Annotated in this window: 54 protein-coding genes (2 of these 54 running past the window's edge); 35 read left to right on the forward strand and 19 right to left on the reverse strand. The window is 53.9% G+C overall.

The genetic code is table 11. The features are described from left to right. Positions 1-395, reverse strand: the 5' portion of a protein-coding gene (locus IEW12_RS22315) for a DUF3224 domain-containing protein (RefSeq protein ID WP_188568316.1). Its footprint begins 16 nt before the window's first position; 395 of the gene's 411 nt are visible here — the first part of the coding sequence; it begins with the start codon at positions 393-395; the stop codon falls past the left edge of the window. Positions 396-652: 257 nt separating this feature from the next. Between IEW12_RS22315 and IEW12_RS22320 the strand changes: the two genes are divergently transcribed. Beyond that, complete coding sequence (locus tag IEW12_RS22320) at positions 653-1,468, forward strand: helix-turn-helix domain-containing protein (RefSeq protein ID WP_188568317.1); 816 nt, start codon at positions 653-655, stop codon at positions 1,466-1,468. A 115-nt stretch (positions 1,469-1,583) separates the two neighbouring features. On the opposite strand, the gene IEW12_RS22325 is transcribed toward IEW12_RS22320, so the two are convergent. The 3 genes from IEW12_RS22325 to flgA form a co-directional block, all read right to left on the reverse strand. Further along, positions 1,584-2,072 carry a flagella synthesis protein FlgN gene (locus IEW12_RS22325; RefSeq protein ID WP_188568318.1) on the reverse strand — a complete coding sequence of 163 codons (489 nt, stop codon included), beginning with the start codon at positions 2,070-2,072 and terminating at the stop codon, positions 1,584-1,586. Positions 2,073-2,074: 2 nt separating this feature from the next. Then, a complete protein-coding gene (gene flgM / locus IEW12_RS22330; RefSeq protein WP_188568319.1) occupies positions 2,075-2,386 on the reverse strand; it encodes a flagellar biosynthesis anti-sigma factor FlgM in 312 nt (103 codons plus the stop codon). Between the two features lie 148 nt (positions 2,387-2,534). Next, positions 2,535-3,233 (reverse strand): flagellar basal body P-ring formation chaperone FlgA, encoded by a 699-nt coding sequence (gene flgA, locus IEW12_RS22335; RefSeq protein WP_188568320.1) that lies wholly within the window; start codon positions 3,231-3,233, stop codon positions 2,535-2,537. A 232-nt stretch (positions 3,234-3,465) separates the two neighbouring features. On the opposite strand from flgA, the gene flgB reads away from it, so the two are divergent. The 11 genes from flgB to flgL all read left to right on the forward strand — a co-directional run bounded on the left by flgB (position 3,466) and on the right by flgL (position 14,118). Beyond that, complete coding sequence (gene flgB, locus IEW12_RS22340; RefSeq protein WP_188568321.1) at positions 3,466-3,882, forward strand: flagellar basal body rod protein FlgB; 417 nt, start codon at positions 3,466-3,468, stop codon at positions 3,880-3,882. 14 nt (positions 3,883-3,896) lie between these two features. Beyond that, positions 3,897-4,301 carry a flagellar basal body rod protein FlgC gene (gene flgC / locus IEW12_RS22345; protein ID WP_188568322.1) on the forward strand — a complete coding sequence of 135 codons (405 nt, stop codon included), beginning with the start codon at positions 3,897-3,899 and terminating at the stop codon, positions 4,299-4,301. An 18-nt stretch (positions 4,302-4,319) separates the two neighbouring features. Further along, the gene (locus tag IEW12_RS22350) at positions 4,320-5,012 is read left to right on the forward strand and encodes a flagellar hook assembly protein FlgD (protein WP_188568323.1); all 693 of its coding nucleotides are present in this window, start codon (positions 4,320-4,322) and stop codon (positions 5,010-5,012) included. A gap of 60 nt (positions 5,013-5,072) precedes the next feature. After that, entirely contained in the window at positions 5,073-6,356 is a 1,284-nt protein-coding gene (gene flgE / locus IEW12_RS22355; RefSeq protein WP_188568324.1) for a flagellar hook protein FlgE, read from the forward strand. Between the two features lie 88 nt (positions 6,357-6,444). After that, a complete protein-coding gene (flgF, locus tag IEW12_RS22360; RefSeq protein ID WP_188568325.1) occupies positions 6,445-7,185 on the forward strand; it encodes a flagellar basal-body rod protein FlgF in 741 nt (246 codons plus the stop codon). Positions 7,186-7,283: 98 nt separating this feature from the next. Continuing rightward, on the forward strand, positions 7,284-8,063 hold the full coding sequence (flgG, locus tag IEW12_RS22365; RefSeq protein WP_188568326.1) for a flagellar basal-body rod protein FlgG: 780 nt from the start codon (positions 7,284-7,286) through the stop codon (positions 8,061-8,063). A gap of 7 nt (positions 8,064-8,070) precedes the next feature. Then, the gene (locus IEW12_RS22370; protein ID WP_188568327.1) at positions 8,071-8,754 is read left to right on the forward strand and encodes a flagellar basal body L-ring protein FlgH; all 684 of its coding nucleotides are present in this window, start codon (positions 8,071-8,073) and stop codon (positions 8,752-8,754) included. Between the two features lie 21 nt (positions 8,755-8,775). Then, positions 8,776-9,897 carry a flagellar basal body P-ring protein FlgI gene (locus IEW12_RS22375; RefSeq protein ID WP_188568328.1) on the forward strand — a complete coding sequence of 374 codons (1,122 nt, stop codon included), beginning with the start codon at positions 8,776-8,778 and terminating at the stop codon, positions 9,895-9,897. A 15-nt stretch (positions 9,898-9,912) separates the two neighbouring features. Next, on the forward strand, positions 9,913-10,815 hold the full coding sequence (gene flgJ, locus IEW12_RS22380; RefSeq protein WP_188568329.1) for a flagellar assembly peptidoglycan hydrolase FlgJ: 903 nt from the start codon (positions 9,913-9,915) through the stop codon (positions 10,813-10,815). Positions 10,816-10,917: 102 nt separating this feature from the next. Then, positions 10,918-12,876, forward strand: a complete 1,959-nt coding sequence (flgK, locus tag IEW12_RS22385) for a flagellar hook-associated protein FlgK (protein ID WP_188568330.1) — start codon at positions 10,918-10,920, stop codon at positions 12,874-12,876. A 12-nt stretch (positions 12,877-12,888) separates the two neighbouring features. Next, positions 12,889-14,118 carry a flagellar hook-associated protein FlgL gene (gene flgL / locus IEW12_RS22390; RefSeq protein WP_188568331.1) on the forward strand — a complete coding sequence of 410 codons (1,230 nt, stop codon included), beginning with the start codon at positions 12,889-12,891 and terminating at the stop codon, positions 14,116-14,118. An 86-nt stretch (positions 14,119-14,204) separates the two neighbouring features. Here the strand turns inward: flgL and IEW12_RS22395 are convergent, their stop codons facing one another. Continuing rightward, on the reverse strand, positions 14,205-15,524 hold the full coding sequence (locus tag IEW12_RS22395; protein ID WP_229751284.1) for an amidase: 1,320 nt from the start codon (positions 15,522-15,524) through the stop codon (positions 14,205-14,207). 397 nt (positions 15,525-15,921) lie between these two features. Here IEW12_RS22395 and purL point away from each other — a divergent pair, with 397 nt between their 5' ends. Beyond that, positions 15,922-19,923, forward strand: coding sequence for a phosphoribosylformylglycinamidine synthase (gene purL, locus IEW12_RS22400; protein ID WP_188568333.1), 4,002 nt, complete (start codon positions 15,922-15,924; stop codon positions 19,921-19,923). Between the two features lie 365 nt (positions 19,924-20,288). Next, a complete protein-coding gene (locus IEW12_RS22405) occupies positions 20,289-21,041 on the forward strand; it encodes a substrate-binding periplasmic protein (RefSeq protein ID WP_188568334.1) in 753 nt (250 codons plus the stop codon). 119 nt (positions 21,042-21,160) lie between these two features. Here the strand turns inward: IEW12_RS22405 and IEW12_RS22410 are convergent, their stop codons facing one another. The 8 genes from IEW12_RS22410 to IEW12_RS22445 form a co-directional block, all read right to left on the reverse strand. Further along, positions 21,161-21,934 (reverse strand): peptidylprolyl isomerase, encoded by a 774-nt coding sequence (locus tag IEW12_RS22410; protein ID WP_188568335.1) that lies wholly within the window; start codon positions 21,932-21,934, stop codon positions 21,161-21,163. A 41-nt stretch (positions 21,935-21,975) separates the two neighbouring features. Continuing rightward, positions 21,976-22,251: a BolA family protein gene (locus IEW12_RS22415; protein WP_188568336.1), complete on the reverse strand. Its 276-nt coding sequence runs from the start codon at positions 22,249-22,251 to the stop codon at positions 21,976-21,978. Beyond that, the gene (locus IEW12_RS22420; RefSeq protein ID WP_188568337.1) at positions 22,248-22,868 is read right to left on the reverse strand and encodes a septation protein A; all 621 of its coding nucleotides are present in this window, start codon (positions 22,866-22,868) and stop codon (positions 22,248-22,250) included. Before IEW12_RS22420 ends, IEW12_RS22415 begins: the two co-directional genes overlap by 4 nt. Next, positions 22,865-23,260: a peptide-methionine (R)-S-oxide reductase MsrB gene (gene msrB, locus IEW12_RS22425; RefSeq protein ID WP_188568338.1), complete on the reverse strand. Its 396-nt coding sequence runs from the start codon at positions 23,258-23,260 to the stop codon at positions 22,865-22,867. Before msrB ends, IEW12_RS22420 begins: the two co-directional genes overlap by 4 nt. A gap of 63 nt (positions 23,261-23,323) precedes the next feature. Further along, entirely contained in the window at positions 23,324-24,820 is a 1,497-nt protein-coding gene (locus IEW12_RS22430) for a protein adenylyltransferase SelO (protein ID WP_188568339.1), read from the reverse strand. A 253-nt stretch (positions 24,821-25,073) separates the two neighbouring features. Beyond that, entirely contained in the window at positions 25,074-26,867 is a 1,794-nt protein-coding gene (locus tag IEW12_RS22435) for a chemotaxis protein CheA (protein WP_188568340.1), read from the reverse strand. Beyond that, positions 26,867-27,595: a protein phosphatase CheZ gene (locus tag IEW12_RS22440; protein ID WP_188568341.1), complete on the reverse strand. Its 729-nt coding sequence runs from the start codon at positions 27,593-27,595 to the stop codon at positions 26,867-26,869. The genes IEW12_RS22435 and IEW12_RS22440 overlap by 1 nt, the downstream gene beginning before the upstream one ends. 324 nt (positions 27,596-27,919) lie before the next feature. Next, a complete protein-coding gene (locus IEW12_RS22445) occupies positions 27,920-28,369 on the reverse strand; it encodes a putative toxin-antitoxin system toxin component, PIN family (protein WP_229751285.1) in 450 nt (149 codons plus the stop codon). A gap of 33 nt (positions 28,370-28,402) precedes the next feature. Between IEW12_RS22445 and yaaA the strand changes: the two genes are divergently transcribed. Continuing rightward, complete coding sequence (gene yaaA / locus IEW12_RS22450) at positions 28,403-29,179, forward strand: peroxide stress protein YaaA (RefSeq protein ID WP_188568343.1); 777 nt, start codon at positions 28,403-28,405, stop codon at positions 29,177-29,179. Between the two features lie 83 nt (positions 29,180-29,262). Here yaaA and IEW12_RS22455 read toward each other — a convergent pair whose 3' ends face one another. Beyond that, the gene (locus IEW12_RS22455; protein ID WP_188568344.1) at positions 29,263-30,063 is read right to left on the reverse strand and encodes an outer membrane protein assembly factor BamD; all 801 of its coding nucleotides are present in this window, start codon (positions 30,061-30,063) and stop codon (positions 29,263-29,265) included. Between the two features lie 95 nt (positions 30,064-30,158). Between IEW12_RS22455 and IEW12_RS22460 the strand changes: the two genes are divergently transcribed. After that, complete coding sequence (locus IEW12_RS22460) at positions 30,159-31,139, forward strand: RluA family pseudouridine synthase (RefSeq protein ID WP_229751286.1); 981 nt, start codon at positions 30,159-30,161, stop codon at positions 31,137-31,139. A 22-nt stretch (positions 31,140-31,161) separates the two neighbouring features. Then, positions 31,162-31,974 (forward strand): peptidoglycan editing factor PgeF, encoded by an 813-nt coding sequence (gene pgeF / locus IEW12_RS22465; RefSeq protein WP_188568346.1) that lies wholly within the window; start codon positions 31,162-31,164, stop codon positions 31,972-31,974. Between the two features lie 38 nt (positions 31,975-32,012). On the opposite strand, the gene IEW12_RS22470 is transcribed toward pgeF, so the two are convergent. Next, positions 32,013-32,264, reverse strand: a complete 252-nt coding sequence (locus IEW12_RS22470; RefSeq protein WP_188568347.1) for a hypothetical protein — start codon at positions 32,262-32,264, stop codon at positions 32,013-32,015. 92 nt (positions 32,265-32,356) lie between these two features. On the opposite strand from IEW12_RS22470, the gene phaC reads away from it, so the two are divergent. The 7 genes from phaC to IEW12_RS22505 all read left to right on the forward strand — a co-directional run bounded on the left by phaC (position 32,357) and on the right by IEW12_RS22505 (position 39,654). Further along, positions 32,357-34,075, forward strand: a complete 1,719-nt coding sequence (gene phaC / locus IEW12_RS22475; protein ID WP_188568348.1) for a class I poly(R)-hydroxyalkanoic acid synthase — start codon at positions 32,357-32,359, stop codon at positions 34,073-34,075. A 137-nt stretch (positions 34,076-34,212) separates the two neighbouring features. Beyond that, on the forward strand, positions 34,213-34,953 hold the full coding sequence (locus IEW12_RS22480; RefSeq protein WP_188568349.1) for a 3-ketoacyl-ACP reductase: 741 nt from the start codon (positions 34,213-34,215) through the stop codon (positions 34,951-34,953). Positions 34,954-35,273: 320 nt separating this feature from the next. Beyond that, positions 35,274-35,837, forward strand: a complete 564-nt coding sequence (phaR, locus tag IEW12_RS22485; RefSeq protein WP_188568350.1) for a polyhydroxyalkanoate synthesis repressor PhaR — start codon at positions 35,274-35,276, stop codon at positions 35,835-35,837. 118 nt (positions 35,838-35,955) lie between these two features. After that, on the forward strand, positions 35,956-37,338 hold the full coding sequence (gene rimO, locus IEW12_RS22490; protein WP_188568351.1) for a 30S ribosomal protein S12 methylthiotransferase RimO: 1,383 nt from the start codon (positions 35,956-35,958) through the stop codon (positions 37,336-37,338). Beyond that, a complete protein-coding gene (locus tag IEW12_RS22495) occupies positions 37,335-37,910 on the forward strand; it encodes a hypothetical protein (protein ID WP_188568352.1) in 576 nt (191 codons plus the stop codon). The genes rimO and IEW12_RS22495 overlap by 4 nt, the downstream gene beginning before the upstream one ends. Positions 37,911-38,022: 112 nt before the next feature. Continuing rightward, entirely contained in the window at positions 38,023-39,195 is a 1,173-nt protein-coding gene (locus IEW12_RS22500; protein ID WP_188568353.1) for a cystathionine beta-lyase, read from the forward strand. A 33-nt stretch (positions 39,196-39,228) separates the two neighbouring features. Next, the gene (locus IEW12_RS22505) at positions 39,229-39,654 is read left to right on the forward strand and encodes a hypothetical protein (RefSeq protein ID WP_188568354.1); all 426 of its coding nucleotides are present in this window, start codon (positions 39,229-39,231) and stop codon (positions 39,652-39,654) included. Between the two features lie 142 nt (positions 39,655-39,796). Here the strand turns inward: IEW12_RS22505 and acnA are convergent, their stop codons facing one another. The 4 genes from acnA to IEW12_RS22525 form a co-directional block, all read right to left on the reverse strand. Beyond that, on the reverse strand, positions 39,797-42,517 hold the full coding sequence (gene acnA / locus IEW12_RS22510; protein WP_188568355.1) for an aconitate hydratase AcnA: 2,721 nt from the start codon (positions 42,515-42,517) through the stop codon (positions 39,797-39,799). Positions 42,518-42,663: 146 nt separating this feature from the next. Continuing rightward, positions 42,664-43,179 (reverse strand): hypothetical protein, encoded by a 516-nt coding sequence (locus IEW12_RS22515; protein ID WP_229751287.1) that lies wholly within the window; start codon positions 43,177-43,179, stop codon positions 42,664-42,666. A gap of 95 nt (positions 43,180-43,274) precedes the next feature. Continuing rightward, complete coding sequence (locus IEW12_RS22520; RefSeq protein WP_188568356.1) at positions 43,275-44,246, reverse strand: HpcH/HpaI aldolase/citrate lyase family protein; 972 nt, start codon at positions 44,244-44,246, stop codon at positions 43,275-43,277. A 147-nt stretch (positions 44,247-44,393) separates the two neighbouring features. Next, positions 44,394-45,383: a malate dehydrogenase gene (locus IEW12_RS22525; protein WP_188568357.1), complete on the reverse strand. Its 990-nt coding sequence runs from the start codon at positions 45,381-45,383 to the stop codon at positions 44,394-44,396. 480 nt (positions 45,384-45,863) lie between these two features. On the opposite strand from IEW12_RS22525, the gene IEW12_RS22530 reads away from it, so the two are divergent. From IEW12_RS22530 to lpdA, 11 genes are all read left to right on the forward strand, one after another. Beyond that, positions 45,864-46,694 carry a GntR family transcriptional regulator gene (locus tag IEW12_RS22530; protein ID WP_188568358.1) on the forward strand — a complete coding sequence of 277 codons (831 nt, stop codon included), beginning with the start codon at positions 45,864-45,866 and terminating at the stop codon, positions 46,692-46,694. A 210-nt stretch (positions 46,695-46,904) separates the two neighbouring features. Beyond that, entirely contained in the window at positions 46,905-47,312 is a 408-nt protein-coding gene (gene sdhC / locus IEW12_RS22535; RefSeq protein ID WP_188568359.1) for a succinate dehydrogenase, cytochrome b556 subunit, read from the forward strand. Further along, a complete protein-coding gene (gene sdhD, locus IEW12_RS22540; protein WP_188568360.1) occupies positions 47,313-47,681 on the forward strand; it encodes a succinate dehydrogenase, hydrophobic membrane anchor protein in 369 nt (122 codons plus the stop codon). Positions 47,682-47,683: 2 nt separating this feature from the next. Continuing rightward, positions 47,684-49,459 (forward strand): succinate dehydrogenase flavoprotein subunit, encoded by a 1,776-nt coding sequence (sdhA, locus tag IEW12_RS22545; RefSeq protein ID WP_188568361.1) that lies wholly within the window; start codon positions 47,684-47,686, stop codon positions 49,457-49,459. Positions 49,460-49,481: 22 nt separating this feature from the next. Beyond that, positions 49,482-50,192 (forward strand): succinate dehydrogenase iron-sulfur subunit, encoded by a 711-nt coding sequence (locus IEW12_RS22550; protein ID WP_188568362.1) that lies wholly within the window; start codon positions 49,482-49,484, stop codon positions 50,190-50,192. A gap of 257 nt (positions 50,193-50,449) precedes the next feature. Next, complete coding sequence (locus tag IEW12_RS22555; RefSeq protein ID WP_188568363.1) at positions 50,450-50,719, forward strand: FAD assembly factor SdhE; 270 nt, start codon at positions 50,450-50,452, stop codon at positions 50,717-50,719. 56 nt (positions 50,720-50,775) lie between these two features. Continuing rightward, the gene (gene gltA / locus IEW12_RS22560) at positions 50,776-52,083 is read left to right on the forward strand and encodes a citrate synthase (protein WP_188568364.1); all 1,308 of its coding nucleotides are present in this window, start codon (positions 50,776-50,778) and stop codon (positions 52,081-52,083) included. A gap of 304 nt (positions 52,084-52,387) precedes the next feature. Then, positions 52,388-55,243: a 2-oxoglutarate dehydrogenase E1 component gene (locus IEW12_RS22565; protein ID WP_188568365.1), complete on the forward strand. Its 2,856-nt coding sequence runs from the start codon at positions 52,388-52,390 to the stop codon at positions 55,241-55,243. 70 nt (positions 55,244-55,313) lie between these two features. After that, complete coding sequence (gene odhB, locus IEW12_RS22570; RefSeq protein ID WP_188568366.1) at positions 55,314-56,603, forward strand: 2-oxoglutarate dehydrogenase complex dihydrolipoyllysine-residue succinyltransferase; 1,290 nt, start codon at positions 55,314-55,316, stop codon at positions 56,601-56,603. Beyond that, positions 56,603-56,938: a PspC domain-containing protein gene (locus IEW12_RS22575; protein ID WP_188568367.1), complete on the forward strand. Its 336-nt coding sequence runs from the start codon at positions 56,603-56,605 to the stop codon at positions 56,936-56,938. The genes odhB and IEW12_RS22575 overlap by 1 nt, the downstream gene beginning before the upstream one ends. A gap of 39 nt (positions 56,939-56,977) precedes the next feature. Further along, positions 56,978-57,671 carry the beginning of a dihydrolipoyl dehydrogenase gene (gene lpdA / locus IEW12_RS22580; protein ID WP_188568368.1) on the forward strand. 734 nt of this gene lie beyond the right edge of the window, so only the first 694 of its 1,428 coding nucleotides appear in the window; the start codon lies at positions 56,978-56,980; its stop codon lies beyond the right edge, outside the window.

A 57,671-nucleotide genomic window follows, 5' to 3' on the forward strand; every position in this document is an offset into this window, starting at 1 on the left:
GCGCCTGATGGAAGCATGTAATCCATTTTGTAGCTATGCTTGCCGCGGTCGATTTCAATAGCCATTGATCCACTTAGTCCGGCCAGTTCATCGGTGCCGGAGTCGGGTACCACAGTCAATTGCAGTTGTGACGCGCCGCGATTCATCGTGCCGCTATGCTGCAGAACGAAGCTGCCTTTGCGCCCTTGCAAAGTGCCAGTCACCCGCTCCAGCGCCACATAGCCGGCCGAGCCTTGCACCTCTGTGCGTATGGCCAGCATTTCACCGAGGCTGGTTCCAGCCAGATCACCGCGAAATTGCTTATCAATCGTCATGCGGCCAATATGTGCGGCCTCAATGCCGGGTGTTGCTGTTTGCGGCGTCAATTTGACGTCAAATGATCCTGCTGCCTGCATTTTTGATGTCTCCTTTGTGGTTGGCGGCGATTGCTGATCGGTACCGGCGTGTGCCGCCGTGAGCAGGCCAAGAAAAAGAGCCAGCGCCGCCATGCAAGCCCGTCTGTCTAATAGCACAAGCATCATTCGCACAATCATCATTGTCATCCTGTAAAATTTTGCAACGCGCATCCTGCGCAATGCGAGGACATGAATGTATCAGGAGAGGCAGAACCGATGATTGGAAAAACGCGACAAGCTAAATGGACTGGCAGCAAATGAGCGCTGAACCTGGCAAGCCGCGTGGCGTATTGCGACCGCAACCCGCATCGGGCAATTTCCAGCATGAACGCCGCGTCGCATCGGCATTGCTTGCAGATTTTGTGGAGCATTACTGGTATGTTCGCTGGGATCCGCGCGAGCTTCCGCCCGTGCAGCAAGCGACGCTGCCTCATCCCAATGTGCATCTGGTGATAGAGCGGAATGAGGCTAACATCTACGGAGTGCAAAGTAAGCGTTTTGAGCGACGTCTGGAAGGATTGGATTTCGTTTTCGGCATCAAATTCAGGGCGGGCGGCTTCTATCCTTTCCTTAAATCCCCTGTATCTGCCCTGGCCAACGGCATCCTTCCCGTACAGTCCGTATTCGCATCCGCAGGGCAGGGTTTGATGCCACGCATAACTGCCTGCATCGACTTTGATGCGATGGTTGGAGTGGCGGAAGCCTTCCTGCTTGATCACTTGCCCCTGCCCGATCCCAACGTCGTGCGCGCCAGCGTGCTTGTTGCAGCAGTAGCAGACGATCTTTGCATGACGTCGGTGGACCAGTTAATGACAAAAGCAGGGATGGACAAGCGTTCTCTACAGCGGCTATTCCAGAAATACGTGGGTATTGGGCCGAAATGGGTGATCAGGCGCTATCGTCTGCATGAGGCAATTGAGCGTATTCAAAACTATACGAACGTCAATTGGGTGGAATTGGCGTTAGAGCTTGGCTATTTCGATCAGTCTCATTTTGTACGGGATTTTAGCGCCCTGATAGGCCAGTCGCCGGCTGAGTATGCGCGCTCTTTGGGCAAAGGTGGCGCAAGCTGATTGCCGCTCTCTTCGGTGGCGAAAAAGCGGGTGCTTGGCGCAAGTCGAATGACTATCCAGGCCGGTCCGGCCTGGCATATTCGCATCCAAAAACAGAGGGGTAGTGAGGCGCGGATTAGCGCGCAGCGAAACCGCGGCCAGCGGATGTGCTGACGGTAGTGTGGCCGCTAGGGCCGTAGAATGAGCCGGCGGCAACGCTCGGGTCATTTTGCTGCAGGATCTTGAGCGCACTTTGCGTGACATTCATGTGCCGGTTGATCAACAAGCCGTTAGTGCGATTGTTTTCGTTCGCTTTGCCGGTTACCGCGAGAAGGGTCGCCCAGCATTGTGCTGTTTCCGATTCGCTTGTTACTTGCTTCAGCCAGCTTTGTACGCCTGCGGCGTCACCGCTAAAGCCCAGGTTTAGCAGATGTTTGTTGCGTGATTTTTCCAAAGCTGAAATATCGGTAACAGCTTTGACTTTATTCACCGTGACCTGCGCGAGATCTTCTACGTTGCCACTGACAAGTACCACTTGCTCTTTCTCCAGCAATTCAGCTAAAGAGGTCATCGCCTTTACTTCTTCTTGCAGGCATTCGAGCAGATTGGTTGTTGTCAGGTTCATTATCAACGTTTTCTAGAATTTAACAGGTCTTTCACCGTATCCAGGAGTCCGTCAGCGACCTTGTCGGAATTGACCTGGAAACGGCCCTCCGATATTGCCAGCTTGATCTCTTCCACTTTCTTCGTGGCAAACACTGCACTACCGGCCTGTGCACTTTGCACGCCTTGCAGTTGAGTGGACAAATTGGAAATCTGCACGCTATGTGACGGCGTACTCGCAACTTCCGTTTTATCTGCCGCTTTTTCGGTACGGGCTTGCGCCGGACTGTTTGCAGGCAGTCCGCCGGTCTTCTTCAGTGCGTCATCAATTTTCACAGCATTACCCTCACTTATGGGATTCATATACATCATTACACCATGTATATCGGCTGCGTTATTTCAAACTTTAACATTACTTGCGGAAATATTTTGTTAGTCTGCTATGGCTACTCTGCGGTTACTGTTTTTGCGCAGCAATTACTTGCTAATATGTTACTTCTATTTGGCCGCCAGCTTTGGCAATTCCACTTAATACCTGGCCTGACAAAGTGCGTGCTTTCACTATCTGTCCCTCCGCCGCATTATTCAAGGCCAGCGCATCTGTGGAGACCTGGAATCCGCTTCCCTTGCTGGTTACCCTTACAGACTGGCCTTGCTGTATGACGGGAATATTGCGTAGATTGTCCATACGCAATAATGTCCCGGATGCAATAGACATCGTCATCGTGCGCCCGATTGCCTGCTCAGGGCTGGTAATCACGCCGGCAGGCAAATTGGATAACTCCCCCTTAACCTTAGCGAGATCCGTCAGGGTCAGCGTTTGGCCCTGGGATATTGAGTTGGCGGCAACATAGTAATCCCCGCTAACCCGGACATTGGCAGTCATATACACAAGCCATGCTGTGGGGGTGGTGCAGCGTACTCCGACCGAAATCTTGCCCCAGGGTTTGCTTCCTTTCGGCAAGAAGGGCGCCAGATTGTCACAGGTAGCGAGCTTGAGACGCGAGTCTATCGGCCCCAGCGTAATATTGACTTCACCCGGTTGGCCCTGAGCCTGTATTTTCAGGAATTCCTCTGCCGCGGCGCGTACCGTAGCCTGGTCCTGGTACTGCACCGGTGCCGTCGCCTGTGCCCATCCGAATTGGCAGAATGCCATCAACATCAGTGCGCCTAATTTTTTCATGGTGACCTTCAATCTAGCCTTTGCTTGCCCTCGTGACATCAATGCTTTCTGTCAGTGGCGGTATGGCTAGATTCTATGATTTGCCCACAGATTTGAATCCTTGAACAGACAGGTTTTTGCCGTCTTTCTCTGTCGATCAAGCTTGGACGTGGGTACTTAACATGCAAGGTATCGAAAACCGTTTTGGTGGATGTTGTCGCAAGGCAACCTGAGGCGGGGAATTGGAGGAAATATGGTCAGCAAACTAGATGATTTTTTTCGCTTTCAAACCACCGCCCTGAGCATCAGGGGCGAGAGGCAACAATTGATTGCGTCCAATATCGCCAATGCGGATACGCCTAATTATAAGGCTAAGGATATCGATTTTACATCGGCATTGAATAATGCTCTGGGCCGCAGCAATGCGAGCAACGGTAGCCAGGTGCCGGAGGCATTGACTAAAACCTCGCCTCAGCACCTGGATATCAAGGGTAGTGCGGCTGCGGGCTTGCCACTGTATCGCGGAACCGTCCAAGGCGCGGTCGATGGTAATACCGTGGATATGGATGTGGAACAAAATCAATTTACCGACAATGCTCTGCGTTACGAAGCTGGCCTGACGATGATCAATGGTCAGATCAAAGGCATGCTTGCTGCCATACAAGGCTAAGAAGGGTAATCATCATGTCGCTATTTAATGTATTCAATGTTGCCGGTTCTGCGATGAGTGCGCAAGCGCAACGGCTGAACGTGGTCTCCAGCAATCTGGCCAATGCCGATAGCGTGACCAGTTCCGATGGTCAGCCGTATAAGGCGAAACAGGTGGTATTCAGCGCTACGCCGCTGGCCGGCACGCCATCCACCGGCGTGAAGGTAAAGGAGGTTGTGGAAGACAGCACACCGCCTAAACTGATGTACGACCCCAAGCATCCGCTTGCCGATGAAAAAGGCTATGTCGCGATGCCGAATGTGAATGTGGTCGAAGAAATGGTCAATATGATTTCTGCATCCCGCTCGTATCAAACCAACGTTGAAACAATGAATTCTGCCAAGGCCATGTTGCTGAAAACACTGACGCTAGGCCAATAAAGTAAAAAGGTAAATACCATGTCCGTACAATCCACCAGCACCGTTGATCCTACCTTGCTTGCCACGATGAATGGCACCAAGACGGCGACAGATACTACCCAGGAGGCACAGGATCGTTTTTTGAAGCTGCTGGTAACGCAGATGCAAAACCAGGATCCGCTGAACCCCATGGACAATGCACAGGTGACTAGCCAGCTCGCCCAGCTGTCCACTGTCACCGGTATCGATAAGCTGAATACCTCGGTTGTTTCTTTGGGCGCCAGCTTGCAGTCTTCGCAAATCCTGCAGGCTTCCAGCATGATCAATCACGGTGTGCTGGCAGAAGGGTCGTCAATGATACTTGCCAAGACGAGTTCGGATGCCAATGCCGCCAGCGCAGCGATCTACGGTGTGGAACTGCCGCAGGATACCAGCGCCGTCAGCGTGACGATCAAGGACTCTACCGGTGCGGTTGTGCGTAAATTGGATCTGGGTGCGCTGCCGGCCGGCGTGAATCCTCTGACCTGGGATGGCAAGACGACTGCGGGCACCGTTGCGCCGGATGGCGCCTACACCTTTGAATTCTCGGCAACGTCTGCCGGCAAGACGATAGATGCGACGCCTCTAGGTTTTGGCGTGATTTCCAGCGTTGCCTCCGGCACTTCGGGCATTAAATTATCCGTCGCCAATATTGGCGAAATCGGCTTGTCGGACATCAAACAGGTTTACTAATTTAGTTTTTTTATCAGAGATCAGTGTGCCGCTTGGTTCACACATTTAGGGGAAATAATCATGAGTTTCGGACAAGGGTTGAGTGGCCTGAATGCTTCATCCAAACAGCTGGATGTCATCGGCAATAATATCGCCAATGCACAGACGGTGGGTTTCAAGGCGGCACAAGCGCAGTTTGCCGACGTCTATGCGAACTCCTTGAACGGCTCCGGAGCTGGCCAGGTCGGTATCGGCGTCAAAGTAGCAACGGTGGCACAGCAGTTCACGCAGGGGAATATTTCTCCCACCCAGAATCCGCTGGATATCGCGATCAGCGGCCCCGGCTTTTTCCGTATGTCGGACAATGGTGCGGTCAGCTATACCCGTAACGGCCAGTTCCATCTGGATGACAATGGCTTCATCGTCAATGCACAAGGGCTGAACCTGACCGGCTATCCTGTCGGTAGCACCGGGCTGATACTCGCCGGCACGCCCGTGCCTTTGCACATCAATACCGCGGACCAGCCGCCAAAAGCGACTACTGAGGCGGATACGATCATCAACCTGGATTCCCGGGCAACCATACCTACAGTTCCTGCGTTCAACCCTCTTGATCCTAACAGCTATACGCAGAAGACGCCGGTGGATATCTACGATACGCTGGGTAACAAGCACACTCTGGAAACATTTTATGTGAAGACCGCGCCCGTCCCTCCTGCTACAGGCGTCGGTGAATATGATATTTATTCCACATTGGATGGAGTGCCTGTTGTCACGGCCACAGGTACTCCGGGTTTGATCGGCCATGCGGTCTTTGATACGTTGGGCAAGCTTGACCCGCTAGCGACGACACCGGTCACTACTCCTCCGTTCACATTTAGCATGGATATTGGTGCGGTTACTACAGCGGCTGGCGCGGCACCGCAGACGATTACTTACTCCATCACCGGAAGCACGCAATTTGGTGCTGCCTATAGCCTGAACGCGCTGCATCAGGATGGTTTTACATCCGGCAAACTTTCAAAATTCAATACCGGCAAGGACGGTACTATCCTGGGCACTTACACCAATGGCCAGACTGCGGTGCTGGGCCAGGTCATTCTGTCCAACTTTACCGATCCCAACGGCTTGCAATCGATAGGCGATAACCAGTGGGTGGAAACGTCGGAATCCGGACCTCCGTTGGCAGGCGTGCCTTCTTCTAGCGGTCTCGGGACGCTGACCTCATCGGCGACCGAAGATTCCAATACCGATTTGACCGGTGAACTGGTGAACATGATTACTGCGCAGCGCGTCTATCAGGCCAACGCACAGACGATCAAAACCGAAGATCAGATCCTGCAAACCCTGGTCAATCTGAGATAACAGGCTAAGCAGGAATGATTAAAGCAAAGCAGATACGGCTTGCAGCGGGTAGGAAAACGCTGTTGACTGGAACAGCGAGGGAGGCAAGATGGATCGCTTGATTTATACCGCGATGACGGGTGCAAAACACATCCTGGAGCAGCAGGCGACCACGTCGAATAATCTTGCCAACACTTCCACGACCGGTTTTCGCGCCCAGTTGGACTCTTTTCGCGCGGTGCCGGTCATCAGTGACGGTTTGCCTACGCGAGCATTTGTCGTGGATGCCACCGTAGGCACTGATTTCTCTACAGGCGCCCTGCAAATGACCGGTCGCAGCCTGGACGTCGCCGTACAGGGCAAGGGCTGGCTAGTTGTGCAACAGCCTGACGGTACCGAGGCCTATACCCGCAGCGGCAGTTTGAAGCTGACTGAAAATGGCGTTCTGCAGACGCAGAACGGACTTAATGTGCTCGGCGATACGGGGCCAATCACCATACCTCCGGATATCAATCTCACCATAGGGACGGACGGCACCATTTCCAGTGCGCCCAATACCGGCCAGCTTAATTCGGTCAACGTGATAGGGCGCTTGAAGCTGGTCAATCCGGACGAGAATAATCTGGTGCGCGGCGATGACGGCCTGTTCAAGACCAAGGACGGCGTTCCTGCTGAAAATGACCCTAACGTATCTGTCGTCGATGGCACTTTGGAAAACAGCAACGTCAATATCGTGGATGCGATGGTGTCGATGATTAACCTGGGCCGTGCGTTCGAGATGCAAATGAAGCTTTTGCAAAATGCCGAGAGTAACGCCACTAAAGCCGATCAACTCCTCGCTTTGAGCTGAGTCCGGCTGACGTAAAGTAGGGCATGGCTAGAGCATAAGCCGTAAAACAGAATGAATATTGCAACGATGGATACACCGCAGCGACCAGGAGAAAGAAAATGATACGTTCACTATGGATAGCCAAAACAGGTCTAGATGCGCAGCAGACCCAGATGGACGTCATCAGTAATAACTTGGCCAACGTCAGCACGACCGGCTTCAAGCGCTCGCGCGCGGTGTTTGAGGATTTGCTGTACCAAAACATACGCCAACCGGGTGCACAGAGTTCGCAGCAGACACAACTGCCTTCGGGTTTGCAAATCGGTACCGGTGTACGCCCGGTTGCAACCGAGCGCATCCATACCCAGGGTAATCTGCAGGCGGCAGGCGCCAAGGATCTCGCGATACAGGGTGAGGGTTTTTTCCAGGTGCTGCTGCCCGATGGCACAACGGCGTATACCCGTGACGGCTCTTTTCAGACCGATAACCAGGGGCAGTTGACGACGTCCAGCGGTTACGTGATCCAGCCGGCGATAACGATCCCGGCCAATACGCTTAGTATCACGGTTGCCTCCGATGGTACCGTATCGGTGACTCAGCCTGGCACGATTGCCTCCACCCAGGTTGGATCGATTACGCTAGCGACCTTTATCAATCCTACCGGCCTGTTGTCTACCGGGCAAAATCTGTACCAGGAGACGGCGGCATCGGGTGCTCCCAGCACCAATACTCCGGGCACGAACGGTGCCGGTTCCATCGCGCAAAACTATGTTGAAACCTCCAACGTCAATGTGGCGGAAGAGCTGGTCAACATGATACAAACGCAGCGCGCTTACGAGATCAACAGCAAGGCGATCACTACTTCCGACCAGATGCTGCAACGCCTGACGCAACTGTGAGTTTGCCATGAAATCATCCGCATTCTTTTCTGCTACTGCCGCAATGGCCGTTTTGGTCTCAATGGCATTAAGCGCTTGTTCCACGATTCCCGAGCCTATCGTGCAAAGGCCGATGACGGCGACACCCGCTACTGCGCTTCCGCAGCGGGATATGAATGGGGCAATTTTTCAGAATTCTACTTATCGTCCGCTGTTTGAAGATTCACGTGCGCGGCTGGTCGGCGATACGCTGACGATTTCTATCAGCGAGAATACCTCCGCCGGTAAAACCGCTGCCAGCTCAGGCAGCAAGACAGGGTCGGTTTCGATTGCCACGCCTTCCTTGCTTGGCTTGCCAAGCTCCATCACATCCAGGGCAAATGCTTCCAGTTCCGGATCGAATTCCTATAGCGACAAGGGAGCCCAAACTTCCAGCAATACCTTTACCGGTGTGATTGCGGTCACCGTGATCGACGTGCTGTCCAACGGCAATTTGCTGGTCAGCGGTGAAAAGCAGTTGGGCTTCGATAAAGGCGCCGAGTATGTGCGCTTCTCCGGCATAGTCAATCCGCGCACTATCGCTGCCGGCAATCTGGTTGCCTCCACGCAGGTGGCCGATGCACGCTTCGAATACCGTTCTACGACCAGGGTCGATAAAGCTGAAATCAATTCCATGCTGAACAGGTTTTTCCTGAGCTTTGTTCCGCTTTGATGCTGTGAAATGAGAATGACGATGAAAGCTGTAAAACTATCAAGCTTATTGGGAGCCCTCTGCCTAGGCCTGGCCTGTGCAGTGCTGGCCCCGGCGGCAAATGCTGAGCGCCTGAAGGATCTGGCCGGCTTCCAGGGCGTGCGCCAGAATCAACTGATAGGTTATGGCCTGGTAGTGGGCCTGGACGGTAGCGGCGACCAGACTACCCAGACCCCATTCACGGTGCAAAGCGTGATCAATATGCTGCAGCAGATGGGTGTGAGCTTGCCTTCCAATACCAGTTTGCAGTTGAAAAACGTGGCCGCGGTCATGGTGACGACATCCTTGCCGGCGTTTGCTCAGCCGGGCCAGGCACTGGATGTGACAGTGTCGTCCATGGGTAATGCAAAAAGCCTGCGTGGCGGCACCTTGCTGCTGACGCCGCTGAAAGGTGTCGATAACCAGGTATATGCGATGGCTCAGGGTAACGTGCTGGTGGGGGGCGTCGGTGCTTCGGCCAACGGCAGTTCTGCCCAGGTCAACCACTTGAGCGTGGGCCGTATTTCAGCAGGCGCTACGGTGGAAAGAGCTGTCGCCGCACCGCTGGGGCAAGGCAACCTGGTACAGCTGGAATTGAATACTACCGATTTCTCTACCGCGAGCAGGGTCGTTGACGCAATCAACCGGCGTTTTGGTGCCGATACCGCAGCAGCGCTGGACGGCCGCGTGATACAGGTAAGGGCGCCGGTCGGCAATGACCAACGCGTCAGCTTTCTGGGAACCCTGGAAAGCATTGATGTGACGCCTGCGCAGATGCCGGCCAAGGTGATCCTGAATGCGCGTACCGGCTCCATCGTGATGAACCAGGCCGTGACGCTGGATGCTTGTGCGGTAGCGCATGGCAATCTGTCGGTGGTAATCAATACCGACAATTCGGTCAGCCAGCCGAATGCGCTGGCCCAGGGCCAGACAGCAGCAACAGCCAATTCCACCATTTCCATCAACAAGGAAGCGGGTCAGCTGGTGGTGCTGAAAGCTGGCGCGTCCTTGGCTGAAGTAGTCAAGGCTTTGAATGCCATAGGCGCAAAACCGCAGGACTTGCTGGCGATCTTGCAGGCGATGAAGGCTTCCGGCGCTTTGCGCGCGGACCTGGAAATTATCTAAGGACAGGAGCACAGGATGATTTCCCGCACCGACGTAACCGACAAAGCTGCTTTTGACAGCAAGAGCCTGGATGGCCTGAAACAATCTGCCAAGGACAATTCGCCCGATGCACTGAAGGCGGCAGCCAAGCAGTTTGAAGGGCTTTTCATGAACATGATGCTGAAGTCCATGCGTCAGGCCAGTTCTTCACAGGATAGCCCGTTTGAAAATGACCAGACCCGCATGTATACGTCAATGCTGGACCAGCAGTTGACACAGAACATGTCCAACAAGGGCCTGGGCCTGGCCGATGCGCTGGTGCGCCAGTTGTCGAATAATGCAGCAAATAAAATCCTGCAGCCCGGCAGCAGCGCGGATGCCAGCAGCTCGAAAGCCATTGAATCCTACCTGACCAGCCAGCGCGCGAGCAGTACTGCTTCCACCGGCCTGACCAATATCTCGGGCAAGTCTTCCGGCTTGAGCCACGTGAAGGAATTCCAGAGCAAGCTGGCGGAAGATGCCGAGATCGCCAGCCAGGAGACAGGTATTCCGGCAAAGTTCATGATAGGGCAGGCGGCACTGGAGAGCGGCTGGGGTAAAAAGGAAATCAAGGCGATGGACGGCAGTGCCACGCACAACATCTTCGGCATGAAGGCGACCAAGGACTGGAAGGGCAAAACAGTCGATGCGGTGACGACTGAATATGTGAACGGCGTTGCGCACAAGAAGGTAGAGAAATTCAAGGCCTATGATTCCTACAGCGACGCGTTCAAGGATTATGCAAAATTGCTGACGACCAATCCGCGTTATGAAAATGTCATTGCAAATGCCAAAGATGCCAGCAGCTTTGCTTATGGCTTGCAAAAAGCAGGCTATGCGACTGATCCCCAATATGCTAATAAATTAAGCAAAATTATCAAATATACCTTGTCGGCTTGATAGTTATTTTGCCTTATTGCAAGAATTTGGCTTCGCGCTTATTAAAGTTTTCGTGGATCGGGCCGAAAACTCAATGTAGTTACAAAAGAATGTATCAATATTATGTCAAATATATATAGCATTGCGTCAAGTGCACTGCAGGCCGCACAGGTAGGTATTGCGACTACCGGTCATAATATTGCCAATGCATCAACACCTGGCTATAACCGCCAGGTTGTAGTCCAAGCTTCTGCCGCTGCGCAACAATATAGCTTCGGTTTTGTCGGGCAGGGTACGCAGGTCGCCAGTGTCAGGCGTATCTATGACCAGTTTCTGACTGATCAGGTCAATGCGGCCACTTCGTCCAAAAGCCAGCTCGACACCTATTCTTCGCAAATCACGCAGATCGCCAATCTGGTTGCAGACTCGTCTGCTGGATTATCTCCTGCGGTCAATGATTTCTTTGCTGCGTTCAGCACTACCAGTTCGTTTAATCGTACCGACATCATTTCCAAAGCGCAGACGCTGGCTTCGCGCTTCCAGAGCCTGCAAAGCCGCCTGGATGAGATCGGCGCCGATACCAATGGCCAGATCACCAGCAGCATTACGACCATCAATGGTTATGCGCAGGGCCTGGCACAGTTGAATGATGCGATCCAGAAAGCGACGGCAGGTTCCACCAGTGGCCCACCGAATGATCTGATGGACCAGCGTGACCAACTGGTGACGGAACTGAGCAAGATCATCAACGTCAATGTTATACACCAGGGCTCGAACTACAATATTACGATAGGTAATGGGCAGCCGCTGGTACTGGGTGCAGATGCGCAGACACTGTCGGCCACGACTTCTCCGACTGATCCGCAGCGTGTGGAAATCGCGGTATCCGGCTTCAACGGCAACACCAGCCTGCTGGGAGAAAATGTCATACAGGGCGGTTCGCTGGGCGGCTTGATGCAGTTCCGGGCTAACACGCTGGATGTGGCGCAAAACCAGCTCGGCAAGGTGGCGATAGGACTGGCCTCACAATTCAACGACCAGAACAAGCTGGGTCTGGATTTGAACGGTGCTCCTGGCGGCAATATCTTCAATGTGGCAACTCCTCTGGCCAGGGCCAGCAGCCTGAACACAGGTACTGGTCAACTGGTTGCCAGCTTTGCACCGAATACCGGCCCCAACACCGGCGTCGCAGCATTGACAGGCAGCGACTACAGCGTGCGTTATGACGGCACCAATTTCAATATCACCCGCCTGTCCGATGGCACGGTCACGTCAAACCCGACCTTGCCTCTTACGGTAGACGGCGTCGTATTTGACATGCCTAGCGGCACTCCTAACGCGAATGACAGCTTTTTGGTCAGGCCTACGGCCAATGGCGCTTCTTCTTTCAGCGTCAGCCAGACGGATCCTGCCAAGCTTGCTGCAGCGGCACCGATCAGCACCTCGGTTCCGTCGACCAATACCGGTACCGGCAAGATCAGTGAAGGCTCGGTAGATTCAACTTTTGTTCAGGGTAGTGTCGTAGCCGGCACGCCTTTGCAGTTTAGCTTTAGCGCCGCAACCAATGAACTGGTGCCGAATGCGGCAATGGCGGCATACCCGATCACGGTGACTGTCAACGGCACTGCAACGACCTATGCCGCAGGCGCGAATGTTCCGTACAGTAGCGGCGCCTCCTACAGTTTTGGCGGCATGAATGTCAATATCTCCGGCACGCCGAAGGATACTGATGTATTCAACATCGGCTTGAACACCAACCCGGTAGGCGACGTGCGCAACTCCAATCTGCTGGGCAAGCTGCAGGATCAAAAAGGTTTATCCGGCGGCACCGCGAGCTATACCGATGTCTATTCGCAGATGGTGGCCCAGATCGGTAACAAGACCGCCGAACTGCAAGCGACAGGAGCAGCACAAAAGACGCTGCTGGCGCAGGCGACAGCGGCGCAGCAGTCAGAGTCCGGTGTTAATCTGGATGAGGAAGCAACAAATTTATTGCGTTACCAGCAAACATACCAGGCAGCTGGGAAGGTAATGCAAATTGCAAGTCAGATGTTTCAGACCTTGCTCACCTTAGGCGGTTGATAGGGTTCTATTATGCGTATCAGTACCAACACAATTTTTGATACAGGCGGCTCGCAGATCAGTGATCTGCAGGGCAGCCTGTATAGAACGCAGCAGCAGATATCGGCGAATCGCAAGATACTCAATCCGGGCGACGATCCTATCGGTTCTGCGCGTGCCTTGGTCATCTCGCAATCCGATGCGATCAATGATCATCTGGCTGCAAACCGCAATACGGTAAAAGGCAGTCTGAATACAACTGAAGGCGCATTGGCAGGCATCACTACTTTACTGCAAAGCGCCAAGGGTCTGGTAGTCAGCGCCGGTAGCGGCACGCTGACGGCCAGTGACCGCGCGACTTATGCAACGCAACTGGAAAGCAGCATGAATGATTTGCTGGGCCTCGCCAACTCGCGCGATGGTTTCGGCGATTACATGTTTTCCGGCTACGCGACAACGACCACGCCTTATACCCAGACTGTGAATGGTGCCACGTATAACGGCGACCAGGGACAGCGCAAATTGCAGGTTGATACTTCACGCCAGCTTGCGCTGAGCGACGTGGGTCCTGCTATTTTCGGCAATATCCGCGCTTCCAGCACAACTTTCAATAGTCGGGCCAATTCGGCCAACACTGGTACGGCTGTCATCTCCGCAGCAATTTCGACGACTACGCCTGCGACACTCACCGGGCACAATTACAGCATTGTGTTCAACAATGCAGGTACCTTCGACGTCACAGACACGTCGACAGGTAACGTAGTTTCTGCAGGCAACGCTTACACCAGTCCTAGCACGACAGTGACGGTGGATGGCATAGACATGACCCTGAGCGATGCGGTAGGGCCTGCGGGAACCACAGTGCCGCCTGCTGCCGGCGACCGCTTTCTGGTCCAACCGGGCAACCAGGATATTTTTGAATCGCTGACCGACATCATCAATGCGCTAAAAGCTCCGGGAACCACGCCTCAGGACAAAGCGGATTTGCAGGCTGCGCTCGCCCAGGCCAATAGTAATATCGACAAATCGCTGGACAATGTCAGCAATTCCCGCACGACGGTAGGCGCCAGCCTGTCGGAGCTGGATACGCTGGACAGCGATGGTGCAGCCAAGGGTATCAATTACAAGTCGGCCTTGTCGGATATCCAGGATCTGGATTACGCAAAGGCGATCACCTCGCTGACCCAGCAGCAAATCACCTTGCAGGCGGCGCAAAAATCGTTTGTGGCGATATCCGGCCTGTCACTGTTTTCCCTGCTATAAGACGAAAAGCGGTTTTTATCAGATTTTCGGCGGCCTGAACTTTGATGTTCAGGCCGTTTTGCTTTGGGACCTTGCAGCCTACTTTATTACTGGCGCAATGCGGCTTCCACTGCCAGCGCAACTGCAAGGATATGTGCGTCGGAATTGGCCGTGCCTGCGATGCTCAGACCCACCGGCAAGCTGCCTGCGGCATGGCAGGGAATCGAAATGGCGCAACCGTCCAGTACATTGATCGCCGCCGTATTGCGCAGCATCAGCGCGTTCGCTGCGAAGAAGGCATCTTCCGAAGCTTCCAGCGGGGCGATCTCCGGCGCGACCATTGGCACGGTGGGCATGATGATCGCATCAAACGGCAGCAGCTCGGTTTCCATGGCCTGGATCCAGCGCTTTCTGGCGGTATGCAGGTCCAGATAGTCTGCCGCGCTCAATCCTGCGCCCAGTTTGATGCGCCTGGACACGCGCCTGTCGTAGCCGTCTTCGTGCTCTGCCAGCAAATTGCGGTGCCAGGCATAGGCTTCTGCCGCAGAAAACATACCGAGAGGACGATAGTCCTGAAGAATGGAGAGAGGCAGTTCGATAATCTGGGCGCCGGCGGCGGATAGGCGTGACAGCGCCTGGGCGAAGCTGGGCGCGACGTGCTGGTCCATATCATCCAGCACCAGGGTTTGCGGCAGGGCTAGCCTGAGTCCTGCCAGCGACAGATGCCTGACAGTGAGGGCGTCATCTGCAATGATGCTGTCCATCAGTATGCAGTCGCGCACCGTATGGCTCATCGCGCAGATGGTATCCAGTGTGGTCGACAAGGGCAGGGCGCCGGTAGCAGGGACCCGGCGCGCAGTCGGCTTGAAACCGGTCAGCCCGCACAGGGCGGCGGGTATCCTGATCGAACCGCCCGTGTCCGAGCCTATGGCAGCGACACAGATACCGGAGGCGACCGAGACTGCTGCGCCGGAAGACGAGCCGCCGGGGATGCGGGCAACCTGCGTATCGGCAGGGTTAGCCGGCGTGCCATAGTGCGGGTTCAGGCCTATGCCTGAAAACGCAAATTCCGTCATATTGGTTTTGCCTATGATTGCTGCGCCGGCCTTGCGCAAGCGGCTTACCACGCTTGCATCGGCGCTGGCAGGTGGCTCGTTTTTTAGCACCACGGAGCCCGACAGCGTAGTCTCGCCGGCCACATCCAGCAAATCCTTGATGGACACCGGCAAGCCGGCCAGGGCGGACACAGGGGCAATTCCTGCGCTTTGCAAGCTATCCGCATAGCTTGCTGCCGCCATGGCCGTGTCGGGATAGAGCCTGGTGAAGATGGACTTGCTTTGCCGCGCCGCTTCCAGGCTGGCTTTCACTAACTCGCCGCGAGGTTGCCGGTTCAGCGCGTCGATGGAGAAAAGATCTGGTTTATTCATGAGTAAATCCATTAAGGCGGCAGGGAATGGGCGCCGATGTTTGAACGTGCAAAAATACCATGATACCGCCAGTTTCTCCCAAACAGAGACAGCTGATAAGGAATCGCAATCCTGGCAAGCACCTCATTCACGAACAATTCCCTGAATTTTGATATCAAAAAGTTATTGAAATATCCAGAGGGGCCTCTGGAGCAGGCGATGTCCGGCTGTTTTTGGATTAGTTTGCCTATGCTGATGCATTTCTCCGGCCCGGCGGGTAGAGCTTAGGTGGTGCAACGCGGTATAATCTCGGTTTCTGATCCAACCCGCGATGTTGCTTGCTTCAGGCGATTGATTTTTGTTGGTTTGCCTTTGCTTTGCCTGGCTACAAGCACCTTGCCTCACTTTCTCTCTCGCCATGTTGATATTGCCAGGCTCTACCGCCCTGTCTGCTTTCCGTACCCAAGGTCTTTTATCCAAATTGCAAGCGATCGACGCCAACATCAATGGCGTTACCGGACGTTTCCTCCATTTCGTTGATAGTGCCGCGGAACTGAGCGCCGATGACAAATCCCGCCTGAATGCCTTGCTAACCTATGGCGATGCATTTAACGCCAGCGAAGACGGCGAGACTTTTGTGGTGATACCGCGCTTCGGCACTATTTCTCCATGGGCAAGCAAGGCCAGCGATATCGCGCACAATTGCGGCATGTCGCACATCAAGCGTATTGAGCGCGGCATCAGCTATGCAGTGCAATTGAAAACCGGTTTGCTGGGCGGCGCTAAAAAGCTGAGCGAAGAAGCCAGGCAAGCCGTTGCGGCGATTTTGCATGATCGCATGACCGAGATGGTTCTTCCGAATAAAGACAGCGCCGGCGGCCTGTTTAAAGAGCTGGATGCCAAGCCGCTGGAATCAATCGACGTACTGGGTGGCGGCAAGAGTGCGCTGGTCAGCGCGAATGCCGACCTGGGACTTGCGCTATCGGACGATGAGATCGATTACCTGGTCGAGGCCTTCACGCAAGCCAAGCGCAATCCTACCGACGTCGAGTTGATGATGTTTGCTCAGGCCAATAGCGAACATTGCCGCCACAAGATCTTCAATGCGGACTGGACCATAGACGGCGAAAAGCAGGACAGGTCGCTGTTCGCGATGATCAAGAATACGCATCTGCTGCAGCCTAAGGGCACTATCGTTGCGTACAGCGATAACTCGTCCATCATGGAAGGCGCGACTGTGCAGCGCTTCTATCCACGCGGTGCGGCCCAGGGCAATACCTATGAATCATCGGAAGAGTTGACGCATACGCTGATGAAGGTGGAAACGCATAATCACCCGACTGCGATATCGCCATTTCCAGGTGCCTCTACCGGCGCCGGCGGCGAGATCCGTGATGAAGGCGCGACAGGCCGCGGCGCCAAGCCGAAGGCGGGCCTGACCGGCTTTACCGTGTCCAACCTGATGCTGCCGGATTCTCCGCAGCCTTGGGAAAATGCAGCCGATGCGGTCGCGGGCGATGGCAGCGGTGCAGTGTACGGCAAGCCTGATCGCATTGCTTCCGCCTTGCAGATTATGATAGAAGGCCCGCTCGGTGGCGCCGCATTCAATAATGAATTCGGCCGTCCTAACCTCGGCGGCTACTTCCGTACTTACGAGCAGAATGTAGCAGGGCAGGTGATGGGCTATCACAAGCCCATCATGATCGCCGGCGGCATCGGCAATATCTCGGACAAGCACACCAAGAAAAACGATCTGCCGGTCGGCAGCCTGCTGATACAACTGGGCGGCCCCGGCATGCGCATAGGCATGGGCGGTAGCGCCGCATCGTCGATGGCTACCGGCACCAATACTGCGGATCTGGATTTCGATTCGGTACAGCGCGGTAATCCTGAAATGGAAAGACGGGCGCAGGAAGTCATCAACGCCTGCTGGCAGCTAGGTGACGACAATCCTATCCTGTCGATTCATGACGTAGGCGCGGGCGGCTTGTCGAATGCTTTCCCTGAAATTACGAACGACGCCAAGCGCGGCGCGATTTTTGATTTGCGCAAGGTGCCGCTGGAAGAGAGCGGCATGGCACCGAAAGAAATCTGGAGCAACGAATCGCAAGAGCGTTACGTGCTGGGTATCGCGCCGGAAAGCCTGCCCTTGTTCCAGTATTTCTGCGAGCGCGAGCGCTGCCTGTTTGCGGTCGTCGGCACCGCAACTGAAGAACGCCAGTTGAAGGTGATCGACCCTGCGCATGACAATGCGCCGGTGGACATGCCCATGGACGTTTTGCTGGGCAAGCCGCCAAAGATGCATCGCGATGTAACGCACGTCAATACTGATTTTCCTGCTATCGACCTGACCGGCATGGATTTGCTGGATGTATCGCAGCGCATCCTCAGCCTGCCTACCGTTGCAGATAAATCCTTCCTGATCACGATAGGCGACCGCACTGTGGGCGCGATGTCGGTGCGGGATCAGATGGTTGGCCCCTGGCAGGTGCCGGTTGCCGATTGCGCGGTAACTACGATGAGCCTGGAGGGCTATCTGGGCGAGGCGATGTCCATGGGTGAGCGCACGCCATTGGCGGTCATCAATGCCGCTGCATCCGGCCGTATGGCCGTGGGTGAGGCGATCACCAATATTGCTGCTGCGCCGATCAAGGATATCTCGGACATCAAATTGTCTGCCAACTGGATGGCGGCCTGCGGCCAGCCTGGCCAGGATGCAGCCTTGTTCGATACGGTAAAAGCGGTCGGCATGGAATTGTGCCCGGCGCTGGGTATCAGTATTCCGGTCGGCAAGGATTCCTTGTCAATGCGCACTACCTGGAAAGACGGCGACCAGCAGAAATCGGTGACTTCACCGGTATCGCTGATCATCTCCGCATTCTCCCCGGTGTACGACGTGAGGAAGTCGCTGACACCACAACTGAAGCTGGATGCAGGCGATACCAGCCTGATACTGATCGACCTGGGCCGCGGCAAGAACCGTCTCGGTGCATCAGCCTTTGCGCAAGTGATGCAAAAGCTGGGCGACCAGACTCCTGACGTCGATAGCGCAGATGACCTGAAGGGCTTCTTTGCCGCAATCCAGCAATTGAACAGCGAGCAAAAGCTGCTGGCCTACCATGACCGTTCCGACGGCGGCTTGTTTGCCACTTTGTGTGAAATGGCGTTTGCCGGTCGCACTGGCCTGGCGGTCAATCTCGACATCCTGACGCTGGAAAGCGAGCACGCGGCAGACTGGGGCGATTCCAAGAACTGGGCCGGCCAGGTGGCAGAGCGCCGCAATGACCTGACGCTGCGCGCCTTGTTCAATGAAGAGCTGGGTGCGGTCATACAGGTACGCACCGAGCAAAGATCGGAAGTGATGGATGTCTTGCGCACGTACAACCTGGGTGCCTGCAGCCATATCATCGGCAAGGTCAATGACAGCGGCACGATAGAGTTTACACGTGATGCGAAGCAGGTCTATAGCCAGCCGCGCGCCAAGCTGCACCAGATCTGGAGCAAGACCAGCTGGCAAATTGCCCGCATGCGCGACAACCCGGCTTGTGCCGATGCGGAATACGCGCGTTTGCTGGATGAAAAAGATCCAGGCATACAGCCCAAGCTGACGTTTGATCCGCAGCAGAACATTGCAGCGCCTTATATCGCAACTGGCGCACGTCCTAAAGTAGCAATCCTGCGCGAGCAGGGCGTCAATTCGCATATAGAAACGGCATATGTGATGCACCAGTCCGGCTTTACTGCGGTCGACGTGCACATGAGCGATCTGATTGCTGGACGCGCCAAATTGTCTGATTTCAACGGCCTGATTGCGGTAGGCGGCTTCTCTTATGGCGACGTATTGGGTGCCGGCGAGGGCTGGGCGAAGACCATCCTGTTCAACGCGCAGATGGCTGAGCAATTCTCTGAGTTTTTCCATCGCGGCGACACCTTTGGCCTGGGTATTTGCAATGGCTGCCAGATGATGAGCAATCTGAAATCCATCATCCCGGGTGCACAGGCCTGGCCGAAGTTTACCCGCAATAAATCGGAGCAGTTTGAAGCGCGTTTTGCCATGGTGGAAGTGATGGAGTCCCCGTCGATTTTCCTGCAAGGCATGGCCGGTACGCAGACTGCGATTGCGATTGCCCACGGTGAAGGTTTTGCCGATTTCTCCACCACTGGCGACATCGCACAGGCAAACGTGGCAATGCGCTTCGTGAACAACCAGGGGCAGGCGACCGAGGCTTATCCGTACAATCCTAATGGTTCACCGCAAGGTATTACTTCGGTAACAACCGACGATGGCCGCTTTACTGTACTGATGCCGCACGCCGAGCGCGTATTCCGTTCTGTGCAGCAATCCTGGCATCCTGAATCCTGGGGCGAATACTCCCCATGGATGCGCATGTTCCAAAACGCCAGGAAGTGGGTGGCCTAACGCCTGCTCGTATGCCCCCAAATGAAAAAAGCGCCGCGAGGCGCTTTTTTTATGTGGTTTTGGTTTCTTACCATCGTGTTTGTAGAAAAACTGTCGATATCCTATTGATATAGGGCAATTATTCTTTGTGTTTTAGTGTCAGAGAATGTTAAGTTGACAATTGGTAACTTGCTCAAGCTTGCAATAGGCTTTAAGTTCGCTATATGGCAATTTGCACGGTAGCGTGCCTGATGAATTTGCCTTAGCCTCGCTGCAATTCCGCCGCCTGCGTATTTGAACATCGGACTATTGGACCATTGGACTTATCGGGCTGCTGGAGTATTTTTTGAAAATGAAATGATGATTACCCGGTTTTGCCTTCCTGCATGCGTACTTTATTAATCATCGTTTTCGGTCTGCTGATGTTGCCTGCCGCGTCGTCCCAGGCGCAGGCATTGCATGCGTGTGGAGGCGATGGCAACTGGCCGCCGATGTCCTATATGACGGCCAGTAGTCCGCGGGTGGAGGGTTTGTCCGCGGATGTACTGAGGGCGATTTTTCCCGAGGCGCCAGGGGTTGCCTTGCGCCCATGGGCACGTTGCCTGCATGAAGTCGAGGCGCTGGAAGGCTACGATATCGTCATGTCGGTATTCAAGACGCCGGAGAGGGAAAAGGTTTTCCTGTTTTCCCGTTCTTATCTGAGTCTGACGCCGTCGTATCTGTATGCCAGCTCCCGCTACGCGCTGCCGCCGATCAAATCACTGGCAGACCTGTCGCGCTTCAAGGTATGTGCATTGCATGGTGCTTCGACCTTTTATACCAAGCTGCCGCCTGCCGTCATCGAGAGCGGGGCGACCAATTACATCAGCCTGATCAAGAAAATCGACCGCGGATATTGCGACATCATTGTAGATATGCGCGAAGTCTTCCAGGGATTTGCGAATCTAGGGATGTTGCCGTTCAATAGCGGGGCATACAAAATCCAGCCTTTGCCCGGCACGGAGAAATATCCGCTGCACTTTGGCATCAGCCGCGAGCATCCGCAAGGCGCGCAGATCATAGAGCAAATTGACCGCGGATTGGCCGAGTTGCAAAAAAATGGAAAGCTCAATTCTCTTATCGGTCAGTACAAGCTCTAGCCCATTTCTAGGGCATTGCTGCGGGCGGGAAAGCCGCCTGTTCACCGGCAGTGATAAATCTGCAGGCAACAAAAAAGGCGCTATCAAAGCGCCTTTTTGTTTTCAGCAGGAGTACGAAATTACTGTACTTTTGCTTTCTTGACGATAGCTTGCTGGTAGGCTTGCACTTTTTGATTTTGCAGGCCTTCAATGATTTGTTGCTTCACTTCTTCGATGGTCGGGAATTTGGCAGTACGTATATCTTCCAGCTTGATGACGTGGTAGCCGAACTCTGTCTTCACAGGAGTTTCAGTGATCTGGCCTTTTTGCAGTGCAACCAGAGCTTGGGAGAACGGAGCAACGAAAGTACCTGGTGATGCCCAGTCCAGATCGCCGCCTTTAGCTGCAGAACCTGTGTCTTTGGATTGCTTGGCCAGTTCTTCAAACTTGGCACCGGCTTTCAGCTTGGAGATGATGGCTTTGGCATCGTCTTCCTTGTCTACCAGAATGTGGTAGGCGTGGTACTCTTTATCGCCAGCCTGTGCTTTTACTTTGTCGTACTCTGCCTTGATGTCGGCATCTTTAACCGGGTTTTTCTCAACGTAGTCGCGCATCAGAGCGTTAACCAGGATGGACTGACGATTCAGTTCGATCTGAGCTTTGACATCGGCATTGGATGCCAGGCCGGCTTTTTCCGCTTCCTGGGTCAGTGCTTCGATGCCGATCAGGCGTTCCTTGATCATTGCACGCAATTGCGGGCTGTCTTGTTGGCCTTGCGCCTTAGCCTGCTTCAGCATCATGTCTACTTTAGAAGACGGGATCGCCTTACCATTGACGACGGCGACATTTTGCGCCATTGCAGGAAGAGCAGTTGCGAGAAGTACTACCAGCAAATGAGCAGGTTTAAAAGTCATTATTTGTTCCTAAAATAACAAAGTAAATAAAAACTAAATGGTTAGGTTGGCATCTCTGAGGGAGCCAATGCAACGATCGCAAGGGCATGTATTTCCGTATGCATCATATCGCCAACGGCATCATACACTAGACGATGACGGGAAATGCGATTTAATCCCTCAAATTGTTTGCAAACTATTTTGACACTGTAATGACCACCTCCGGAGGCTGCGCCGGCATGTCCTGCATGGGCGGCAGAGTCATCTTGTAACTGACAAACCAGGGGCTGAAAAGTTTCAGTCAGGCGTGCCTGTATCTTATCAAAGCGCTCGCTCATGCTACCTCCTCCATGTATTTGGACAGGAACAGGCTCTGGACGATGACAAAGGCCGGCATGATTGCAACCACGCAGATCAGCTTGAAATTGACCCAGGTATCGGTGCTGAAATTAAAGGCAACGAAGATATTTGCGATGCCCATCACGACGCAGAAGCCTATCCAGGCCAGACTCAGTTTTGCCCAGACGCCGTCAGGCAGCTTGATTTGCGATTCCATTGCCGCGCGGATCAGGTTTTTCTTGAAAAAGAATTGTCCCATTAGCAAGGCTGCACCGTAGCACCAATACAACACTGTTGGCTTCCATTTAATGAAGGTCTCGCTATGGAAGTAAATGGTCAGGCTGCCAAAAACGCTGATGATGATGAAAGAGATCCACAGCATTGCATCGACGCTTTTCCTGCGAACCAGAAGATAGCCAATTTGCAACACTGATGCCAGCATAGCGATGGCCGTCGCCAGCAGGATCGGTGCCTGATCGGGGCTGACTATGCCGCCGGACACCAGGCCAGACAGGTATTGGGAGGTAATCGCCTGCGCCGTATCGGCGTGACCTTCACCCCATTTGAAAAAGCCGAAAAACAGGATGACAGGGAAAATATCAAACAAGAATTTCATGACTGCGGCTCGAATCTCAGTGAGGCGGAATTGATGCAATAGCGCAGGCCGGTAGGCGGCGGGCCATCCGGGAAAACGTGGCCCAGATGCGCGTCGCATACATTGCAGATAATCTCAGTTCTTACCATGCCGTGCGAGCGGTCGACTTTTTCCAGCACATTGGCCGGGTTCAAGGCCTTGAAATAGCTAGGCCAGCCGCAGCCGGAATCAAACTTGGTATCGGACTCGAACAGCGGCGTATTGCAGCACACGCAGACATAGGTGCCGGCGTCATGGTGATCCCAGAATTCGCCGGTGAAGGCGCGCTCGGTTGCTGCATGGCGGGTGACTTCATACTCCATCGGAGTCAGCATGGCACGCCATTCGGCGTCGGTCTTGGTAACTTTGCTCATTGTATTTCCTTCCTTTGTTTCTGCTTGCTTCTGCGTGTTGCCTGTTACTTGGTTCTTCCCGGTTCAGGAAGAACAGCTGACTTCAAGATGTTTGGCCCAGTCCGGCGGCAGTTCGGCATAAGACTCATGCTCGGGCTGCTCATCGAAGGGATTCCTCAATATCTGCAGCAGCTTTTCCACTTCCGAAAAATCCTTTTTTTCGGCCTTTTCTATTGCGATCTGGGCGAGATAGTTCCTCAGTATATATTTCGGATTGGCAGCCTGCATGGATGTCTTGCGTGCCGCATCGTCCAGCGATTCAGACTGCAGCCGTTCACGATAGTTTCCCAGCCAGTCATCGAGAGCGTTTCTGTCTATGAATAAGTCCCTGAGATCTTCGTCCTGCTCAGCGGTGCCGCGCGCGATCGAGCTCAGCGCCCGGAACGTCAATGTAAAATCGGCATGGCTTCCCTGCATCAGTGCAAAAAAGCGGTCGAACAATTCAGCGTCGCCATCCTGTTTGACGGATAGTCCAAACTTCCGGTGCAGCAATTCATCCAGCTTTTGCTGATAACTGTCTTTATAAACAGACAGCGCGGCCTGGGTATCTTCCACGCTGCCTATCAGCGGTAGCATTGCCTGTCCGAGAGCGTGGCAATTCCAGTGGCCTATCGTCGGTTGCATGCGATATGAATAACGGCCCTGGCTGTCGGTGTGATTGCAGATGTGGCCCTCGTCATAGGCTTCCATGAAACCGAAAGGGCCATAGTCTATCGTTAAGCCCAGGATGGACATATTGTCTGTATTCATTACGCCGTGCATGAAACCGACCGCCTGCCAGTGCGCCATCAACTCTGCAGTGCGGCGGGTGATTTCCGTCAGCAAGGCCTGGTAAGGATTGGCGGCTTCCAGCAACTCCGGGTAATACTTATCCAGTACGAAATCAGCCAGGGTTTGCAGTTCCTCGGGCTTATTATTGTAGTACCAGTGTTCAAACGAACCAAAGCGTATGAAGCTGGGCGCGACGCGCGTTACCACAGCGCTGGTTTCCGGCTTTTCACGCATCACATATTGGTCCGAACCGGTAATGCACAAGGCGCGGGATGTCGGAATGCCGAGAGCAGCCATGGCCTCCGAGCACAAGAATTCACGTATTGAAGAGCGTAGTACGGCACGCCCGTCTCCCATGCGGGAGTAGGGGGTCAGGCCCGAGCCCTTGAGCTGGATTTCCAGCCGGGTTTGTGTTCCGTTTGCAGGCACGTCACCGAGCAGGATGGCGCGTCCGTCACCCAGTTGTCCGGCCCACACGCCAAACTGATGCCCGGAGTAGACCGCGGCGAGCGGTTTGCTGCCGTTGAGCAACTGATTGCCAGTAAATGATTCGACAAAATCCGGCAGATGCAGGGAGGCCGGGTCCAGGCCTATAGCCTCTGCAACCGGCACACTGGCGCAGACCAGATAAGGCGCGGGCAATGCGGTCGGATTTAGCGAGGTGTAAAAGGGGGCGGGTAGGCTGGCGAAGCTGTTATCCAGTATCAATGCAGGCAGTGCTTGTGCGGCCTTGTCGTGAGTTGCAGTCATTAAGTTCTTGCAGGGTTTGCAAGGTGCAGAAAATTAGGAATTGCCGCTATTGTGACAGAGTTTCGTTGCATTCGTTCGTAGGCCGCTGGCGCCATAGCCGGGGATTTGTTACTTATTGTAATCATATTAAAGCCGAGCACAGCTTTAGATGCAAGTGTTCCGGTGAAAGCGGGCGGACAAAATAAAAGGCTGGAGCCTCGCGAGAGAGTCCAGCCTGATATGTTGCCTATGTACTAAGTACGGCGGTGCCTGCCTATGCAGTCATTCTTTCATGATCGTGGATCTTGCAGCCATCGAGCAGGAAGGACAAGCCTATGACCAGAACCAGTTCGCCCTCGGCGGAGCGCGCGGTACCGGTAATGCCTGGGGTGGTGATGCAAGTCAATGGCTTGATCACCAGATCAGCAGTGCCGTCGACCGAATCCACCGCCAGGATATAGGGGTTGGGAGCAGCGATGACGATACCTACGCGTTCACTGCTCTTTTCATAGCCCAGTATCTGACCCAGGGATTTGATCGGCAACGGACGGCCCAGATCGCGCAATACAGGCTGGCCACCAACGCTTTCAAATGTGTCCGGCAATTCCACTACACGCTGTACCGTCGCCATTGGCAATGCCAGCGAGGCTTCGGCTGTGCGCACCAGCATGGTCGGAACGATGGACAATTCGATAGGCAAGCGGATCAGGAAAGTAGTGCCCGTACCCAGTTGCGAGGCAATGCGGATAGCGCCGCGATGGCGTTCAACTGCAGTCTTGACCACGTCCATGCCCACGCCACGGCCGGATACGCTGGAGGCGACATCCTTGGTGGAGAAGCCAGGCAAGAATACCAACTGGAATGCTTCGTCATCGGTGCGGGCATCATTGGAATTGATGAGTCCCTTGGAAATCGCTTTTTCTCTCAGGCGATTGGCATCCATGCCCTTGCCGTCATCGGTGACTTCAATCATGACGCTGCTGGCTTCCTGCCATGCTTTCAGCGAGATGGTGGCCTTCAACGGTTTGTTGGTGCTGGCGCGCTCTTCCGATGTTTCTATGCCGTGATCCAGTGCATTGCGCAGCATATGCACCAGCGGATCATACAGGCTGTCGACGACAACGCGATCCACTTCAGTTTCTGCACCTGAGATGTTCAGGTCGACTTCTTTGCCCAAATCCTTGGCCAGTTCGCGGATCAGGCGCGGGAATTTCTGGAACAGACGGCCGACAGGCTGCATGCGGGTGGCAAGCGTCGCCCTTTGCAGTTCAGTGGAATAACGGGATGCCCTGGTCAGTGTTTCGGTCAGTGCGGACATCAGCGGTGCTGCCTGGCCGTCAAATTTGAACTGCGACAGTTTTTCCAGCAGCACGGCAGCCTGGTTGGCAGCCTGCACGGATTCACCGGCGACTTCCAGCAATACATCCAGCTTGACTGCATCAATACGGATGCTTTCTTCTTTGGCGGGCGCGCTGCTTTGTTTGACATCCGGGCTAGCCAACTGGGTTTTGATAGCTTCCTGTTCTTCCGCTGCCGCCGCCAGGGCGGGCAGGGTGCCTTCGGGAACAACGGCGCGATAATAGGCTTCCCAGTCCAGGCCGTCAGCACTTACCGGTGCTGCAGCTTTTTCCTTCACAGGCTCTGCTGCTTTTGCGCTTGCTGCGGGTTTTTTCGCCGAGCTGGCCTTGCCTTCAATCGCATCGGTCAGGATCTGTTCCAGCGATTTCGGCATGGTCGACAACTGCTCGGGTGCGGTGCCGTTGGACAGCGCAGTCAATTGGTCCGCGACAAAGCCGCTGGCCTCCAGGGCCGCTTCAATTGACAGCGGCGTGACCGGCGCCTGGCCGGTGCGCAAGGCGTCAAACAGGTTCTCGGTCAAATGGCAGGCGGAAACCATGGCCGTCAGATTCATGAAGCCGGCGCCGCCCTTGATCGTATGGAAAGACCTGAACACCGCATTCAGCGTATTCATGTCACCTGGATTGCGCTCAAGGCTGAGCAGGTGTTCTTCTACGTTTGTCGCCAGGTCCAGCGCCTCTACGACAAACTCTTTCAGCATATCGTCCATTAAAAGCCCAGACTATCAAGTAGGTTGTCTACGTCGTCCTGTTCTAATGCTGTCGTAGGGACAGAAGGGCCCTCCATCAATTCCACGGCTTTTTCCTTGAAGTTGGCCGGTGCATTGTCGATCAATATCTGCGCCAGTTCATGTTCAACCGCCTTGGTAATTCCCACTACTTTTTTGATCAGCTGGCCGGTCAGATCCTGGAAATCTTGCGCCATCATGATATCCAGCAGGCGGGCTTTCTCGGCATCGGTCGATGCGATCACGGCATTGGCAAAACCTTTGGAGTCATTTGCCAGCGTCTTGAATTCGTCCACGCTGAGCTTGCCTGCAAACAGGTTTTCCCATCGCGCATCCATGTCCTTGGCGCTTTTTGCCAGTGCGTCCTGCTCAGGCATGCCGGCGTCTGTCGCGTTCAATACCTTGTTGGCAGCCTGTTCTGTCAGCGTGGCGACATATTCAAGCCTGCCTTGTGCATCGGTAATCTGGGATGCTACATCCGACAGCGAGCGGTCGTAGCCGAGTTCGCGCATCGAGTCATGCAGCATGCGGACTATGCCGCCCAGCCTGTCGAACATCGGTTTGCCGGAGTCGTCACCCTGGAAGTTGAGTTTTGGCGCTGCTGGTTCTGGTTCGGGCTGTGCTGGTGCGGGTACGGCAGCGACGGGTGCTGCTCTCTGGGTGGACATTTCTTCAAACAATGCATCCAGATCATCTGCTGAGTCAGTCATAGTCCTTTATTCTCCATAATCGCTGTGATTGCGCTGCACATCATTGTGCCGGCAGCGCCGCAAATATCAATGTACTTCACAGATAGGTTTGTTTTGCCATTTCGTTGGGGAGCTGTTGCGGCATTGGTACGGCAACAGCGCGCAGTAGCGCAGATTTGCTACGCCGCAGCCTCTTTTGTTGGGTTTGGCATGATAGCGTCATACTACAGGACTTCAATATACATAGGATAACCCTGAGCAACAAAATTTGTCATCTTTTAATTGTCACGAATGGTTAAGGATGCGCTGGACGCTTGCATGCGACAACATTCAAACCATGGTCATCTATGCAGGTTTGGTCGCTGCATTCTGTTCCGCGATAAATTTCTCCGGCGTTTGTATCGTGTACAATCCCGCCTGCTTCGTTTTTCTTGCCAGTTTTAACAGGGCCTTGTCCTTGGTGATCAGGATGTCGGCACCGGCGTCGCGCGCCAGCTCCAGAAACTTCTGGTCATCCTTGTCCGTGCATACCGGCAAGCGCAGCGTGGATTTCGCAATCGGGCTGACGCACTCAATATGCTGGTCGAACTGCTGGATGATGCCGCCACGCTGATCAAGGGCGACCGGCAGGTGAGGATAATTAAGGACGGCCAGCCATTCCATGCGGCAGTCATTGCGCGTTACTGCCTTGATGCTGCCATCTTGCAGGCCGCCGAGCAGCCCAGCCCAGCGCGGATCGTGGAATACGAATAAATCCAGGCAGACGTTGGTATCAAGGACCACGAGTTTGGACATCTTTGAAGTCGTCATTAAATTTTTGTAGAAATTATGTTAATTGTTTTATCGCCTGCAAAGTCGCTCGACTACGAAACGCCGGTTAAAAGCAAAAGCCACAGTTTACCGATGTTTATGCAAGATGCAGAGCAATTAATTGAGGTCAGCAGAAAGCTGGATGTCGAGCAAATTGCCAGCCTGATGGATATCTCTCCCGCGCTGGCGCAATTGAATGCCGATCGTTTCGCCGCGTGGTCCACTACGGCGACCAAGAAAAATGCGAAGCAGGCTGTGTTCGCATTCAATGGCGATGTCTATGAAGGCCTGGATGCTTCCACGCTGGGCACGCCGCAAGTCAGCTATCTGGAGAAGCATCTGCGTATCTTGTCCGGGCTGTATGGATTGCTCAGGCCATTGGACCTGCTGCAGCCATACCGGCTGGAAATGGGAACGCGCCTGGCAAATCCGCGCGGCAGCAATCTGTATGCATTCTGGGGTGGCAAGGTGACCGAGGCGCTGAATCAGCAAGCGGCGGACCAGAAGAGCAAGGTCCTGGTGAACCTCGCCTCGGAAGAGTATTTTAAGGTGGTGAAGCCTGCGCAGCTTGCAGTGCCGGTCATCAGCCCGGTGTTTCTGGACTGGAAAAATGGCCAGTACAAAGTTATTTCATTTTATGCAAAACGGGCGCGCGGTTTGATGACGCGTTATGCTGCTGTCAATAAAATAAGCAAGGCCGATGAATTGAAGGGCTTCGATGTCGAAGGCTACCGTTTTTACGAGAATGAATCGGATAGCCGACAATGGGTATTCAAGCGTAAGCTGGAAGAATAAAAGCGCGGAAGAAATAAAAAAGCCTCTATAAACGAGGCTTTTGCTGTGGAATAGTGGCGCGGCTGATGCGCCAGCCTGGTTTTTTATTTCCAGAATTGCCACCAGGAAGCTTTCTTGCCGGTGCTGCTTTCCAGGAAGGCGCTTTTAGGGAAGCTTTGCAGGAATACACGATTTGCATCGTCGCGCAGTTCTGTCATGCCCATGAAGTCGTAGGAGCGAACCAGTACGTACATTGCTTCTTCAATTGCCGGCGCGTCCGGGTATTCCTTGATGGCGGATTGGGCGCGATTGGCTGCTGCCAGGAAAGCACCGCGGCGCAGGTAGTAACGGGCCACGTGGACGTCATACTGAGCCAGCGAGTTGACCAGGAATTTCATGCGTGCAATCGCATCCGGCGTGTATTTGCTGTCCGGGAATTGAATCGCGAGTTGCTTGAATGCATCAAATGCGTCGCGTGCTGCTTTAGGATCGCGCTCGGTAATGTCCTGGTTGGCAATGAAATTCAGGAAGCCGAGGTTATCATTGAAGTTGATAACGCCGCGCAGGTAGTACATATAGTCGACGTTAGGATGGTTGGGGTGCAGTTTGATAAAGCGCTCTACAGCAGCCAGAGCCTGGGCCTGGTCATCCTGCTTGTAGTATGCGTAGGCGATTTCCATCTGCGCTTGCTGAGCATAAGTACCAAATGGGAAGCGGGATTCCAGTCTTTCAAAATACTGAACGGCTTTTTCGTAACCACCATTATTAAGTTCGTCTTTTGCTTCAGCGTATAATTTTGCTGCGGACCACGTTCTTGTTTCATCATTCTTGTCGCCGGTCGAGCTGCAAGCCGACAAGGCAAGTATCAAGATGAGACCAAGAAATTTTATAGATTTAATTTGCATAAGTTTTTTGCATGAGCAGTAGAACGATTTACGGATTATAGCCGATGGGAATTAATGTGATACCAACTGAAGTAGCGATTTTGTCAGAGCCCTTGATGGATACCCCTGAAAACGACGTGGAAGAAGGGGATGATTTTGTTCATCAGGCCGCGCCTATAGAGTTGAAATTGACTCCCGATGCTTGCGGCGAACGCCTGGACAAGACCTTGTCCAAACTTGTTCCACAATACTCAAGAAGCCGCATCCAGCAATGGATAGAAGCAGGTTTTGTGACTGTGGATGGACAGGCTGCACGTGCCAAGATGACGGTACTCGGTGATGAGAAAGTGTGCATTCTGCCACAGGCTGCACCGGATGAGGGGGCTTATCAGCCAGAAAATATCCCTTTGGACATCATTTACGAAGATGATGCGCTGCTGGTAGTCAACAAGCCGGCTGGCCTGGTGGTGCATCCAGCCGCGGGAAACTGGTCGGGCACCCTGCTAAACGGCTTGCTGTATCACTATCCGGAATTGCTGGGCGTACCACGCGCGGGCATCGTGCACAGGCTGGATAAGGACACATCGGGCCTGATGGTGGTTGCCAAGACCCTTATCGCCCATACCGAGCTGGTCAGGCAGTTGCAGGACCGCACCGTGAAACGGGAGTATTTTGCGCTGGTATGGGGCACACCCAAGCCTTCCGGCACAGTGGACGCGGCGATGGCAAGGCATCCGCGCGACCGTATCAAGATGGCGGTCTCGGAAAGCATGCTGGCCAAACCGGCTATTACGCATTACCAGCGTGTAGGCGCCGGCATGCTGGAGCGCTTTCCGGTCAGCCTGGTTGCTTGCCAATTGGAAACCGGCCGCACCCATCAGATCCGGGTTCACATGCTCTCGCTCGGCTTCCCGCTGGTCGGCGATACGCTCTATGGCAAGCAGCATCTGGCCCGCTTTTTCCCACGCCAGGCCTTGCAGGCCCGCAAGCTGGGCCTGATCCACCCTGTTACCGAAGAGCACGTGGAATGGCAAGTGCCGCTGGCCGAGGATTTTGCCGCGCTGATACAGCAGGCGGGTATGAGCCTGCCTGCATGATCCTGTTTGAGAGACTGCGTGCATGAGTGCCGATACGCCGGTGCAGAACGGAAAAACCGTCCCCTTTGACCTTATTGTCCCCAGCTGGCCCGGAGTGCCCGCCCACGTGCGGGCTTTTTCAAGCTTGCGCAACGGCGGAGTCAGTTTGCCGCCTTACGACAACGGCACGGGCCAGGGCGGCCTGAATCTGGGAGATCATGTAGGCGATGATCCTGCCGCGGTCGCTGCCAATCGCGGCCTTGTACGCAGCGTATTGCCTTCCGATGTCACATGGTTATCACAAGTGCATGGCACACTAGTCTGTGATGCTGCGCTGGGCGTGAGCGGAGTCCAGGCAGATGCCTGTAGCACCTCCAAAAAGAATGTTGTGTGTGCTGTCATGACCGCAGATTGCTTGCCGGTATTATTTACCGATCGCGCCGGCACCGTGGTGGCAGCAGCCCACGCTGGTTGGCGTGGCTTGGCTGCCGGTGTGCTGGAAAACACGCTAGCGCATATGCGGGTCGCAGGCGCTGGCGAAATTTTCGCGTGGCTGGGGCCGGCTATCGGGCCGGAGCAATTTGAAGTCGGCGAAGATGTGGTGCGGGCATTTTTGCCGTTGCTGGGCGGCACGAAAGATCTGTCTGGCTTGCGCCCTTACTTCAATCCGCGTCCAGAGGCAAAAGGCAAGTTTTATGCGGATATCTATGCGCTGGCAAGAGCCGTGCTGATGCGGGCGGGCGTGCAGCAGATAGATGGCGGCAATCATTGCACGGTGACGGAAAAAGAGAAATTCTTTTCTTACCGCAGGGATGGTGTTACCGGAAGAATGGCGAGTCTTATTTGGCTGGAGTAGATGGCATTCGCGAAGGAGGCAGCATTGCGCACAGGCTCCTAGTCTTTGTCGCTGCCGGATTCAGGAGAGCTGGCAGACTCCGATGGCGTATTTGCTGCAACCGCAGCATTTTTTGCCTGCATGGCAGCCTGGCGCTGCTTTTTTCGCTGAGGGCTGCGCACGAGGTAGAAAATTATTATTAAAGGCAACACACAATACATTAAAAACGTCATAATTCCTGCAACCACTGTAGATTCCGTGATCGACATCATGAAGATCACGTAGATCCAGGCAATGGCAATGATGTACATAAGTAAGAGCGGATAGAAAAGTTTTAATCAGAATTAATTGAGTGGTAAGCTCGATTCGAGATGCAACGATACGCGAAAAACAGGAGGCACGCATGAAGACTTATGATCCTCAAGCTATGTACTCCGAATGGATGTCACAGCTGTCGAACCAGGCCAGTCTGCAAGACTGGATGAAACCCGCCGCTGCATTCACTGACGGTACTATCATGGATACCCTGAAAGAAATCGGGGCCCAGATCAGCCCGGCAACATTGGGCAAGCTGCAAAGCGACTATATGCAAGAGTTTGGCAAGCTCTGGCAGGATTTCATGATTTCCAAAGTGCCGGACTTCAGCGACCGGCGTTTTTCTTCGCCGGACTGGCACCAGCATACAATGCACTCCTACAGTGCCGCCTCCTATTTATTGAACGCCCGCTTCCTGATGGCAATGGCCGAGGCGGTTGAGGCTTCCGAGAAAACCCGGCAAAAGATTCGTTTCGCGGTACAGCAAATGATCGATGCGATGTCGCCGGCGAATTTCCTGGTGACCAATCCTGAGGCGCAAGCCAAATTAATAGAAAGCAAGGGCGAAAGCCTGGCGAAGGGCATTGCGCAGATGCTGGCCGATATGCAAAAAGGCCGTATTTCGCAAACCGATGAATCTGCATTTGAAGTCGGTAAAAATGTTGCGACCTCAGAAGGCACGGTCATCTTTGAAAACAAGCTGTTCCAGCTGATTCAATATACGCCGCTGACCAAGACCGTGCATCAGCGGCCGCTGCTGATGATTCCTCCCTGCATCAATAAATTCTATATTCTTGATCTGCAGCCGGAAAACTCTGTCGTGCGTTACGCGGTTGAACAGGGGCATACGGTGTTCCTGGTTTCCTGGGCCAATCCCACCGAGGCGATGGCGGATGTCACCTGGGACGATTACATTGAGGAAGGCGCAATCAAGGCCATTCATCTGGCGCAGGAAATCAGCAAGCAAAAGGAAATCAACGGTTTTGGCTTTTGCGTCGGCGGCACGATTATCTCCACTGCGCTGGCCGTGCTGGCAGCGAGGGGCGAGCATCCTGTCAGCAGCCTGACGCTGCTGACAACCTTGCTGGATTTTACCGATACCGGCGTGCTGGATGTGTTTGTCGATGAGATGCAGGTGCAGATGCGCGAGCAGACCATAGGCAAGCATGGCCTGCTGCCCGGCAAGGACCTGGCCAGTACTTTTTCCAGCCTGCGCGCGAACGACCTGGTGTGGAATTATGTGCAATCCAATTATCTGAAAGGCGAGAGTCCTCCGCCTTTCGATCTCCTATACTGGAACGCAGACAGTACCAATTTGCCGGGGCCGATGTTCTGCTGGTATCTGCGCAATACCTATCTGGAAAACAGCCTCAAAGTGGCCGACAAGCTCCAGGTAGCCGGCTCACCGGTTGACCTGGGCAAGATCGACGTGCCAACGTTCGTATACGGCTCGCGCGAAGACCATATCGTGCCCTGGCAGGCGGCCTATGCGTCCTGTTCCATCCTCAACCGCAAGAGCAAGAGCAAAAACCGTTTCATCCTGGGGGCTTCGGGCCACATCGCCGGTGTGGTCAATCCTCCGGCAAAAAAGAAAAGGAGTTACTGGACCAACGACAAGTTGGGAGCGGATTCCGACGCCTGGTTCAAGGGCGCGACGGAGCATGCGGGCAGCTGGTGGCCGGTATGGGCTGAATTTCTCGCTGAGCATGGCGGCAAGATGATCAAGGCGCCGGCTCAACCCGGCAATGCCGACTATCAGGCAATAGAGCCGGCACCTGGGCGTTACGTCAAGGTAAGGGCCGATTAGAGCTTCGATAAGCCGTTTGAAAAAGTAATTTGAACAAGCAGTTTGAATTAACTGGTTTGAGCTACATATAGTTTGAGCCAGCAAGTTGGTGATTCAGCGATTGTTTTAGTGCAAGTACATACCAATAGGAGACAAGAATGTCAAAACGAATAGCATATGTAACTGGTGGCATGGGTGGAATCGGAACTCCTATTTGCAGGCGCCTGTGCGCCGACGGCTTTACCGTTGTCGCAGGCTGTGGCCCTAACTCCCCTCGCAGGGAAAAGTGGCTGGCGGATATGCGCGCCGAAAATTGTGATATCCACGCCTCGGAAGGTAATGTGTCCGACTGGGAGTCTACCAGGGCGGCCTTCGAAAAGGTCAGGGCGGAAATCGGCGAAGTGGACGTATTGGTCAATAATGCCGGCATTACGCGTGACGGACAGTTCCGTAAAATGAGCAAGGATGATTGGGATGCGGTCATGGATACCAATCTGAATTCATTGTTTAATGTGACTAAGCAAGTGATCGACAGCATGGTCGACCGCGGCTGGGGCCGTATTATCAATATTTCTTCAGTCAACGGCCAAAAGGGGCAGTTCGGGCAAACCAACTATTCCACAGCCAAAGCCGGTATCCACGGCTTTACCATGGCATTGGCGCAAGAAGTCGCTACCAAGGGCGTTACCGTCAATACGGTTTCACCTGGCTATGTGGGGACAGATATGGTGCGCGCCATCCGTCCGGACGTGCTGGAAAAGATTGTTGCCGGCATTCCGGTAAAACGCCTTGCCGAGCCTAGTGAAATTGCCTCCATCGTTGCCTGGATCGCTTCCGATGAAGGTGGTTATGCCACTGGATCGGATTTTTCCATCAACGGCGGCTTGCACATGGGATAAAACAAACACTGGTATTGCTTTTATGTAAAAAGCCACGTCATAATGATGTGGCTTTTACATGTTTGATCTATACTAAGCAGTAGAATTTCCTGACCGAAATAAAAGGATGCAATATCCTCCAATATGCGTGCATAATCGGCAGACAAATATATTAGAATTAAAAAAGGGACAAGCTGGTTAATTATTTGACATGCTTACCTACGCAGGTAAGAAAAGCAAATGATTGCCGGTTTATTTGGATGGATTTGGCGTGACAGGCAAGCATCTCCGCGATTTGCCTGATCGACTCAAACGCTAGGATGTTATTAATTGAGAATTCGATGAATAGTGTAAAGAAAACGACACAGCACCTGATCAAGAAATATCCGAATCGCCGTTTGTACGATACGCAGACCAGTAGCTACATTACCCTGGTCGATGTAAAACAATTCGTTCTGGAAAATGATGATTTCGCTGTCATCGATGCGAAAACCAACGAAGACCTGACCCGCAGCATTTTGCTGCAGATCATTCTGGAAGAGGAAGCGGGCGGTGCGCCCATGTTCTCCAGCGTGGCACTGGCCCAGATCATTCGCTACTATGGCCATGCAATGCAGGGAATGATGGGGTCTTACCTGGAAAAAAATATCCAGGCCTTCATCGATATCCAGAACAAGCTGGCAGAGAACTCCAAGGGCGTGTACGAAGGCAAGCCTTTCAGCCCTGAAATGTGGGCCCAGTTCATGAGCGTGCAGGGACCGATGATGCAGGGCATGATGGGTAACTACATCGAACAAAGCAAGAACCTGTTTGTGCAGATGCAAGAGCAGATGCAGAGCCAGACCAAGAATATTTTCGGCGTATTTCCATTTGGCGCCGATGATAATAGCAATAAAAACAAGTAACTTGTCTTAAGCTGCTGATTTTGCAGGAAATTTTCTGAAATAGGGCATTTCCGGGCAGCATGGCGACAGCATCAGGAGGTACAATAGCGGATTCGCTTTTGTACCTCTTTTTTCTTTTATGGCTATCGAACAAATTTCCAGGCTGTCCACCGGCGGCGCCACTCCCAAAGTTGGGTTCGTTTCACTGGGTTGCCCAAAAGCGCTTGTCGACTCCGAGCAAATCCTGACGCAACTGCGCGCAGAGGGCTACGACACAGCCAAGTCCTATGACGGCGCCGATCTGGTCATCGTCAATACCTGTGGCTTTATCGATGCAGCGGTGCAGGAGTCGTTGGATGCGATCGGCGAAGCGCTGAGCGAAAACGGCAAGGTCATCGTGACCGGCTGCCTGGGCGCGAAGAAAGATGCCAGCGGCAACGACATCATCATGTCGGTGCATCCCAAGGTATTGGCCGTCACCGGTCCGCACGCGCTGGGCGAGGTGATGGATGCGGTGCATATCCATCTGCCTAAGCCGCATGAGCCGTTTATCGACCTGGTGCCGGCGCAAGGCGTTAAGCTGACGCCCAAGCACTTTGCCTACCTGAAAATTTCCGAAGGCTGCAACCATCGCTGCAGCTTCTGCATTATCCCTTCGATGCGCGGCGATCTGGTATCGCGCCCGATTGCGGACGTGATGCTGGAAGCCGAAAATCTGTTCAAAGCCGGCGTCAAGGAATTGCTGGTGATCTCGCAAGACACCAGCGCCTATGGTGTGGATGTTAAATTCCGCATGGGTTTCTGGAATGGCAAGCCGGTCAAGACACATATGACGCAACTGGTGGAAGCACTGGGAGGCCTGGCCAAACAATATGGCGCCTGGGTGCGTCTGCACTACGTCTATCCTTATCCGCACGTGGACCAGATCATCCCTATGATGGATGGCAATGTGCTGCCTTACCTGGACGTGCCTTTGCAGCATGCGCATCCTGCTGTGCTGAAACGCATGAAGCGTCCTGCCAGCGGCGAAAAAAATATCGAGCGTATCCGTGCATGGCGCGAAATGTGCCCTGACATCACGATACGTTCCACCTTCATCGCCGGCTTCCCTGGCGAAACGGAAGAAGAGTTTGAATACCTGCTGGACTTCCTGAAAGAAGCCGAGATCGACAGGCTGGGTTGTTTCGCCTATTCGCCGGTAGAAGGTGCCACGGCAAACGAACTGGAAAACCCGGTACCGGAAGAAGTGCGCGAAGACCGTCGCCGCCGCGTGATGGAATTGCAGGAAGGTATTTCCAAGAAGCGCCTGCAAGCCAAGGTCGGCAAAACCCTGCGCGTGTTGATCGATTCTCTTGACAGCAGTGGCGGTGTCGGCCGTACTTCTGCCGATGCGCCCGAAATCGATGGCGTGGTTTACGTGAAACCGCCGTATGAGCCTAACCGCAAGCTGAAGGTGGGCGAGTTTTTTGACGTCACCATTACCGCGGCTGATGCGCACGACCTGTGGGGCGAAGCCAATTGATTCATCTGGATCGCGTACGTGCAGTAAATAATTTGTCTTTGATTGCCGGTAAAGCCTTGTCATTGGCAGCAATGGCTGTGGCGCTGTCGTCAGCGGCTGTCGCGCAACCGGTGGCGGCATCGGCTGCTGCCCCTGTTTCGGTCGCGCCTGCAACAGCCGCGGCAAATCCTTTTTCCGCTCCCATCGTGCTGCGGGGCAAGCTCGGCAGCGAAACAGTGCAGATGCGCCTGCAGCCCAAGGTCGAGGATGCAGACAGTGTGGAAGGCGATTACTTTGTCTTTGGCAAGGGCAGCAAGATCTTGCTGGCGGGCGAGGTGTCCGGTAATGCCGTGACGATGGAAGAGTCGGAAGACGGCATTGATGTGTCCGGCCAGTGGGACGGCAAACTGGATGGCAAAATCTGGCGCGGTACCTGGACTTCAGACGACGGCTCTGTCAGCAAGGAGTTTGCGCTGGAAATCCAGGCTGCAACAGCATCTCCCAAACTCGCCAAGCCTGCAAAGCCGGCCAATGCGGCTAAATCCACGGCCGCGGCCAAATCTGGCGCCAACGCTAAAAAGTCGGCGCCCTAGCTGCACTCCTGCGCTTGCCCTGTTACCATGCTAGATAGAAAGCAAAACTACGTTTTACGTAGTTTTGCATCCACCTCTATCTTTCTATTCCGGTTCAGCATGGCAGATCAGCATGGCAAATAAGCTCCATATCAATACCTCCCTCATTCACAGCGACTATTCCGCGCCGGAAGACTTCGGTGCGCTGCAAACGGGAGTGCATCACGCTTCCACCGTGACCTTTCATAATGTAGCCGCAATGCGTTCGCGCAGTTGGCAGGACAAATCAGCCTATACCTATGGCCTGCACGGCACGCCCACGAGCTTTACCCTGGAAGCGCGCTTGGCAGAGATAGAGCAAGGCAAGTATTGCCTGCTGGCCCCAAGCGGCCTGGCGGCGATTGCGATGGTGAACCTCGCCTTGCTGCAATCCGGCGACGACGTGCTGTTGCCTGACAATGTGTACAACCCGAATCGTGAGCTGGGCGACTGGCTCAGCAAAAGCTTTGGCGTCAGCGCCCGCTATTACGATCCTCTGATAGGCGCCGGCATCGCCGGGCTGATACAGGACAACACGCGGCTGATCTGGACTGAAGCCCCAGGTTCGGTCACGATGGAAGTGCCGGATATTCCTGCCATCTGTGCAGTTGCAAAGGCAAAGGGCATCCTGGTGGCGCTGGATAATACCTGGGCAGCCGGGATTGCTTTTTCTGCGTTCGAGCACGGTGTGGACATCGTGATGCAAGCGCTGACCAAATATCAGTCCGGCGGGTCCGACGTGCTGATGGGCGCCGTGATTACTCGCGACCAGGCGCTGAACTCCCGTTTGCAGGACGCTCATATGCGCCTGGGCATGGGGGTAGGCATGGACGATGTCTATCTGGTGCTGCGCAGCCTGTCTTCACTGAAGCTGCGCTTTGACGCGCACGACCAGAGTGCGAGAAAGATCGCTGCCTGGCTGCAGACGCGGCCGGAAATCAGCAAGGTCTTGCATCCGGCGCTGGCAGGCAGCCCTGGCCATGAACTGTGGCAGCGCGACTTCAGCGGCGCCGCCGGCCTGTTCTCTGTGCTGTTTGATCCTCGCTATACCGAAGCGCAGACGGACCGTTTTGTCGATACGCTGAAACTGTTCAAGATAGGATTCAGCTGGGGCGGTGCGCACAGCCTGTGCGTTCCCTATCGCATCAAGCATATGCGCAAGAACTGGCCGCATGAAGGCATCCTGGTGCGCTTTAATATCGGCCTGGAAGACGCGGATGATTTGATAGCCGACATAGCGCGGGCTTTCGCGGCAATGGCAGGCTGATTTGCTGATCGTCGCTAAAAATTGGGAGGGAATATGATCGAGTGGAATCGGGAGCGGAAGCTGCGGGGCTACTGGTTGGCGCTAGCGGCGCTCTTGTTCAGTTCATCCTTCATGTCCAATGCAATGGCTGCCCGCTCGCCTTGCGTGGGGACCTTCTCCAATCTGGCGATCAATCCGGTCGGAGGGGAGTTCAGTGGCATGGAAGTGCGCGTCGTGCAGACCGATATCGGCTTTCGCGGCACGGTGCAGATCGCCCAAGGCGGCGCCGGGATACTGTTGCTGGTGGATTTAGAATGCGATGGCAAGGAGGTCAGCTTTCATTTGCCGGCAACCAATACCGATATGCACGGAAAATTTACGGGACTGGTCAATAGCGAAAATTTAAAAGGCGAGATCGCTTACGATGACAAGAGAGTCGCGCGCGTCTTTTTGCAGCGGCGCAAGAGCTATTGGGACTGATCACTCTCTGATTGAAGCCGCCCTGATGTGGTGGCCAGGCTGCTGTGCCTGATAATTAAAAAGGGCTGGATTCCATAAGAATTCAGCCCTTTCTTGTTTTCTTCAGGCCTGGTTGCCCGGGCCTGAAGAAGTTTGCTCTTGCTTACGCAGCCAGCAATTGACGCAATACGAATGGCAGGATGCCGCCGTGTTTGTAGTAGTCGACTTCGATTGGTGTATCGATGCGCAACAGTACTTTCACTTCCTGTTTCTTGCCGTCGGCACGAGTGATCACCAGAGTCACTTCTTGCTGTGGCTTGATGTCGTCTTCGATACCTTTCAGGTCGAAAGTTTCATTGCCTGTGATGCCCAGGGTCTGAACGCTGTCTGTGCCCAGGAATTGCAGGGGCAAGACGCCCATGCCGACCAGGTTGGAGCGGTGGATACGTTCGAAGGAGCGTGCGATCACTGCTTTGACGCCCAGCAATTGCGTACCTTTTGCTGCCCAGTCACGGGAGGAGCCTGTACCGTATTCTTCGCCGCCGAAGATCATGGTTGGCACGCCGTCAGCAACATATTTCATCGCTGCATCGTAGATGGACATCTCTTCACCGCTTGGCTGGTGAATCGTGATGCCGCCTTCTACGCGGGAACCGTCGATCTTCGCTGGAATCATCAGGTTTTTGATACGCACATTGGCGAAAGTGCCGCGCATCATGATCTCGTGATTGCCACGACGTGAACCGTAGGAGTTGAAGTCCGCTTTCAGTACGCCGTTTTCCTGCAGCCATTTACCGGCTGGGCTGGATTCCTTGATTGCGCCGGCAGGGGAGATGTGATCGGTTGTGATCGAATCACCGAATACGCCCAGTGCGCGTGCTGCGGAGATGCCTGTTGCCGCTGCTTTTGGCTCCATTGTGAAGTCAGCAAAGAATGGTGGCTCAGCGATGTAAGTGGATTTAGGCCAGTTGTAGACCTGGCCTTCAGCCACGCCTTTGATGCCTTCCCACAGCTTGCCTGGGGCACCTTTGACGTCAGCGTAGTTGTCCTTGAAGGTTTTGGAGTTCATCGCGAACTTCATCAGCTTGGAGATTTCTGCGCTGGTAGGCCAGATGTCGCCCAGGAAGATGTCCTTGCCTTTGACGCGGCCAACAGGCTGGGTCATCAGGTCCACTGTCATGTTGCCGGCGATAGCGTAAGCAACAACCAATGGTGGGGATGCCAGGAAGTTGGAACGAATGTTCGGATGGATACGTGCTTCAAAGTTGCGGTTGCCGGACAATACAGCGGAAGCCACGATGTCATTGGAGACGATCGCTTCGTTCATTGCTGGTGTCAGGTCGCCTGCGTTACCGATACAGGTGGTGCAGCCGTAGGCAGTCACGCCGAAGCCGAGTTTTTCCATGTATGGCAGCAAACCGGCCGCTTCCAGGTACTTGGTCACAACGCGGGATCCAGGAGCCAGCGAAGTTTTGATATGCGGAGATACCTTCAGGCCGGCTTCCACCGCTTTTTTGCACAGCAGGCCAGCGGCCAGCAATACGCTAGGATTGGATGTGTTGGTGCAGGAAGTGATCGCTGCAATCAGTACATCGCCGTTTTTGACTTTGACGCCGTCGGTATTGGTGTACTGCGCATCCAGGTCTTCCACTTTCTTGTTGAAACCGTTTTCAGCAGTAGGCTTGCTGAACAGGTCTGCAAAAGTAGAGCGCACGTTGCCGATTTCGATACGATCCTGAGGGCGTTTCGGGCCAGCCAGGGACGGTGCTACGGAGTCCAGGCTCAGGGATACTTCTGTCGTGTAATCGATTTCGCCGGCCTTTGGAATGCCGAACATTTTTTGCGCTTTGAAATAGGATTCGAATGCGGCGATTTCTGCCTTGGTACGGCCTGTGCCTTCGAAGTAGTCGATAGTTGCTTCATCAACCGGGAAGAAGCCCATGGTCGCGCCGTATTCCGGAGCCATGTTGGCGATGGTTGCGCGGTCTGTCAGCGTCAGCGAGCGTGTGCCTTCGCCGAAGAATTCAACAAACTTGCCTACCACTTTTGCTTTACGCAGCAATTCAGTGATGGTCAGTACCAGATCGGTTGCTGTCACGCCTTCACGCAATTGGCCGGTCAGGTGTACGCCGACAACGTCAGGTGTCAGGAAGTAAACCGGTTGGCCCAGCATACCTGCTTCCGCTTCAATACCGCCCACGCCCCAGCCGACTACGCCGATACCGTTGATCATGGTGGTATGGGAATCGGTACCTACCAGAGTATCTGGGTAGTACACTTCATCTTTACCGTCTTTCATTTTGTGTACGCCGCGCGCCAGGTATTCCAGATTGACCTGGTGGACGATACCGAAGCCTGGAGGAACCACGCCGAAAGTATCAAATGCCTGCATACCCCATTTCATGAACTGGTAACGTTCATTGTTACGGGAGAATTCCAGCTTCATGTTCAGGTCCAGCGCTTTTTTCTCGCGGAAGTGATCGATCTGCACGGAGTGATCTACCACCAGATCCACTGGAACCAGCGGTTCGATATTCTTTGGCTTCTTGCCCATTTTAGCGGCAACGTTACGCATTGCGGCCAGATCGGCCAGCAGTGGAACGCCGGTAAAATCTTGCAGCACTACGCGGGAAACCACGAATGGGATTTCGTCGGTACGGGCTGCGGTCGCGCCCCAGCTTGCCAGTTGCTTGACATGTTCTTCGGTGACTTTTTTGCCGTCGCAGTTACGCAGAACGGATTCCAGTACGATACGAATAGAAACCGGCAAACGAGAAATATTGATGCCCAGTTTTTTTTCCAGTGCAGGCAAAGAATAGAACTTGCCTGTTTTTGTATCTGAAATTTTGAAATCTTTCAGGGTTTTAAATGCATCTTGGCTCATGGCTGTTCCTTATTATACAAATCGATGATCGAAAAACATGCTTACTACTAATGTAAATACTATTGTGAAGCGGATTGAAACCTAAATTCACTACTTCATTCACTACTTCAAATTCTCAAAAAACTTAACATCACGCCGGTACAAATTTACTGAATGACCTGCTTTACTGCCGCCGGTGCGGTGGCTGTCACAGTGGTTTCTGCCTTCACTTGCGAAACGACTTCCGGGGTCTTGCATTCATTGGCTAACTGCTGGCCGCGGATGGAATCCAGCAACATGCCTTTGGCAGGGATGCCTATCCAGACCAGACCGGCTTTTTTGTTTTCAAAGCGTTTGGCGCCGGTTGTGGTATCAACGCGGGTCAGGCGATACAGGCGTTTTTTCCAGCGCATGGCAACATGCATCTCGTCATCCACATTGGTGTACAGGGTGATGAAATTGCCCAGTTCGCACTTGTATTCATAGGTCACGCTCTGGCCGACATCCGGCTCCATATCGTCCTCATCCTGTACTGCCGGGGTTTCCGCTGGTTTTGCCGCTTTTGTCTTGGCTTTTGCTGCCGGCTTGGCCTTGGTGGTGGTCTGTGCAAAGGCTGTTGCCTGCATGCCTGTTGCTGCTGAAGCTACTACCAGGCAAGCCAATAATTTGTAAATCAATTTCACTACTTTCTCCTCAAAACCTTTGTCAGGCATTTACCATGTCATGCAATAGGATGCTATTGCAGCGTCTTCATTAGCGTGGCGCTTCAAGTGCGCACTTATAATAATTTCAGTGCCGCTTCCGGCAGTTGAATCTGGCTTAAATGGGCACGTTTCAGCAGCGACCAGAAATAGCGGTAGCTGGCCCTGTCATGCAGGCGGCCGTTAATTTGCACCGGTCCCCAGTTTTCTTGCTGGGCGCTGCTTAGTATTGTCACTGCTTCGTTAATCTCGGCGCTTCTTGGCGACAAGGCCTTAACGATGGGTTTGATCTGGTCCGGGTGGATGCTCCACATACGGGTGTAGCCGCATTCGAGCAGCGCGCGTGTCGCGTCTCCCGCAACAACGGCGGTGTCCTTGATTTCTGTCGTCACATTATGTGACGGTATCTTGCCATAACGGTGGCATGCGGCAGCGATTTCCAGCTTGGCGCGCATGACCAGCGGGTGGCTGAATTGTCCCGGCGAACGCATGGCAGTGGAGGGGATTGCTCCATTGTGCGCGGAAACAAAATCCATGACGCCAAAAGACAGGCACTGCACTTGTGGCAATGCGGCGATCTGCTGCACTTCGGCCAGCGCGTTATGCGTCTCTATCAGTACGTGTACAGGCAGGGTATCGCGGCCGGCAAATTCGGCATGCGCATTGATCCTGGCGATGGCTTTGGTAACTTGCGCCGCGCTTTCTACCTTGGGCAATACGATATAGGCCAGTTTGGCAGCTGCGGCTGTCAGGATCAGGGAGAGATCTTGTTCAAAAAACGGGCTCTCAATATCGTGCACCCGCACGCCGATGCGATTGAAGGTGTTCTGTTCCGAATTGATCAGCGAAGCAACCAGTGTTGCATGCTCGGCTTCATTGCCGGCAGCGGCGCCGTCTTCGCAATCAAACGTGATGTCAAATATGGCGGCCAGGTCGTTCTGTAATTCCATGGACTTGCGCATCAGTTTTTCCGAACCGGCATAGTGGTCGCAGACCGGTAGAAATACCGGCTGTAACTGGTCCTGGAATAACACGGTGGAAGGATGCATCAGTCGTTTATCTGGTGGTGATGGTGGTGAATACGGTGAAATATGGCCTGAGTCGCAGATGGAGCTTGTGTCAAATACGCATGCTTAAAAATTCGGCGGATATGCTTTCATGCAGCGCATGCAAGCATATCCGCCTTTTGCTGGAGCTTAGCCTACCAGGTGTTTAACGCCGTCGCGTTCTTCTTGCAGTTCTTTCAGCGTGATATTGATGCGCTCACGGGAGAACTCATCAATTTCCAGGCCTTGAACGATTTTGTATTCGCCGTTTTCTGTTGTTACAGGGAAGCCGAACATGGTGCCTTCAGGGATGCCGTAGGAACCGTCGGATGGAATACCCATGGTTGTCCATTTGCCGTTAGTGCCCAGTACCCAGTCGCGTACGTGGTCGATCGCTGCATTCGCTGCAGATGCTGCAGAAGACAGGCCGCGCGCCTCGATGATCGCTGCGCCGCGTTTGCCGACTGTAGGCAGGAATGTGTCTTTGTTCCATACCTGGTCGTTGATCAGGTCTTTTACCGGCTGGCCGTCAACTGTGGCAAAACGGTAGTCAGCGTACATAGTAGGGGAGTGATTGCCCCACACGCACAGTTTTTCGATCGCAGCAACTGGCTTGCCCAATTTGGCAGCAACTTGCGACAAGGCGCGGTTGTGATCCAGGCGCAGCATTGCTGTGAAGTTTTTCGCTGGCAGGCTTGGTGCCGATTTCATCGCGATGTAAGCATTGGTGTTGGCTGGATTGCCGACCACCAGGACTTTAACATTGCGGGATGCTACTGCATCCAGTGCCTTGCCTTGCACGGTGAAAATCTGTGCATTGGCTTCCAGCAAATCTTTGCGTTCCATGCCTGGGCCGCGTGGACGTGCGCCAACCAGCAGGGCAACGTCGATATCCTTGAATGCTGTCATCGGATCGCTGTGTGCAGTCATGCCTGCCAGCAATGGGAATGCGCAATCGTCGATTTCCATCATGACGCCTTTCAGCGCCTTTTGTGCTTTCTCATCAGGAATTTCCAGCAATTGCAGGATGACCGGTTGGTCTTTGCCCAGCATGTCGCCATTGGCGATACGGAACAGAAGGGAATAACCAATTTGGCCAGCAGCGCCTGTAACAGCTACGCGCATAGGGGATTTCGCCATGATGCATCTCCAAAGTAGGGTAAAACGATGTTAATGAGGGCTTTGCACTAGCCTTAGCAATATAACCGCTTAGCGGGTTTGTCGCTGAGCCGTGCAACGCACTCTAAAAATCCGTGCCTGGACAAAAAACCAGGTAAGCAAACACACAATGATACCGTTGAAAATCAGCCTAGTCAGCCAAATTCAGAGGGCGGAAACAAAAAAATTGACAGCCCAGGCCTGCTGAGGTGTCAATTTTGGCGATCCGATTTTCGAGCTTTAACATTGCTTGTGTTCGAACTATAGTGCTTGGTGAATCTGCATTTTGATCACGAGTGATCTTTGATTACTTCATTATCCAGCCGGTGCCGAATAATTTTAACCGAAGTTTAGGTTGCCTGAGCCCAAGTGTCAATGAATATCTTATGTCTTATATAAGACATATCAGTTGTTACTTTTGTTCTGGACTAAACGGGTCATTTTGTGGTGAAATTGCGGTCTATGAATTCTATCGTGCCATCCGCCAACAATCAGAATAATAATGCCGCCGGTACAGGCTCCGGCGCAGGTGGCGCAAGTTCCTCGAATTCTTCGTCTGCTGCATCCTCATCCGCATCCCCTACGTTCAGTCCTTTATATCAGCAGATCAAGGCTTTGATCATGCAGGGTTTGCAGTCGGGAGAGTGGAAGCCGGGTGAGTTGATCCCCAGTGAGATCGAATTGGCGGGGCGTTTTAAAGTCAGCCAGGGCACGGTGCGCAAAGCCATTGATGAGATGTCGGCCGAAAATCTGGTCGTGCGCCGCCAGGGCAAGGGGACTTTTGTCGCGACCCATCATGAGGCGCGTTCGCAGTTCCGCTTTTTGCGTCTGGTGCCGGATGGCGGCGTGCCGCATTATCCCGAAAATAAAATTATTGAAGTGAAGCGCCTGCGCGCGCCGGCCGAGGTCGCGAGATTATTGGATATCAAATCCGGTGATTCCGTCGTGTTCATTCGCCGTGTGCAGTCTTTCTCCGGCGTGCCAACGATCCTGGACGACCTGTGGTTGCCGGGTGCAATCTTCAAGGGGTTAACGGCTGAGCGCCTGAACGAATACAAGGGGCCGATGTACGGTTTGTTCGAAACTGAGTTCGGCACCCACATGATACGCGCTTCTGAAGAAATCAGAGCGGTGTGCGCAGACGAGGTTGCGTCCGAGCTTTTGCATGTGGAAAAAGGGGTACCTTTGCTGAATGTCGAACGCGTCTCTTTCACTTATGGCGACAAGCCGGTGGAATTGCGCAGAGGCCTATACCTGACCAGCCAGCATCATTACAGAAATGAGCTTAGCTGAATGGGTGCTTGCTGAGGATATCGGTGGGTGCGCGAAGCGAATCATAGTTCTGTCATCGCACAAAATTGGTGAAACGCAATTCGCATATTCGAAATTAGGACTAAGATATCGGTATTTTGTGAAATTCGGGCTTTTTTTGTTGGTGCGATGCACCAAAATAGGCGAAAATTGCAAAGTTCGTTTACAGACTAGTTAATGGGGAGATTATTTATGTCTGAAGTTGTGAAACCTAAGCCGCAGTTTGGAAAAATGCGGCTGATCGATGCATTGGGATACAGGCTGCCGCTGGCAGGTCTTGTCTCGATATTGCATCGCGGAAGTGGCATGCTGATGTTTGTGCTGTTGCCATTTGTTCTGTTCTTGCTCGACAAGAGCTTGACCTCTGAATCGTCTTTTTCCTATTTCCAATCCTTTACTTCAGGCGTGTTCGTCAAGCTGGTTATCCTGGCTTTGTCGTGGGCTTACCTGCATCATTTCTGTGCGGGGATTCGTCATCTGCTGATGGATCTGCATCTCGGTTTGGATAAGGTTAGCGGACGCCAGTCGGCTGTCGCCGTGCTGGTGATCAGCCTGGTGCTGACAGCACTGATCGCGCTGAAACTGTTTGGAGCATTTTAAATGGCAAATAATAATATCGGCCCGAATCGCCTCGTCGTAGGCGCTCATTACGGCCTGCGTGACTGGTTGGCGCAACGCGTTACCGCGATCATCATGGCTCTGTACACCGTTATATTGCTGGTGCTGTTCTTGACCGGCAGTCATTTTACCTACGAAGGCTGGGCCGGCATTTTCGCAATGCAATGGTTCAAGCTGGCGACGTTTGCCGTGTTTGTTAGCCTGTTCTATCACGCCTGGGTTGGTATGCGTGATGTCTGGATGGACTATGTCACGCATTCCGTTGCTCTGCGTTTGGTATTTCAAGTTGCCACTATCCTGTGGCTGGTCGCTTGTGTCGGATACACGGCACAGATTTTGTGGAGAGTGTAACCGTGGCAGCAATTAAATCCACAATTCCTTCCCGCCGTTTTGATGCGGTAATCGTCGGTGCGGGTGGTTCCGGCATGCGTGCTTCGCTGCAATTGGCTGAAGCCGGCCTGAACGTCGCCGTACTTTCCAAAGTTTTCCCTACCCGTTCGCACACTGTTGCGGCGCAGGGCGGTATCGGTGCTTCGCTGGGCAATATGTCCGAAGACAACTGGTACTGGCATATGTTCGATACCGTCAAGGGTTCCGATTACCTCGGCGACCAGGACGCTATCGAGTTCATGTGCCGAGAAGCGCCTAAGGTCGTGTACGAGCTGGAACATTTCGGCATGCCTTTCGACCGTAATGCTGACGGTACTATTTATCAGCGCCCATTCGGCGGCCATACAGCCAATTTCGGTGAAAAACCGGTTCAGCGCGCATGCGCTGCAGCCGACCGTACCGGCCATGCATTGCTGCACACGCTGTATCAGCGCAATGTGCGCGCCCGTACCCATTTCTTCGTGGAATGGATGGCGATCGATCTGATTCGCGATGCGTCTGGCGACGTGCTTGGCGTAGTTGCGCTGGAAATGGAAACCGGCGAGGTCATGATGCTGGAAGCCAAGACCACCGTGTTTGCAACTGGCGGTGCCGGCCGTATCTGGGCGGCTTCGACCAATGCCTTTATCAATACCGGTGACGGTATGGGTATGGCGGCGCGTGCCGGTCTGCCGCTGGAAGATATGGAGTTCTGGCAGTTCCATCCTACCGGTGTTGCCGGTGCGGGCGTGCTGATTACAGAAGGCGTGCGCGGCGAGGGCGGTATCCTGGTCAATAGCCAGGGCGAGCGTTTCATGGAGCGTTATGCTCCTACGCTGAAAGATCTGGCTCCACGCGATTTCGTTTCCCGTTCCATGGACCAGGAAATCAAGGAAGGCCGCGGCTGTGGCCCTAACAAGGATCACGTGATGCTGGATCTGCGCCACATCGGTGCCGATACGATACAGAAGCGTCTGCCTTCGATTCTGGAAATTGCACACAAGTTTGCCAACGTGGATGCGACCAAGGAACCGATTCCTGTCGTTCCTACCATCCACTATCAGATGGGCGGTATCCCGACCAATATCCACGGTCAGGTAATTGCACCGAAAAACGGCAGCAGCGAAATCGTGAACGGCCTGTATGCAATCGGCGAATGTGCTTGCGTATCGGTACACGGCGCGAACCGCCTGGGTACAAATTCCCTGCTGGATCTGCTGGTGTTCGGCCGCGCAGCCGGCAACCACATCGTGGACAGCAAGCTGAAAGAACGCAGCAACAAGGACTTGCCTGCCGATGCGGCGGATCTGGCCCTGTCTCGTTTGTCCAAGCTGGAAAACAGCACCGGCGGCGAGCGTGTGCAAGACGTGGCCAATGCAATTCGCAAGACCATGCAGCATCACTGCGGCGTGTTCCGTACGGATGAATTGCTGCAAGAAGGCTACAAGGAAGTCATGGAGCTGGATGAGCGCCGCAAGCATGTTTCGTTCAAGGATAAATCCAAGGTCTTCAACACGGCACGTGTGGAAGCGCTGGAACTGGATAACCTGATCGAAACTGCCAAGGCAACCATCACATCGGCTGCCGCGCGTAAGGAATCCCGTGGTGCGCATGCACACCGTGACTACGAAAAACGCGATGACGAAAACTGGATGAAGCACACGCTGTGGTATTCCGAGGGCAATCGCCTGGACTACAAGCCAGTCAATACCAAGCCGCTGACAGTGGAAACATTCAAGCCTAAGGCACGTACATTCTAAGAGAAATTCTAAGAGAACCCATATGGCACGCACACTAAAATTTAAAATCTACCGCTACGATCCGGACAAGGATGCGAAGCCTTACATGCAGGATTTGACCGTAGAGCTGCAAGATACGGACAAGATGCTGCTGGATGCGCTGCAACGCATCAAAGCCGACGTTGATGATTCCCTGGCGCTGCGCCGTTCATGCCGTGAAGGCGTGTGCGGTTCCGACGCGATGAACATCAACGGCAAGAATGGTCTGGCATGCACGACCAACCTGAACGAGCTGACCGAGCCTATCGTTTTGCGCCCATTGCCTGGCCTGCCGGTCATCCGCGATCTGATCGTGGATATGACCCAGTTCTTCAAGCAATACAATTCGATCAAGCCTTATCTGATGAACGACTCCATTCCTCCGGAAAAAGAGCGTCTGCAGACTCCGGCGGAACGCGAAGAGCTGGATGGCTTGTATGAGTGCATCCTGTGCGCTTGCTGCTCGACTTCCTGCCCGTCGTTCTGGTGGAATCCGGACAAGTTCGTCGGCCCGGCCGGCTTGCTGCAAGCCTACCGCTTTATCGCTGACTCCCGCGATGAAGCGACTGGCGCGCGTCTGGATAACCTGGAAGATCCATACCGTCTGTTCCGCTGCCATACCATCATGAATTGCGTGGATGTATGCCCTAAAGGCCTGAATCCAAGCAAGGCGATTGGCAAGATCAAGGAATTGATGGTTCGCCGCGCGGTGTAAGCCGCCGGCTGAGACCTGATAGTTTGTATTAAGTGCGAAATTCAAATGCTTTGCGGTTTGAATTTCGCCCTTATTTCATGCAGTTTTTGGCGCAAATGGATTGCGTCAGCGAGCCTGTGAAGCAGGGGAATTAGCTGGAGAGTTGTCTCCGGTGAATTAAAAGACCCGTGCTCCACTTCTAAAATGTCTTAGCAGTAAAATGTTGGACAGGTTCCAAGAATTGCATGAAATATGCATAGAGATTGAAAAAATAAAGTATGTCGATAAGCCATCAAAGTGATCCTGTTAAACGTGCCCGTCTCAGATGGCGTGCCCGCCGGGGTCTGCTGGAAAATGATTTGATACTGACCCGTTTCCTGGATGCCCATGAGGAGTCCATGACGGATGAAGAGGTTGATGCGTTCAGCCGCCTGATGGAGCTGTCCGACAATATTTTGATGGATTTGATCTTGGCGAAGAAGCAGCCGGAAGGGGAGGTTGATCTTCCCCATGTTCGCGCCTTGCTGATACGCCTGCAAGCCGCATGAAATACGGAATGGTTTTCGTGTTTTTTTGATTAACGACTCACCTCTAGGGAAGAGCCATGACTAACTCTGAAACAAAAGCAACCCTATCGTTTTCCGATGGTTCCCCATCGTTGGAAATGCCTATCTACAAAGGCACGGTTGGCCCTGATGTAATCGATATTCGTAAGTTGTATGGCGCTACGGGCATGTTCACTTATGACCCGGGCTTTATGTCTACAGCCGCGTGCAATTCTTCGATTACCTACATCGACGGCGATAAAGGCGAATTGCTGTACCGCGGTTACCCTATTGAGCAACTTGCAGTCAATGGCGGCGATTTCATGGAAACCTGCTACCTGCTGCTGAACGGCGAATTGCCGACCACAGCGCAAAAAACAGAGTTCGTCGACACTGTCACCAAGCACACAATGGTGCACGAACAGATGCAATTCTTCTTCCGCGGCTTCCGTCGCGACGCGCATCCTATGTCTGTGCTGGTTGGTACTGTCGGCGCGCTGGCATCCTTCTACCATGATTCGCTGGATATCAATGATCCGCATCATCGTGAAGTATCCGCAATCCGCCTGATCGCGAAGATGCCTACGCTGGTAGCAATGGCCTACAAATATTCTATCGGCCAGCCTTTCGTGTATCCACGCAACGACCTGTCCTATAGCGCGAACTTCATGTACATGATGTTCTCCAATCCTTGCGAGCCTTACAAGGTCAATGAAGTGCTGGTGCGCGCACTGGATCGTATCCTGATCCTGCACGCAGACCACGAACAGAATGCATCGACATCGACAGTACGCCTGGCCGGTTCTTCAGGCGCCAATCCGTTTGCGTGTATCGCTGCCGGTATCGCCTGCCTGTGGGGCCCTGCTCACGGTGGCGCTAACGAAGCCGCGCTGGACATGCTGACCAAGATCGGTAGCGTAGACAATATTCCTGAGTTCATCAAACAGGTAAAAGACAAAAACTCCGGCGTCAAGCTGATGGGCTTCGGTCACCGTGTTTACAAAAACTACGATCCACGCGCAAAACTGATGCGTGAAACCTGCTACGAAGTGCTGCAAGAACTCGGCCTGCAAGACGACCCGCTGTTCAAGCTGGCAATGGCGCTGGAAAAAATCGCTCTGGAAGACGAATACTTCGTTTCCCGCAAGCTGTATCCGAACGTCGACTTCTATTCCGGCATCGTACAGCGCGCTCTGGGCATCCCAACCTCCCTGTTCACCGGCATTTTCGCGCTGGCACGTACAGTAGGCTGGATCGCGCAATGGAAAGAAATGATTTCCGATCCTGAGCAAAAAATCGGCCGTCCACGTCAATTGTTTGTCGGTTCGAAAACACGTGAAGTGCCGCCTATCGCCAAGCGCGGTTAAGACTGCATCGCGACTGCACAGATAATGGATGCAGAGTAGAATAAGCGGGCCTGTATGGCTCGCTTTTTTTTTGCGTAGTATGCTATGCTTCGGCTCGATAGTGAAATTTTAGATCCACCGTCATTTTTAATTCAAAAAAATTATCTTTTTAACATTGAGAATGAAATTTTTGATTTGAGAATGGGGTAGTTTGAAACAAGCCCTTCCCCACAACTTGATGTGCAATCCGCTAACCGGTCAGGCCGTGTCGCGGAAGGTTAGATTAACCCGCTAATCTCGCGAAACGCGAAGAAAGGTGAGCAAGATGATGCAACAATATAACGCCAACTCCTACCTGTTCGGCGGCAATGCGCCGTACGTTGAGGAGTTATACGAAGCGTATCTCAATAATCCCGGTTCGGTACCCGACAACTGGCGCGCCTATTTTGACGCGATGCAGAATGTCCCTGCGGTCGACGGCTCCACAAAACCCGACGTAGCTCACGCTCCTGTTATCGCCTCGTTCGCCGAGCGCGCCAAGCAAGGTCCTGTCCGCGTTACCGCGGGTGCAGACAATGCTGAAATGGGCCGCAAGCGTGTCGCAGCGCAGCAATTGATCGCCGCTTACCGTTTCCTGGGTACCCACTGGGCCAATCTGGATCCGCTGCAACGCCAGGAACGTCCGGCAATTTCCGAGCTGGAGCCTAGCTTCTATGGCTTCACCGATGCCGACATGGACCTGCAGTTCAATATCAGCCACACTTACTTCGGTGGTGAAACTGCATCCCTGCGCGACCTGCTGAATGCCTTGCGCGATACCTATTGCCGCTCCATCGGCGCAGAATTTATGTACATCAGCGATCCTACCGAGAAGCGCTGGTTGCAACAGAAGCTGGAATCGATCCGTTCCACTCCTGCATTCTCCGCAGAAAAGAAAAAACACATTCTGGACAGGCTGACTGCAGCCGAAGGCCTGGAACGCTATCTGCACACCAAATATGTCGGTCAAAAGCGCTTCTCCCTGGAAGGCGGCGAAAGTTTCATCGTTTCCATGGATGAAACTATCCAGCGCGCCGGTGAGCGTGGTGTGGAAGAAATCGTTATTGGCATGGCCCACCGTGGCCGTCTGAACGTGCTGGTCAATACACTGGGCAAGATGCCGCAAGACCTGTTTGCCGAATTTGAAGGCAAGCATGGCGACGATCTGCCGGCCGGCGACGTGAAATACCACCAAGGTTTCTCGTCCGATATCTCCACCCCAGGCGGCCCGGTCCACCTGTCTCTGGCATTTAATCCTTCCCACCTGGAAATCGTTAACCCAGTGGTTGAAGGTTCCGTCAAGGCGCGTATGGAACGCCGCGGCGACAAGGACGGCGCACAGGTATTGCCTATCCTGGTACACGGCGATGCTGCTTTTGCGGGCCAGGGCGTTGTCATGGAAACCCTGAACCTGGCGCAGACCCGCGGCTACGGTACAGGCGGTACAGTACATATTGTGATCAACAACCAGATCGGTTTCACGACATCCGACCCACGCGATTCCCGTTCCACGCTGTACTGCTCCGACGTTGTCAAAATGATCGAAGCGCCGGTATTGCACGTGAATGCGGATGATCCTGAGGCCGTAGTCCTGGCGACTCAGATCGCGCTGGACTACCGTATGGAGTTCAAAAAAGACGTTGTTGTCGACATCATCTGCTACCGCAAACTGGGCCACAACGAGCAAGATACACCAGCTCTGACCCAGCCTTTGATGTACAAGAAGATTGGCCAGCATCCAGGCACCCGCAAAATGTACGCGGACAAACTGTCGGCCCAGGGCACGATCGCGGCAGATGGCGGCGACCAGATGGTCAAGGCTTTCCGCGATGCGATGGACGCAGGCAAGCACACAGTCGATCCTGTCATCTCCAACTTCAAGAACAAGTATGCGGTTGACTGGATTCCTTTCCTGAACCGTAAATGGACAGATGCAGCCGATACGGCTGTGCCTATGACGGAATTGAAACGTCTGGCAGAGCGCATCACGACAGTGCCGGAAGGCTTCAAGCCGCACAGCCTGGTAGAAAAAGTATTGGGTGACCGCGCAACGATGGGCCGTGGCGAAATGAACCTGGACTGGGGCATGGGCGAACACCTGGCCTACGCGTCGCTGGTTTCTTCCGGCTACGGTATCCGTTTGACAGGCCAGGATGCAGGCCGCGGTACTTTCGTTCACCGTCATGCAGTATTGCATGATCAAAACCGTGAACGTTGGGATGCAGGCACTTATATTCCTCTGCAAAACATCTCGGACAAACAGGCTCCATTTACCGTGATCGATTCGGTATTGTCTGAAGAAGCGGTACTCGGCTTTGAATACGGCTATTCCACAGCAGAACCAAATACGCTGACAATCTGGGAAGCGCAGTTCGGCGATTTCGCCAACGGCGCCCAGGTGGTTATCGACCAGTTCATCAGCTCCGGCGAAGTGAAATGGGGCCGTGCTTCCGGTCTGGTCATGATGCTGCCGCATGGTTACGAAGGCCAGGGTCCGGAACACTCTTCCGCACGTCCTGAGCGTTTCTTGCAACTGTGCGCGGACAACAATATGCAAGTAGTGCAGCCTACAACGGCCGCGCAGATTTTCCACTTGCTGCGTCGTCAGATGATTCGCATGTTCCGTAAGCCGCTGGTCATCATGACGCCTAAGTCTTTGTTGCGTAACAAGGATGCCGGTTCACCATTGTCCGAGTTGGCTAAAGGCAGCTTCCACACCGTGATCGGTGAAGTAGATGAGAAGATCGATGCGAAGAAGGTCAAGCGCGTAATCGCCTGCTCCGGCAAGGTGTACTACGATCTGGTCAATGCTCGTAAAGAGCGCGGCCAGACTGATACCGCCATCGTGCGTATCGAGCAGCTGTATCCTTTCCCGCATAAGAGTTTTGTTGCCGAACTGAAGAAATTCCCGAATCTGGCTGAATTGGTTTGGGCGCAGGATGAGCCGCAAAATCAGGGACCATGGTTCCAGATCCAGCACAATATTTTTGAAAGCCTGGAAGATGGTCAAAAGCTGGCATATGCCGGTCGTCCAGCAAGTGCATCGCCTGCCGTCGGTTACTACGACAAGCACTATGCACAGCAAAAAGCTTTGCTGGAAACTGCATTTTCCAAACTCAAGGGCTTTGTCCTGACCAAATAATGACGCCGCGGCGCATGCAAGGGCTGGTAAGCCTGATGCGCCGCAGGTACACACCGAAACGGAGAGAAATATGGCAATTATCGAAGTAGTAGTTCCGCAGTTATCTGAGTCCGTCGCAGAAGCGACACTGTTGCAATGGCATAAAAAAGTTGGCGAATCGGTTGGCCGTGATGAAAACCTGATCGACGTAGAAACCGATAAAGTCGTGCTGGAATTGCCGGCACCGGCAGCAGGCGTGATCGCGCAAATCATCAAACCGGACGGCAGCACTGTCGTTGCCGGTGAAGTGATCGCGACGATCGATACCGACGGTTCCGCCAAAGTCAGCCCTATGCAAGTTTCTGCGGCTCCTGAGGCAACAGCATCTGCGCCTGCAGCAGCGGTACCTGCGGCTGACCCTGTTGCTGCTGCCATCAATGCGCTGGCTTCCAAGGCAGCTGCTGGCGTTGCAATGCCGGCTGCGGCTAAGATCCTGGCAGAAAACAACCTGACAGCAGGTCAAGTTGACGGTACAGGCAAAGACGGCCGCGTCACCAAGGGTGACGCACTGGGCGCAGTTGCCAACAAGGCGGCAGCTCCTGCGGTTGTACCTATCGCGGCACCGGCTGCAAAACCTGCGTTGCAACAAGTTGCTGCTCCTGCAGCGCCTAACCTGGGCGATCGTCCGGAAGAGCGCGTGCCTATGAGCCGTCTGCGTGCACGTATTGCAGAGCGTCTGATCCAGTCGCAATCGACCAATGCCATTTTGACGACCTTCAACGAAGTCAATATGCAACCGGTTATCGACCTGCGCAACAAGTACAAAGACAAGTTCGAGAAAGAGCACGGCGTCAAGCTGGGCTTCATGTCCTTCTTCGTCAAGGCTGCCGTTGCCGCGCTGAAGAAATACCCTATCATCAATGCTTCCGTTGACGGCAACGACATTGTGTACCACGGTTATTTCGACATCGGTATTGCAGTCGGTTCGCCACGCGGCCTGGTAGTGCCTATCCTGCGTAATGCAGACCAGATGTCCATCGCTGAGATTGAAAAGAAAATCGGCGAATTCGGCAACAAGGCAAAAGAAGGCAAGCTGACACTGGAAGATCTGACCGGCGGTACATTCTCGATCTCCAACGGCGGCACCTTCGGTTCCATGCTGTCCACACCGATCATCAACCCACCGCAATCCGCGATCCTGGGCGTACATGCGACCAAAGACCGCGCAGTGGTTGAAAACGGCCAGATCGTCGTTCGCCCAATGAATTACCTGGCGATGTCCTACGATCACCGTATCATCGACGGCCGTGAAGCAGTATTGGGTCTGGTAGCAATGAAGGAAGCACTGGAAGATCCAGCGCGCCTGTTGCTGGATCTGTAATGTCCATCTCAGACGAAATCAAGCGTTTGCACGAACTGCATCTGTCGGGAGCCCTGACGGATGCAGAATTCGCCCAAGCCAAGGAAAAGCTGCTGTCCTCCATCGGAGGCTCGGCGTCTGCCTCCGGTTTTCCGGATGATTCCCTGGGCCAGCTTGGCAAATTCCGCCGTTCCAAGAGCGATCAATGGTTCGGCGGTATTTGTGGCGGCCTCGGCAAATTTACCGGGCTGGAATCCTGGGTGTGGCGTTTGATTTTTGTCTTGTTCACGTTTTATTTCGGCTTCGGCCTGGTGGCTTATCTGCTTGCGTGGATATTCGTGCCGGAAGAGGGCTGAGCCTGACGTGATCCTCACCAGAAAATATGGGATAAATCCATGAGCAAACAATTTGATGTCATCGTTATCGGTGGCGGCCCTGGCGGCTATATCGCAGCAATCCGTGCTGCACAATTAGGTTTTTCCACTGCATGTATCGATGCATGGACCAATGACAAGGGCGGCCCTGCACTGGGCGGTACTTGCACCAACGTAGGCTGCATTCCATCCAAGGCACTGCTGCAATCGTCCGAGCACTATGAGCATGCCGGCCACGCATTCGCGGACCACGGTATCGACGTCAAGGGCCTGGGCCTGAACCTGGAAAAAATGCTGGGTCGCAAAAATACCATCGTCAAGCAAAACAACGACGGTATCGTGTTCCTGTTCAAGAAGAACAAGGTTACCTCTTTCTTGGGCCTGGGTTCTTTCGTGAAGGCAGTTGATGGCGGCTACGAAATCAAGGTTGCCGGCAAGACTGAAGAAACCATAGTCGGCAAGCACATCATCGTTGCTACCGGCTCCAATGCGCGCGCTTTGCCAGGCACGCCATTTGATGAACAGCTGATCCTGTCCAACGACGGCGCATTGGCGATGACCGAAGTGCCTAAGAAATTGGGCGTTATCGGTGCCGGCGTGATCGGCCTGGAAATGGGTAGCGTATGGCGCCGCCTCGGTGCGGAAGTCACCGTACTGGAAGCCTTGCCTGCATTCCTGGGTGCAGTGGATGAACAGATCGCCAAAGAAGCCGGCA

This window comes from Parundibacterium terreum, from assembly GCF_014636315.1.
GTDB classification, from domain to species: Bacteria; Pseudomonadota; Gammaproteobacteria; order Burkholderiales; family Burkholderiaceae_D; genus Undibacterium; species Undibacterium terreum.

Bases quoted from the DNA above. Each gene is read 5' to 3' on its own strand.
- IEW12_RS22320 (WP_188568317.1), top strand. From the start codon at position 653: ATGAGCGCTGAACCTGGCAAGCCGCGTGGCGTATTGCGACCGCAACCC.
- IEW12_RS22325 (WP_188568318.1), bottom strand. From the start codon at position 2,072: ATGAACCTGACAACAACCAATCTGCTCGAATGCCTGCAAGAAGAAGTA.
- flgA (WP_188568320.1), bottom strand. From the start codon at position 3,233: ATGAAAAAATTAGGCGCACTGATGTTGATGGCATTCTGCCAATTCGGA.
- flgB (WP_188568321.1), top strand. From the start codon at position 3,466: ATGGTCAGCAAACTAGATGATTTTTTTCGCTTTCAAACCACCGCCCTG.
- flgC (WP_188568322.1), top strand. From the start codon at position 3,897: ATGTCGCTATTTAATGTATTCAATGTTGCCGGTTCTGCGATGAGTGCG.
- IEW12_RS22350 (WP_188568323.1), top strand. From the start codon at position 4,320: ATGTCCGTACAATCCACCAGCACCGTTGATCCTACCTTGCTTGCCACG.
- flgE (WP_188568324.1), top strand. From the start codon at position 5,073: ATGAGTTTCGGACAAGGGTTGAGTGGCCTGAATGCTTCATCCAAACAG.
- flgF (WP_188568325.1), top strand. From the start codon at position 6,445: ATGGATCGCTTGATTTATACCGCGATGACGGGTGCAAAACACATCCTG.
- flgG (WP_188568326.1), top strand. From the start codon at position 7,284: ATGATACGTTCACTATGGATAGCCAAAACAGGTCTAGATGCGCAGCAG.
- IEW12_RS22370 (WP_188568327.1), top strand. From the start codon at position 8,071: ATGAAATCATCCGCATTCTTTTCTGCTACTGCCGCAATGGCCGTTTTG.
- IEW12_RS22375 (WP_188568328.1), top strand. From the start codon at position 8,776: ATGAAAGCTGTAAAACTATCAAGCTTATTGGGAGCCCTCTGCCTAGGC.
- flgJ (WP_188568329.1), top strand. From the start codon at position 9,913: ATGATTTCCCGCACCGACGTAACCGACAAAGCTGCTTTTGACAGCAAG.
- flgK (WP_188568330.1), top strand. From the start codon at position 10,918: ATGTCAAATATATATAGCATTGCGTCAAGTGCACTGCAGGCCGCACAG.
- flgL (WP_188568331.1), top strand. From the start codon at position 12,889: ATGCGTATCAGTACCAACACAATTTTTGATACAGGCGGCTCGCAGATC.
- IEW12_RS22395 (WP_229751284.1), bottom strand. From the start codon at position 15,524: ATGAATAAACCAGATCTTTTCTCCATCGACGCGCTGAACCGGCAACCT.
- purL (WP_188568333.1), top strand. From the start codon at position 15,922: ATGTTGATATTGCCAGGCTCTACCGCCCTGTCTGCTTTCCGTACCCAA.
- IEW12_RS22405 (WP_188568334.1), top strand. From the start codon at position 20,289: ATGCGTACTTTATTAATCATCGTTTTCGGTCTGCTGATGTTGCCTGCC.
- IEW12_RS22410 (WP_188568335.1), bottom strand. From the start codon at position 21,934: ATGACTTTTAAACCTGCTCATTTGCTGGTAGTACTTCTCGCAACTGCT.
- IEW12_RS22415 (WP_188568336.1), bottom strand. From the start codon at position 22,251: ATGAGCGAGCGCTTTGATAAGATACAGGCACGCCTGACTGAAACTTTT.
- IEW12_RS22420 (WP_188568337.1), bottom strand. From the start codon at position 22,868: ATGAAATTCTTGTTTGATATTTTCCCTGTCATCCTGTTTTTCGGCTTT.
- msrB (WP_188568338.1), bottom strand. From the start codon at position 23,260: ATGAGCAAAGTTACCAAGACCGACGCCGAATGGCGTGCCATGCTGACT.
- IEW12_RS22430 (WP_188568339.1), bottom strand. From the start codon at position 24,820: ATGACTGCAACTCACGACAAGGCCGCACAAGCACTGCCTGCATTGATA.
- IEW12_RS22435 (WP_188568340.1), bottom strand. From the start codon at position 26,867: ATGGACGATATGCTGAAAGAGTTTGTCGTAGAGGCGCTGGACCTGGCG.
- IEW12_RS22440 (WP_188568341.1), bottom strand. From the start codon at position 27,595: ATGACTGACTCAGCAGATGATCTGGATGCATTGTTTGAAGAAATGTCC.
- IEW12_RS22445 (WP_229751285.1), bottom strand. From the start codon at position 28,369: ATGTCCAAACTCGTGGTCCTTGATACCAACGTCTGCCTGGATTTATTC.
- yaaA (WP_188568343.1), top strand. From the start codon at position 28,403: ATGTTAATTGTTTTATCGCCTGCAAAGTCGCTCGACTACGAAACGCCG.
- IEW12_RS22455 (WP_188568344.1), bottom strand. From the start codon at position 30,063: ATGCAAATTAAATCTATAAAATTTCTTGGTCTCATCTTGATACTTGCC.
- IEW12_RS22460 (WP_229751286.1), top strand. From the start codon at position 30,159: ATGGATACCCCTGAAAACGACGTGGAAGAAGGGGATGATTTTGTTCAT.
- pgeF (WP_188568346.1), top strand. From the start codon at position 31,162: ATGAGTGCCGATACGCCGGTGCAGAACGGAAAAACCGTCCCCTTTGAC.
- IEW12_RS22470 (WP_188568347.1), bottom strand. From the start codon at position 32,264: ATGTACATCATTGCCATTGCCTGGATCTACGTGATCTTCATGATGTCG.
- phaC (WP_188568348.1), top strand. From the start codon at position 32,357: ATGAAGACTTATGATCCTCAAGCTATGTACTCCGAATGGATGTCACAG.
- IEW12_RS22480 (WP_188568349.1), top strand. From the start codon at position 34,213: ATGTCAAAACGAATAGCATATGTAACTGGTGGCATGGGTGGAATCGGA.
- phaR (WP_188568350.1), top strand. From the start codon at position 35,274: ATGAATAGTGTAAAGAAAACGACACAGCACCTGATCAAGAAATATCCG.
- rimO (WP_188568351.1), top strand. From the start codon at position 35,956: ATGGCTATCGAACAAATTTCCAGGCTGTCCACCGGCGGCGCCACTCCC.
- IEW12_RS22500 (WP_188568353.1), top strand. From the start codon at position 38,023: ATGGCAAATAAGCTCCATATCAATACCTCCCTCATTCACAGCGACTAT.
- IEW12_RS22505 (WP_188568354.1), top strand. From the start codon at position 39,229: ATGATCGAGTGGAATCGGGAGCGGAAGCTGCGGGGCTACTGGTTGGCG.
- acnA (WP_188568355.1), bottom strand. From the start codon at position 42,517: ATGAGCCAAGATGCATTTAAAACCCTGAAAGATTTCAAAATTTCAGAT.
- IEW12_RS22520 (WP_188568356.1), bottom strand. From the start codon at position 44,246: ATGCATCCTTCCACCGTGTTATTCCAGGACCAGTTACAGCCGGTATTT.
- IEW12_RS22525 (WP_188568357.1), bottom strand. From the start codon at position 45,383: ATGGCGAAATCCCCTATGCGCGTAGCTGTTACAGGCGCTGCTGGCCAA.
- IEW12_RS22530 (WP_188568358.1), top strand. From the start codon at position 45,864: ATGAATTCTATCGTGCCATCCGCCAACAATCAGAATAATAATGCCGCC.
- sdhC (WP_188568359.1), top strand. From the start codon at position 46,905: ATGTCTGAAGTTGTGAAACCTAAGCCGCAGTTTGGAAAAATGCGGCTG.
- sdhD (WP_188568360.1), top strand. From the start codon at position 47,313: ATGGCAAATAATAATATCGGCCCGAATCGCCTCGTCGTAGGCGCTCAT.
- IEW12_RS22550 (WP_188568362.1), top strand. From the start codon at position 49,482: ATGGCACGCACACTAAAATTTAAAATCTACCGCTACGATCCGGACAAG.
- IEW12_RS22555 (WP_188568363.1), top strand. From the start codon at position 50,450: ATGTCGATAAGCCATCAAAGTGATCCTGTTAAACGTGCCCGTCTCAGA.
- gltA (WP_188568364.1), top strand. From the start codon at position 50,776: ATGACTAACTCTGAAACAAAAGCAACCCTATCGTTTTCCGATGGTTCC.
- IEW12_RS22565 (WP_188568365.1), top strand. From the start codon at position 52,388: ATGATGCAACAATATAACGCCAACTCCTACCTGTTCGGCGGCAATGCG.
- odhB (WP_188568366.1), top strand. From the start codon at position 55,314: ATGGCAATTATCGAAGTAGTAGTTCCGCAGTTATCTGAGTCCGTCGCA.
- IEW12_RS22575 (WP_188568367.1), top strand. From the start codon at position 56,603: ATGTCCATCTCAGACGAAATCAAGCGTTTGCACGAACTGCATCTGTCG.